Origin of the sequence: Oculatella sp. FACHB-28 (assembly GCF_014696015.1) — a bacterium.
Classification (GTDB): Bacteria; Cyanobacteriota; Cyanobacteriia; order Elainellales; family Elainellaceae; genus JAAUTN01.
In genome coordinates, this window is sequence record NZ_JACJPJ010000035.1 from 114677 (window position 1) to 172347 (window position 57671).

Sequence of the window (57671 nt, forward strand, 5' to 3'; positions counted from 1 at the left end):
AGCCGCAGCAGCGAAGTTGCCTCGCTCCATGATGCCGGAGCTAATGAAGATTTCGGGATATGCGTCGTGGATTGCCTTGAGTCCGCAGGAGCCTTCCAGGTCGCTGTCGATGCACAGCACTTTTTCTTTGCGCTCTGTTTCGCTCATGCGGCCCAGAACGGAGACGACCGCTTCGCCAAATACGTTGCGGTTAGAGCCTTGCTTGCTGCCAGAACCGAGGTAGGTGTAAGGATTGTTGGGCTTTTCGATGTTCTTGAGATACTCGGCGGCTTCAGTTTGTCCGCGAGACTCCAGGTAGGCGATCGCCAACTTCACCGGAATCACATCATGTCCGTGGGTGGAACCTTCCAGCCCTTCAATGCCAACGCACATTTTGCGCTTGTTAATCAAGGCAACCGGGCCATCGGTGGTGACAGCAGCACACATGCGACGATACAGGTCGTCAATGTCTTCGGGGTCGCCTTCATTTACGTCTAAGCCATGAGCTTCTAGCACTCTGCCAACGCTAAAGCCCTTCAAATATTCAGAAGGATGTCCGGCAATGGTGACATCGTTATCGTCAATCAGCAGCTTCACGTTCAGACCTTGGGCGACTGCAAGACGGGCGGCTTCTGCGTCGTTGCCTTCCTGCTGGGAACCGTCAGAGCCAAGGCAGAAAACGATTTTACCAGGATTGGCGATCGCCACCCCATTCACGTAGGGCCAAACATGTCCTAGCCGTCCACCGCTAAATTTAACACCGGGAGTCAACCCCAGCTCTGGGTGTCCAGGAAGTTCTGAATGAGCGGCACGGTATTGAGTTAGCCGCTCCACGTCCAGTTCCCCATGAATGACTGCCATCAAATATTGAGTCGCGACGCGGTGTCCTGCCTCATCAAAGAAAACTGGCACAAACTTATCTGGCGCTCCCCGGAAGAATGCATCCAAAATCACGACTTCCGGCACTGTGTCATAAGGTCCGCCCGTGTGTCCGCCTACGCCTCTTGCTGCTCCAGTTGCGGTGAAGAATACGATCGCATCCCGGCAAAGCTCAATATTTGCTCTCAATGCATCCCGCTGTTCGTTGGTCAGGGTTGGGTTAGTCGGGTCAAGGGCGATGGGTTGGTAGGCATCCAAATCAATCGGGAAGCTGGTTCTGGCTTTAGCAATAGTCATGGCTGATTTTCTTTAAGTGGGCAGTTATTTAAGGCGAACACTTCTAGAGACAAACCATCGTTACGGACGGTTTTTGGCGAACAGGAGAATTATTAGAGTAGAACTGATGGCGATCGCGACGCCGCATTACACACAGGATAGATCTCAATGGACGGAGAACTACAGAGAATGCTGTCTCGCTAATGTCCAATCTCCTGATCCTATAGCGCTCTGCGTGGGTCTTTGAGGTTTGGTTCCTGAGAAATTTTGCCTAGTAAGACACAAATTTTCAAGAAGCAAAATAACTCCTGTGCTCCTCAAAAGGCTTAGAAACGCCTGAGTCAGAGCAGAAATTTCTGTAAACAGCTATACCTGAGTATAAATGCTCATTACTCTTATGATCAAGATTGTTAATGAAAAGTAAAGTTTGGTAAATAGTCGTCAACCATCACCTCAAGCATTTCCCTCAAAAATCTGTAGCTTGCCACCTTGACGGAGAGTCACTATCCCAGATATGCTCTCACGTTAAGGTTGTCATTTTTACTCAAAAGCAGCCCTACTACGCCCAAAAATCTAGCGCCGCCCAAGGTTGCTGCGAACAGCCTTGAGCGACTGACCCCCAAACTGTACAGAGCAGTCTGGCGGCTAACGGTGAATTTTAACACTCCCTTAGCCACCCCGACTTGTCATGTCAAAAAGCCGTTGCTGATCCATTAGGACATGAAAGTGAAAATAAACTCACTTTTCGTCCTCTCACTTATTGCAACGTGTGAATTAGTACGGGGTGGCTAGGTTTTTGGGGTTTCCTCAAAAACCCTAAGGAGTCACAACTTATGTCTCAATGCTTTTTGGAATCTCCCAACGTACCCACCGTTGAGAGAGAAGTTTCCGCACTTCAAAATAGTAAGCGCGATCGCCTACGAATCCTCATTATCGGTTCTCGTGATGGTGTGATAGAAACGATTCACGACCTCTATCACCGTGGCTTTGCCGAAGTGAGTGCCTGGAGTCCCTTGTTACCTGCACCGAGTTCTGGTGAAGTGATGAGTATCTTGACTCGCGATCGGAGAAGGTAAGAGAGAGGGGCGATCGCTTGAGGATGGGCGATCGCTCTCTCACCAAAACTTCGGGTATTAGGTTGAGAAGCATAAGGTCCAGAAAAGTGAGAAAAAATGTTTACTACAGTAAAATTGCCGATATTTATGATCGAACTCGCTGGCTGACAGAGCCAATCGCTGAGGAAGTTGCAGATTTTATTCTTACCCTAGTCAAGGCAACTCCTGAAACTACTTTCTTAGAACCTGGTATAGGAACTGGGCTAAACGTTCTTCCTTTAGTAAGGCGTGGTTATTCTGTGACTGGGATTGATGTCTCTCAGGAAATGCTTAACCAATTTCGTCACAAGCTGCCTAAAATTTCCCGGAATCTGAAACTGATTCATGGAGATGCTTCACAACTACCTTTCCCCGACAGCAGCTTTGACGTTGTGCTAACTGTTCACATGCTTCACTCTGTTGCCAATTTGAGAATATTTTTAGATGAGATCGATCGGGTTCTAAAACCAAAAGGTTTCTATCTTAATGCTCAATGGATTACTCCACCTGCACGGCTGGAGTTTGAGCAGCATTTCAGAACTATCTTATCCAAGTATCAAGAGCCACAACCCTCACAACAGTCACGCAAAGTAATTAACGAAATTAACATAGAGGAGTATTTACGTAATCAAGGATATGAGTGTAATTATTTGATAGCTAAGGAATGGACGGTAAGCAACCAGGTTCAGGAATTACTCAGCTTCTACAGGCTACGGGCATATGGGTTGTGCTGGGTTGTTCCAGATGAAGCCTTTCATCTTGCACTAAAAGAGTTCGAAGTATTTTGCCATGATCATTATGGTTCATTGGATGCGGAGTTATCATCTCAAGCACGCTTTGAAATATGGGCATACACCGCAAGCTAACACTTCACGGCAGTGGACGGTCGAAAGTCGCTTGTGCCTGGTTCCAGATTATTCGGCACTGAAGATTGGCTCTCGTTGAGGTCAGCCGTTGATAAAATGTCAGAAAGCAACGCGCGATGGAGGACGGATGAGGAACGTGCAGTATCACGGAGGATGTCTCTGTGGAGCGGTCCGCCTGGAAATTGCTGCTGAACCGTTTCGGGTAGGCATCTGCCATTGTCTAGACTGCCGCAAGCACCACGGGGCAATATTCCATACTTTTGTGGTGTTTCCTGCCGATGCGGTCAGCATCACCGGCACGACAGCCGACTATCGCGGACGCTATTTCTGCCCAGTTTGCGGCTCCTCGGTCTTCAGCCGCTCGGACGACGAAATCGAAATCCCTGCCGGTACTTTGGATACGCCGAACCAGGTGACACCCACCTATGAACTCTGGATTTGTCGTCGGGAGAATTGGCTGCCCCCGTTCAACGTCGCACGCCAATATGAGCGCGATCGAGAAGGGACGGCACGCACCGAACCATAACCGAAACTCAGCCTGACTTCATCGTGCGTGTTACCCACATCTAGCAGTTTCGAGAGTTCCTCGAAGAGGTGCTTCTTAGATCCGAGCCGGGGTCAGCTATCAACCAATGTAGGGATAAATAGGTTCTTCTGACTGTAGAAGCAAGCTCCAATAATGGATCGCATACTTCTCACACCTAGCTAAGTTTCTCTGATGGTGACCTAGACCTATTTGAAATGAGTAATAAGCTAGTTTGGCTTCACCTAAGACCGACAACTTACTATATTTGTGTTGCTTCAGGATATAGCTCAATGCTGCAATAATCTTTTTATGTCTAGAAAGCATCCACCATTGAACTTGATACTCTGCTATTTCAATGGGCAAATTTAGTAGTTTTACTGCTTCGGCTAATTGAAGCTGAACCTCAGAGTAGTACTTTAATTCCTTTTCTGGATCACCAGCAAATCTTGCAATCTGAGCATCATCAGAGATTCGATAAGCCTCAGAGATAAAGCGACCAACTTGATTACTCAACGATTCAGGATAGCCTAAAAGCTGATAGATTTTACTTGCCGTATTAGTTAACTCATCAAACTCTTCTGCATCATGTAGCCAATAGATTCTAGCTTGCAGTCTTCCCAAAGTATCAGCTAGCTGTGTACTCATATAGAAACCTAAATAACATAGAACTAAAATAGCTGGACGCGCAACTGTGTTGCGATCGCCCAATTAAAGTTCACTCAACTCGAAAGTGAAGTGAGCGATCGCAAACATCTCGATCTTCCTCATTCACTTCAGGACTGTGAGCTAAGTAGTCTTGAAGCCATACGCATCCCTGCTTTAGCAATTCGTGTAAGTCCCAATTCCATAGAATGATGGTGTGGTCATCGCTGCCAGAAACAATGGTTTTGCCATCGGGGCTAAAGCTGACACTGTTGACTCCGCCACGATGTGCTTGAAAAGTTTGTAGCTCTTTGCCTTCAAGGTTCCAAAGCTTCACAGTGTAATCTGCACTGCCAGAGGCAATCGTTTTACCATCAGGACTGAAACTGACGCTTCTCACCCACAGTTGATGTCCTCGAAGAGTTTGCAGCACTTTACCGTCAAGGCTCCAAAGCTTCACGGTGCGGTCAGCGCTACCGGAGGCAATGGTCTGTCCATCAGGGCTGAAACTCACACTCCTAACCCAGTCCTGGTGTCCTTGAAAAGTATGTAACACTTCTCCATCAAGGCTCCAAAGTTTTATGGTGTGGTCAGCACTACCAGAAGCAATGGTCTTACCATCGGGGCTAAAACAAACACTTCTGACTCTATCTTGATGTCCTTGAAAAGTATGTAACACTTCTCCACCAAGGCTCCAAAGTTTTATGGTGTGGTCAGCACTACCAGAAGCAATAGTCTTACCATCGGGGCTAAAACAAACACTTAAGATCATGCCAAGATGTCCCTGGAAAGTTTTTAACTCTATTCCATCAAGGCTCCAAAGTTTCACAGCGTAGTCGGCACCACCAGAGGCAATGGTCTGACCGTCAGGGCTAAAACATACACTCCAAACCCAATCATCGTGTCCTTGCAAGGTTTGCAGTGGACTGCCGTCACGGTTCCAAAGCCTGATGGTGTGGTCAACGCTGCTAGAAGCAATCATTGTGCCATCAGGACTGAAACAAACACTTCTGACTTTGTCGCGATGCCCCTTTAAATTCTGTAGTTTTTCTTGCTCCAGACTCCAAAGTTTTACGGTGTAGTCAGCACTACCAGAAGCGATCGCCTTACCATCAGGGCTGAAACTTACACTTCTAACTCTGTCGGTGTGTCCTTCAAAGGTTTGCAATTCCTCTCCATTCAGGCTCCATAACTTGACGGTATGGTCATCACTGCCAGTGGCGATAGTCTGTCCGTCAGGGCTGAAACTTACACTTCTGACCCACAGTTGATGCCCCTGAATAGTTTGTAATTCTTCTCCGTCAAGGCTCCACAGTTTGACCGTATGGTCGGCACTGGCAGAGGCAATGGTCTTACCATCAGGGCTAAAACTCACACTCCAAACCCGACCGTGGTGTCCTTGAAGGGTTTTCAGTTCTCCATTAAGGTTCCACAGTTTGACCGTATGGTCAGCGCTGCCAGAGGCAATCACTTTGCCGTCGGGACTAAAGCTGACACTTGCCACCATCTTTTCGTGTCCCTGAAAGGTTTGTAATTCCGCTCCGTCCAGGTTCCACAGTTTGACGGTGTGGTCAGCACTGGCAGAGGCAAGGGTCTTGCCATCGGGACTGAAACTTACACTTAAAACGATGTCTTGATGTCCGTGCAAGGTTTGCAGTTCTTTGCCCGTGACTGTCCAAAGTTTGATGGTGTGGTCAGCACTGGTAGAGGCAAGGGTCTTGCCATCGGGACTGAAACTCACACTTAAAACGATGTCTTGATGTCCGTGCAAGGTTTGCAGTTCTTTGCCCGTGACTGTCCAAAGTTTGATGGTATGGTCAGCACTGGCAGAGGCAAGGGTCTTGCCATCAGGACTGAAACTCACGCTCCAGATCCAGTCATCATGTTTGAATTGATTGCGCGATCGCACTCCATAAACAGTTTGCCAAAGCCGACTCATCATTCTAGTTTGCAGCTCGACGGGTGCTGCTATCTCCTGAAGTTTGAGACAAGCTTTAACGCTGGCGAGTAAAGCTGCCAAATCATCATAGGAGAGCAACAGCGCTTGAGAAGCGGCTCCCAGTGCCTCAATTTCGGCAATTTCGGCGCGCTGACGTTCTTGCTGCTCCTTCAAAAGTGCCTGTTCCTTGTCGCGCAGGGCTTCCCTGAGTTGTTCTTCGCTGAGGCGGCGTTTTTCTCGTTCGGCTTCGAGTTCGGCTAGGAGTCCGTGTTCCTGCTGCTGACGAATGTAGCTGACGAGGTAATCGTGGACAAGCTGGTAGCGATCGCCCGGCAACTCAGGCACGTTTAGCACCAGCCCGGAGCCGACCATGATTTCCAGTACTAGATCAAGTTGTTTAGGGGGAATAGTGATACCCGTAAGTTCCAGTTCTTCTAAGAGTTCCAGGCGAGTTTTGAAGGGACGAGTGCCGTTTTCGTCGGTGAGGAGAAAGAGGACGAGTTGGGCGATCGCTTCATTGGGTTTACCGCAGTCGCGAATGATTTCCTGTAGGTAGCGCTGTACCAGCGTTTGCTTGGGATGTTCGCCTAGCTGCTGATATTCAACCAGCGTATCTATTCGGTCTTCTTGAAGCTGTGCGCCAACGATTTGTAGCTCGATTGGGCGAATGCCGCCCAATGCACCCGTCAGGTCTTTGACCAGAGCATCCACCAGGTCTGGGTCTAGGTAGAATTGCGATCGCGCGGTTAAATTCTCGATTACGGCTCTGGCATCGGCAGGTGAAAAGTCGCCCAGAGGATAGCGGATCTCGCGGCTGAGAATGTCATGGTTAATCACTTCCAGATCTGCGACGCGATCAATTTCTAACAGGTAGTGCAGGTAGTCTTCTCGCAGAGACAAGATGACCTTGACATAGGGAATGTTGAGGCAGTCACGCAAAAACAGGTAGAAAGATTTGCGCTGGAGCAGGTCAGGGCGAACAAAGAAGAATTCCTCGAACTGATCAAAGATTAGGACAGTGAAAAGGTTGCGATTCTGATTTTGGCGGAGTTGAGTCAGGAGCCAGAGGAGACTATCTTGCTCGTTGCTGACCATGTCCGAATCGTTGCCGACCGCTTCCGAATCATTTCCGCCTGTGTCCGAATCGTTCCTGACCCCCGCTGAATCATTGCCAACCACTTCTGAATCGTTCCCGACTGCTTCCGAATCATTCCTGACCGTGTCCGAATCGTTACCGACCGCCCCTGAATCATTCCCGACCACTTCTGAATCGTTGCTGAGCGCTTCCCGGCTATAACCGATCGCCTCCAACCCCTCCCTCAAGTATCGTTCTAAAGTTTCTTCCCAACCTGTGTAGACCGATAGCAGCAGAGGAAGGACGCGGCGGGCTTCGATGGTGCGACGTTGCAGGGTGGGAAACAGTCCGGCAGTGACGATGGAGCTTTTGCCTACACCGGAGGGTCCGTGAATCACGGTGAGTTTGTCTTTTGGGGTGCTGATGCGGGCAACCAGACGGTCAACATCTTGTTGACGACTGGAGGCAGCAATCTCCTGAGCCACGATCGCCTCTGGAGAGGAAGGGGCAACTTCAAGGGGAATGGGCGATCGCTGCGGCTCTAGCCGACCCGCTCCAGCGAAGGCACGAAAGCCATATTGTTGCTCTACACGCCGCTGTGCTTGCTTGATCCGAAAGGCTTCCAGGTAATTTCCTTTGACAAAGTAAAGATCTCGCAATTCCTGCAAGATATGAATATAGAGAACGGGGTCATGCTGCGGATCGCTGGCAGTCTGGGCTGATTTAAGCGAGGCGATCGCCCCACTAATGTCACCCAGGTGAGATTGCGATCGCCCCAACAGCAGCAAATACCAGCTCCGTTGATAGCGTTCTGCCAGGGCAAGGCTGTCTTCTATCACTGGTGGTGTGTTTGCTGGTTGTGACTGTGTCTCAGTTACCGCTGAGGATGTTGCAGGCAGGAGAGTAGGTGCAACTTCCGTCTCCTCTGGGGTTGCTTCATCCAAAATTTCTAACGCTGCTTCGGCACACTCATGGGCTTCAGCCCAATCTGAACGGGCTAACATCAATTCCGCCCAAAACCCGTGATCTCGCGCTAAACGCACCGGATCGCTATAGGTTTCGTGTAGCTCCATTGCTTCGCTGGTGAGGGTTTCCAGTTCCTCCCAATGGCGCAGCTTTTGCAGCGTTTCCTGCAAGGCAGTGATGAACTTAGCTACCAGTTCTAGCCGTCCTTCTTGTCGAAACAGGTCTAGGCACTGGCTGAAATATTCCTTAGCGCGACGGCACGACGCTTCATAGGTCGCCCGCTGCAAAACGGCATAGCTGCGCCACCACAGCCCCAGGTGAAACAGCAGAATTGCTTCTTTGAGAATGTAGGAAGTCGGAGTGTGGGGAATCAGCGATCGCAGCGGCACCGTTCCCAACTGCTCACCGTTTCCGTCGCTTTCAATATCGGTGATTGTGGCGCTGCCTTCCCGCCAAAAGGTGAGACTGTTTTCGTAATAGGTGCGGGCGGTTTCCATCTCGGCTCTGGCGTGGGCATCGCGTCCGCCGAGGAAGTCAAGACTGGCTTGCAGTTCAGGATCTAGGGTGCGACCGCTGTTGAGAATGTCGGCGATCGCAAATTCCAGTTCGGTTCGCAGGGGTGATCCGCTTTGCAGATTTAGCGCTGCATTGGGCAAGAATCCTTCGGCCCCGGTACTCAGCAGCGTGATAAAAATCTGGTGGGCATGGTGACGCAGGGATGTCACCAGTTCCTCAATCGGAAACTGAAACCGAATCGGGGCAGCCGCCCAGCTTCTAAAGTCAGGCGCAGATTGAGCCAATTGCCGCAGCACATGATCGTTGCCCCACAGCACCAGCGGGAAGGGCAATTTCTTACGAAATTCGTCTCGAATCAAGTTGGCAGAGCCAAACACCGCATTAAGCTGCTGTACCTTCTCCAGCCCTACTACCATCAGGGCAACAGGCAACTCACTGGGAGGGTTATCATTTAACGCTTGCAGATGCGTCTGAATGCAAGTGAACAGGGTCGGCGTAAATTCTGGCAGTTCAAGCGTTTGGATGTTTAGCGCCGAGGAAGTTTTGATGTGCTGGAGGATTTGGTCACGCAGTCGGCTGTAGTTGCAGCGCACCAAGATCAAAGAGAATTGCCCCTGAGAGAGGGTGAGCGATCGCATTAACGCCTGGAGCGATCGCTCATTCAGTATCAGCGCCTCGTCCGATGGAACCACCTCAGCCATCTATAAAACTGCCTCCACAGAATTCGTAGGTTGGGTGAAGCAAAGCGTAACCCAACAGGGGTAGTAGATTGAGTTGAAATCCCGAAACCCAATAGTGTTGAAGGTTGCGCTGGGTTGCGCTGTGCTACACCCAATCTACGGCTACTTTCCTTCAGGATAATTCCTCTAGCTCGGACAGAGCTGGATTCAAGTCAAACCAGCGCCCCTGTGGTCCACGATACTCAAACACAAACAAGCTCCGCAGCAAAGCCTGATATTCCGGCGCGTTGCCAATCGTCTTTTGTTGAGCAACCTGCCGCAGCAACTCTTGCTGAGACGCATTCATCCGCAGCACCAGGTCATCTTGATAAGTTCTAATCACACTCTCCAGAGTGCTACGTGGGAAAGGCGGGTCTTGCTGCTGCAAACAGCTATAGAGCAGCCCTAACAGGTTTCGTACATGACCGCCGCTGATTCGACACAGCCGATCGAGCGTTCCGGGCTGATCAAAAATTTCTGAAATCAGGTCGAGCCGCTGCACTGGATTCATTTCAGGAAAGGCTCTGGCTAAAACCAACTGTCGCAACAGCGCCATGCCTTCCAGGTTTTCGTGCCCGTCTCGATAGTTGACAGGCACCATCGGCAAAACCATCGGTGCCACGCCACCCCCTAGCCGATTCTTCAACGCTTCTCCTTCACTGGAGAAGATTAGCGACAGGGGAATCGTATAAACCACATGGCAGTCAAGGGCTTGAAGCTGCTTGCCCCGATCGATGAAGAGGTATTCGGGCTGCGATCGCCCTGACGCTGCCAGCCGATTTTCAACCCGATCCAGGTTATCGACGATCACCACCAGTCCGCGATAGCCTCGCCGCTCCAGCTCGACGGTTGCCCGTTGCAGCAGTTCTTGATTGATCGATTCCAGGATGCTGCTGGTGCGAGTTTCTAAAAACTGTCGAAGCTGACTGCGAAACTGTGGACTGTTTTTGGTGCGGGCAACTACTTTGCCAATGCCGACGGAAAACTCTGCTTCAGAAAACTCAATCGGCGTTTGCAGCATCGTTCCAATCTCAGAAAAAAGCCGAGAGAAGTAACCCGGTTTGAGCCGTATGCCCATATTTTCTAAGCTGTGGCTAACCTGGCGGGCGATCGCCAGCAAAATGTCGGTCACATCCACATCGGCTACGTCTAAGTCCTGGTCTGCCTCAAAATAAACAACATAAAACCGTTGCTCTTCCAGTTCTGCCTTCAGCCGAAACAGTTCGGTAGACTTGCCGCAGCCAATGTGCCCGGTGAAAAGCTGACAGGTTGGATCATTGGGCGAAAGTAGGGAGATCGTGCGCTCCAGCGCTTCGATAATTTTGCCGCCCCGCACGCCCGCAAAATCAATGTAATAAAGCTGGTCTTCAGGATTGCCAACCACCAGCGTGCGGCTGGGGTTACAGGCTCTAAAAAATCGGGCTAAGTCAAGCGCCATCGCAATATACCGTTGCTTCCACTTGGATCTTGCATCAAGGTGAGTTTAATGGCACGATTTCAGCCGCACACGTGCGGCTGAAATCGTGCAAAGTTACCTCCGTTTGAGAATAAAAAACTTAAGGATGCCCGAATTGAGACAATCTAGGATTATTCTAGAGAGCTTGATACTCTCTGCTGCTCATCTCTAAATTCTCCCAAGTCCTATGGATCGCTTTACCGTTGCCGTAATCTCGCAAACTCCCAACCCCCAGCAGGTCATTTATGCTGCAATGCACCAGGACTACGCGGAGGGGTTTGTCTGTGATGAGCGTGATCGCTGGCCCAGTGAAGAAAAAGCCGGAGAAATCATCGTCAAACAGCTTCTAGCAGGCAACCGAGGACACTATGGCCCGTTAGAGCATCCGCAAATCGTGCTCAACTGCGGCTGGTTTCCCCACAGCACCATGCAGCAAATCCGTACTCATCGCGTTGGAATCAGCTTTGATGTTCAATCCATGAGATATACCGGACAGCGAATTGTGGATGTGGTTGAGGGGAAGCAAGAGGTTGAGGATGTGTTTTACCTGCGTCCAATCGGGGTTTATAGCGATCGCCAGGGCAAGCGCTACGAATACACCCCAGAACAGCGACAGCAAGATTTGGACTGGTGTTTAGCCGCCTGCAAGCGCTACCAAGAACGAATCAATCAAGGCTTCTCAGAAGAACATGCGCGGGGGCTGATTCCCTTTGATGTGCGGCAGCATTGGGTGCTGTCGGCAAATGTGCGATCGCTCCTGCACCTCCTAGACCTGCGCTGGAAAGCTGACGCTCAGCTTGAGGCGCAAAAGCTGTGTGAACTGATCTGGGTGCCGTTTCGGGAATGGGCTCCGGCGATCGCCGACTGGTATGAAAGCAATCGCCTTAAGAAAGCTCGCCTAGCGCCCTGATCCGTTCCTAACTAACTTCAACACCTTCATGCTTTAGTAGCCAGCGTTTGCGCTCAAGCCCACCCGCGTAACCTGTCAGGTTTGCCTTTGCGCCAATCACCCGATGGCAAGGCACCACGATCGCAACTGGATTGAGTGAATTTGCCATGCCAACTGCTCGGTAAGCCGTCGGTTTACCCAATTTTGCTGCAAGTTCTCCATAGGTGACGGTTGTTCCAAGCGGAATGGTTCGCAGTGCTGCCCAAACCTGTTGCTGAAAGGTTGTTCCACCTGCGCTAACGGGAATCTGATCCAGACTGTTGTAATCCCCGTCCAGATAAGCCTGAATCTTGCTGCTAATTCCGGCTGGATTTGCTACTTCCTTTAGGTGAAAGTGTCCGTACCGCACCTGAAGTAGTTGGGTCATGCGGTGTTCGTAATCCACGAAATCTAATGCACACAAATTCTCTCCATCCGAAACCAGCAAAATGGTTCCCAATGGGGAGTTGATCTTGTCGATAAGCAGTTCCATGCTGTTTTCTCCTAAGTTCGATGCACAGGGTTCTATTCCTTTACCCCTTCTGACAACCACAGATACATGGCAGCATAAGCCCGCCAGGGTCTCCAGAACTGCGCCATCTCTAGCAACTGTGTTTTTGTCAGGGGATTGTCTGGTGATAGCGATCGCCGCAACCCTAAATCCGTTGCTGGGAAAGCATCCGGTTCACGCAACGCCCGCATTGCAATATAGTGAGCTGTCCATTCTCCAATTCCCGGCAACTCACAAAGAGCGTGAACAGCGCTTTCCAGATTGGCAAAGTGGTGCAACTGACCTTCTGCAACTGCTGTCGCCAGAGAGGAAATCGCTTTGGCACGGGCACGAGTTAGCCCCAGTTGAGTCAGGTCAGCGATCGCCAACACTTCCGGGTGAGGAAACACCCGTTGCAGTGGCGTTTCAGTCGGAGTTTCCAGGTTCAATGGCTCACCATAGGCTTCCACCAGTCGTCCTGCCAGTTTAGTGGCAGCAGCAACGCTAATTTGCTGTCCCAAAATTGCCCGCACTGCCAGTTCAAAACTATCCCACGCGCCCGGAACGCGCAGTCCTGGCAAGGCTGCAACCCGATCGCAAAGCTGTGGATCACGCTCCAAATGAGCCGCAATTTCAGTTACATTGGCGTTCAGGTCAAAGAGACGGCGTAGCCGTTCGACAATGGGGGCGATAGCCACCACTTTCGGAAACCGAATTCTGGCAAGCAAATGATTTTGTCCTTCAACCGGACGCACTTCAACCATTCCGTGTAGCCCATCCAGGCAAATCGTGCGGCAATAAAAGTCAGACCCCACTGCCTCAACCCCAGGAATCACTCTAGGTGCCAGGAAACGCACCAGCGCAGCCCAGTGATAGGGCGGGTTGAAAGGTAGCTTCAGCGTAATTTCGGCGGGTGTAGGGCTGTTCTCGGGATTTTCAGCCACGTGAATTCGTCGCAATTCACGTGGCGATCGCTGATAAGTCTTTTGCATCGTTTCATTAAACCGTCGAATGCTCATAAACCCTGCAGCCATTGCCACATCGGTCATGGACAGGGAAGTTTCGTCAATCAACTGTTTGGCAAACAAAATTCGGCGGGTTTGTGCTACGGCTAGAGGGGATGCGCCTAGATGTTGCGTGAACAGTCGCCTGAGATGGCGATCGCCCATTCCTACCTGTTCTGCCAAATCCGCCACCTTGCCATCATCCAAAGCACCTTCCGCAATCAGATTAAGCGCCCGTGAAACAACCGCGGCTCCTTCAAACTGAGCAAACAATCCAGGAGAAATTTCTGGGCGGCAGCGCAAGCAAGGGCGAAACCCATTCTCATGGGCAGCCGCAGCACAGGGCAAAAAGATACAGTTTTCTCGTTTTGGAGTTGGAGCCGGACAAATCGGTCGGCAGTAAATTTTAGTAGTCAAAACTGCGGTAAAGAACCGCCCATCAAAACGGCGATCGCGGGCTTGTACGGCTCGGTAGCAGGTCTCATGATCAAGCTTCATGGGCACAGCATAGATCTGCCTTACAGGAAAATCTAGCCGTTTTCGGACATGAGTATTGGGAATGTGGTGTGGGGGTTGGAGCAATTCCCATCTCACAATTCCTAACCCTTACCTATGTAGATTTGATAAAAATTGCGTGTTCAAATTGTAAAAACCCATACTAAAGGGAACCTGCACTTTACGGTTCAGGTCAACTTAGCAAAACTCGGAACTGATTGGGGCGGGGCAGTTGAGCCGATCGTCGGTCATCAGTTCTTGTCCATTCACCGTAATCACCTCAACTTTCATGAACACAAACAAAAAATATATGACCAGCAGGAAATCTGCTTCCTTCTGGAAAAAGGGTGCGATCGCTTTAATGGCTTCAACGTTAATCTTGGGTAGCTACTCCCAAGTTTTAGCAGACCCCGCGCCGCTGCAAATCAGCCAGCGTCAGCAAGAATGGGACAGCGTCTTAAGACTCGGAAGACTGGTCAATGCGCGTCAGCAGGTTACCTCTCTAGTCATGCAACTAGACGTTTTAGAAAAACCTGAAACCAGCTACGCAAACGCTGTCTACCAAATTTTTGCTCGTCAAGATGGTCGCTGGAGATTGATTTACAGCAGCACGGGTGCCCGTCTGATTAGCAACAACGGAGGACGGGTAACGCTAGAGCCAGAGGTGATTTCGCTGGACGACTTGGAGGATGCACTAGACGATGACGACCTGGATGATGTAGAGCTACGGGCGGTCGCCCAACTGCGCTACGACGTGCGTGGCGGACAGCGAAACCAAGGGGTGACTTGGGAACAGGTGCAAAGCTATCGGGCGATCGCTCAAACCACTACAACCCAGATCGCCAGTAGCCAGACCAGCACCACTCAGGTGACGAGCAGCCAGACGACTCAAACTAGCACTCAAACCTCTGTTCCTGTCACGGTAACTGGCGCAGGGCAACCTAACAATACTCTGAACCCGCTGCGAGGACACTTTAGTCTGGCGGTTCTTCAATCTCAGCCTACTTTTGATAATGTCATTGTTCGCGTTTCGCTTAAGGCTCAGCGTCCTAATGCATTCTTGCAAGAGCGGTTTGTTGGTGATTTTCGCTATCGCATCAACCAACGAGCAAGATTTATTCGTGGACTCAATCCAGGCGATCGCGTCGTCGTCCGCCTCTTTACCCCACAAAACGTCCTGATTGGCTACAGCGAGTTTGAGCTACTGGATGACAACGCTGCTGTAAACCTGATTTTGCCTAGCCAAAGCAGTTCCTACGGCACCGTTCGCACCGTTTACGGTGTTGATAGTGATGAAAACGGTGTCATTGACGCGAACCGCAATACCTATAGCTACTACACCCAGGTGAGTGGTTCAAGCTATCGCGATAGCCGCGTCACTTTCCTCAGCAGTACCCGAAACATTAACACCAGCCTGTTCCAAACCCAGAGCATTTCCACTTCTAGTAGCTCTGTTTACAGCAGTTCCTTTGAAAGCGGTATTTTCTCTCTGGTTGGTCGCACCATTCCTTGCTTCATCTCTGGGCTGGCTCCTGCCTTACTCGCCACTCCTGGAGAAATCGTTGAAATTAGTAACATCAGCACTAGCAGCATCTCCACCTACGAAGTCAGCCAATTAATCCTGGTCTATCAAGAAGTTGGCTTTACGGAAGGAACAATCATCGACATCGATGACTACGAGTACGACGATGACGATGATGATAACGACAACGACGGTGATGATGACGACGATGACGACTACGAATATGATGACGACGATGACGATGACGGCGGTCGCTCTCGTCGTCGCAACTGCAACCAGGGCATTGGCAACGGTTCCGAAGGATGTGACCCTGGCAACTCTCGTCCGCATGGCGGCAGCAATGACGAAAATGGACGCACTCCCGGTGGCAGACGGCGCTAACGTTTAGAATCGGCGACAGATGAAAGGGCACCCCGCTTAGCGGGGTGCCCTTTCATCTGTCGCCTGTTTTTATCAAAACGACATAACCATTAGTCCTGATTAATCTCAAGCGTTGGGCAATTATCAGGAGCCAAGCGTAAATAACGAATGCATTCCTCATCGGTTAGCTGACGGAAACTGCGATCGCGGGCAAGCTCCAGCAGCATCTCCCAGGTCGCAGCCCATAAATTCACCTGCCCTTGCTCGGTTAATGTGGCAACGTACTGACCATCTGGGCTAAAGAAAGCCCGACGAATCAGCTTTGGCTCAGCTCCCGTGTAGGTTGGGTGAAGCTGTGCCTTTTCTACACCCGTTTCTGCATCCCAGATGCGGGCAGTGCCATCTGCCCCGGCGGTAACGAGCGATCGCCCATCAGGACTAAACTGGGCATCTAAAACCAACCCTCGGTGCCCTGACAAAATTACCTTGAGCGCTCCCGTTTCTACATCCGTCACTCTAGCCGTGCTATCCCAACTAGTCGTTACCACTTGTTGTCCATCCGGGCTAAAAGCGGCACTGCTAACTGCATCTTGATGAGACAGCACCTTGGCTGTTTGCCCAGAAGCCACCTGCCAGATTCGTGCCGTTCGATCCAGGCTGGCAGTAATAATCTGCTGTCCATCAGGACTAAACTGCGCCTGCTGAATCATTGCTTCATGTCCATGCAAAGTCTGCAACAACTGCCCTGACTGCACATCCCAGAGGCGGGCAGCAAAATCATCTCCCAAGCCCAACAGCAGTCGACCGTCCGCACTAAAAACTAACTGATGAAAAACTGCAGGAATATCTGAGTGCCGCAGGCTAGAGGTAGCGTTATTACGAACTTCTGCAACCTGTACGCTCTGAATCCGTTGTAATGGTTCTGCGATTTGGCTCGACTGGTTTCGACGAATTTCAACCCATCCATCACTGGTTGCAGTTGCAATCATTTGACCATTTTGGCTAAAAGCAACGCTGGTGAGCACAATTTTTCCAGTTGTCGTTGCAGCACCTGCGGGTTGTAGCTGTCCCATTCTTGCCCCAACTGCCGCAACAGGCGTTTCAGAAGCAGGCGCTTCTGCATTCGGCGAATTAGTCTGAGAACCCAACAGCGATCGCCATCCAGAAGCTGTCAACCGCTGCCAAAAGTTTTGTGGCTGAATAGAGGTATCGATTTGAGCCGTGCTAGCAGAAGGTAGCCCCTGATCTAGATCTACCGCCAGAGTAGGATTAGCAACCGAGTTGGGAATGACCTCCCAGCGTCGCAGTGCCCCATCCGCTGTAACTGTCATAATGCCTGTCGGGACTGCTGAAGCGGTATTTGGCTGAATCTTAGAGTCAGAATTGCCTCCTATCAACATGGAGGATGGATTCAGGTTGATGCTGGGGACGCTATCTGCCGTGGATGCACGTGCGCTCAAAGGTTCCGCTGGTTGAACAAAGGCTGCCCACTGGACTAGCGCATGAGGAATATGGAGCGTCGGCAACTCACCACCCAACTCTGCTGACCACAAGCGCACCGTGCCCTCTTGACTAGCTGTAACGAGATAAGCACCGTCCGGGCTAAATTGCGCTGTAGTAATGGCAGCATGATTCCCGCGTAGTGTACCTGTTTGGCTCCCCGTTTGAGTGTCCCACAGGTAGATACTGTAGGAAACCTCCTGGTTAACCTGCGCTCGATTTGTGGTGATGATTTGGCGACTGTCAGGGCTAAATGCGATCGCCCCTATCCCTTCATCTTGATCCGTTTGGGCTACCCCTTGGCCAGTGAGTCTGGACCGAAGCCGTCCAGAGCCGACTTCCCAAAGCCAGGTCTGGTGACTGGTGCTTGTTGTTGCCAGGAGTTGTTCATCCGGACTAAACAACACTTTTACAACGGGGGCAATCGGGTTGATGCCTGGTGTGGGTTGGGTTGATGCTGACTGAGTGGTGCTGGGTGGTCGATCAACCGAGGTGTTTTGAGTCAGAGTGTGGCGCAGTTGTCCAGTAGCAATTTCCCAAAGTCTGACTTTGCCATCATCGCAGGCCGTCGCGATCCAGCGTCCCTTGGGGCTAAAGCTGGCGCTGTTTACTGCATCTGGATGCTGCAAGGATTTGATGAGTCTTGCGGTTAAGGGAGCGGTTGGGGATGCAGCCGCCAGTTGCCATAGATAAGCAAAGCCATCAGCCCCAGCCGAAAGTAGACGTTGCCCATCGGAGCTAAATTCCAGGCTGTTGACTGCTCCTGACTGAGTGAGACGAACCTGAAGCTGACCTGTTTCGGCTTGCCAAATGGAGATACTTCGATCAGTGCTGGCTGTGGCAATCCACTTTCCATCAGGGCTAAAGCTTACTTGAGTGACGGCTTGAGTTGCTTCGATCTGTTGGATCAAATCGCCAGATTCAACTGACCAAATTTTGATTTGGGGTGAATTTTGGGCGATCGCCACCACCTGTTTGTTGTCAGGGCTGAACGCAACAGTGGTCAAGTTTGGTGTTGCTGGAGTTGCAGCGGCATCTGGCGAAGAAGAGTCAGACCAAGACAAAATCTTGAACGGCTGGATGCTATCAGTTTGAATGGTGTGAGAATGGACTGGCCAGAGGCGAATCGTGCCATCAGCACTAGCGGTCGCTAAATGGTTTTGGTTAGAACTGAAAATAACCTGGTGAACCGCAGCCTGATGCCCATGTAATTCTAGTTGCAGTCGCAAATCTTGTAGGGCAGCCCGCAAACTAGATTGAGCTTCGTAGGTTTGTCCACCCTGTTCTGCAGCTAAGCGACTAATCAGCAAAGCGGTCATGGGGTCGCTATCCGGTTCTTGCAAAATTGACTGGGCGATCGCCGCCCGTTCTCGCGATGTTGAAACCTGAAGCTGATAATCCTTTTCTGCCTGCGTTTGTACCGCTGTGCGGTATTGGTTAAACGTTACCAATAAGGCAACCAGCAAGACTGACGGTACCGCAATTTGCAGCGATCTCAGCTCCTTCCTGGCTCGGTAGCTCTCCTCTTGGCTAACGATGATGTAGCGCTGTGCCAAAGACGACAAATCATCCGAGTAGTGGCTGAGAAAATCTTCAGCATCAATTAACCGCCCGCCGCGCAGCAAGTATTCTACTCCTTTAGGCTGTCCTGCATTGTTCCACTCCTGGGCAACCTGCTCAATCCGTCGCTGTCGGCGTAAAACCTCCCGATTTTCGTCCAGCCAACTCCGCAGCAGTGTCCAGTTTCGAATCAGGGCTTCATGGGCGACATCAATCGTTTCCTGACAGAGCCAGGCTTGGGCAAAGCTGACCGTTGCCAGAGATTTTTCGCTAGCAGGATCATTCGCAGCGTCGTCCCCTTCAGCCGACTGCCAGCTCTCACTCTGGTTTGTCACCACGAGCTTTGCAGCAACTAACTTTTCTAGAGTCTGCTCGACCAATTCCCGTGAAAAAGCAGAATTTACCAATTCCGCTTTGAACACGCGCCGTCGGGTGTCCTCCGTTCCTTCTCCCAGTTGCGTTAGCGCCAAAAAAATACGCTTGGCAACACCCTGCTCTTCTAGCGATAGTCCATAAAAAATTTCGGTTGCGCGTTTTTGCAGGGTTCCTCTTACACCGCCTAATTCTGTATAAGCATCCAGGGTAAGGTAGGCAGTACCCCTGTCGGCGTCAATCTGCCGTCGCTGCCATAGCTCCAGTAAGGTATATTGCAGCAGCGGCAGTTCTCCGGGCGCACCAATCACATCTAGCAGCATGGTGTAGACCAGATTTGGCTCACAGGTCAGCCCTACTTTTTGAGCAGGCTGCATGATGGTTGCCTTGATTTGCTCATAGCTCAGCGGTGTCACAATCACCATGTTTTGCTCAATTTGCTGAGCCAACTTCTCGTAAAGAGAACATTTGCCAAAAAAATCTGCCCGCAGCACAATCACGATGCTGAGGCAGTCGCCCGCCACTTGTAGGGCTTGGGTGAGGCATTGAAAAAACTGGTGGCGCTCCTGCTCTGCCTGGGTTCCATGACTCAGGGTGAAGACTTCCTCAAACTGGTCAATCACAAGCAACAGGTGTGGACGTTTTTCAGCCCCAAAGGAGGAGGGGCGATCGCCCCCATTCCCCTGCTCGGTTAACAAGCTTGCCTGCACTAGCTGTGCCAGTCCGGCTCCGCCATCCTGCAAAAAGACCTCTGCTCGTCGAAGCTGCTCTGCTCGCTCCAAGTCAGAGACATTCAAATCTACAAAAGCAGATGCCAAGCTCTTGAGCGGACGGTGAGTTGGCGTGAGCAGCTTAATTCGCCAGCGATCGCTCCCCGAAAACTTTTTTCCTTGCCGCAACTCCCAAAGCAGTCCCGCCCTGACTAGAGAAGACTTACCGCTGCCCGACGCACCGACTACAGCAACAAAGCGTCCTCTTCTCAACTCATCAAGCAGCTGATCGGTTAGATCCTCTCGCCCAAAAAAGTACTCAGCGTGGGCTTCATCAAAAAATTCCAGTCCTCGATAAGGGCAGATGTCGGTTGATTGCAGCGGCTTCTTTGCCGTTGCTAAACTCTCACCCCGCGTCAAAATAATTTCGCTGCCTGAATTCTCAAACAGCGGTTGCTGCAATTCTCCCTTGAGGGCATCGTTTACCCAGGTGGTCAGGGAATGATTCGTGATAATCCCTGTCTCGCTGCGTTGAGGGTCTAGTCCTGTCAACAGGGCTTGGGTAAAGACACTATAAGGACTGTCTAATGACTCGTAGGCAGATTCGTATTCCCTGGATGCTGCCATGAAGAGTCGGTCTGTACCGGGACGCGCTCCTGGATCGGCTTCCAAAAAGTTGAGAAATTCGCCGCTGTGGCAGCAATCTAGCAAAATGATTCGCTGGCGTACTGGACTCTCTTGCAGCAGTCGTCGCAGCCAAAACAAAGATAAGCCGTAAAACCCGACATCAGGATTGGAATCGCTGGGTGCCAGATAACCCTCTTGAATCCCGGCTTCTCGCTGAATGCCGTGTCCAGAAAAGTAAAATAGTGCTGTATGAGGGACGTTGCTACCCTTTGGCTTAAACAGATTGACTAGGGCAGTCTCTAGATCACGTAGGGTGACTGGAGTTTTTAACCCGACTTGGGGCTGCCCCGAACTAATGATTTCTGGCAGCCGATGAATACGAAACTCGCCTTGAGTGTGCAATTGTTGGGCGATCGCCTCGGCATCCCGGGCTGGAGCTTGTAAGCCAGACAAATACTGATAGGTATTAACTCCGACAACAAGTGCATCCCGTGACATTAATCTAGTTCCTTATAAAGCAGCGTAATTTTTCAGTAGCTTTTGGAATGCCCTGGACGGTCAAGGGGCAACTTTTGCTAGACCTGATCCTTACAGGCAAGAATGCCCGTTCAGCAGAGAATAATCGCGAATTCGGTACTCTGCCATTTCTTCTGAAGGTCTTTCCGGTGCCTTACCTGCTGCATCACAGCCAAGCAGAACCAAAGAGCTTTGTCGAAGACTTCTAAGTTGAGCCGTTTGAGGTTTCTGAACCAGATTGTTAATTTGAATGAACCCGCACGTCTGAAAGTGGACAGTAAAGCTTATCTGAGCGATGGTCAAATAATTAGATTTCCTAGTGATTTAAATCATCTCAAAAGAGAATTTTGCACCATTATGATGACCGTCTAGAAGAGACGATAGCGAACAGATTAATTCTTGTAAAAGGGGGTGAGAACCCTTGCTGACAAATAATTGCTTACGCATTGATGAAATTTTAATAAAGACGATTCTACTAAATTGGTTTTTATTGAATCTCTGAAATCAAACTTTTAATTTTTTGTCGTAATTTGCTTTCTCGACTAAAGAAATACCTGTATAAGTTACTAGTTAGCTATAAAAAACTTTATTGATTTAAGTAAAGAGGTGAGTAAGATCACTGATTTTAAGTGAAGATAGAAGGTCAATACTGAGCTATAGACTGCCATAAGCTCGGTCTTTCAAAACCCACATCGTTGGGATCGGTATGGATTACCCTCCTCCTAATTTCGACAAAGTCCTAGCAGCTCAAACAGATAGCAGTGCGGTTTGGGTCGCTCGAGGTGATGCGTTGGCTCGTTTAGGTCGCTATACAGAAGCGCTTGACAGTTTTGATGAAGCCCTAAAAATTGACCCAAACGACTGTGCTGCTTTAGTGTTTCGCGGGGTTGTGCTGATTCATCTCGAACGCTATCAGGAGGCTCTATCGAGCTGTGATAGAGCATTGGAAGTTCAACCCACCCATTCAGAAGCCTGGATTTTTCGAGGGGCAGCGCTGCACCGTCTCGAACGCTATCAGGAAGCCTATGCTTGTTATGCCAAGGCACTTGGAGCTGAGCGGCGATCGCTCTGGCAAAGGCTAACTCAAGCCTTAAAAAAACTTTGCCCCTAGTATTATGTCCTGGTGATGCGTCAAGCTCTACTTGGGTCGATAGAATAGATGCGTTGGGTTCAGCAATTAGTGGTCGGTTACGCCTATCGAAACTATTTACGGCAATCTTCAAGGTCTCAAGCCGAGTCAGCTTAAGCAGCTTCAACGGCTCTATCATCAGCGGCTACCGGGCGATCGCTTCACTACGCCTGAGTTTGCTCAACGTCTTGCTGCAATCAGCAGTGATATCGATCAGCCAATCTGCACCTATGTCAACCGCAGAGGGCAGGTGATTCGAGTTGGGGTAGGGACAGTCGGCAAAACTCAAATTCCACCAATGGAACTGCCACGCTATGGAGCTGAGCGGCTTTCTGGAATTCGTTGCATTGCTACTCAGCTAAAGTCTGAGGTTCCTAGTGATGCAACTCTGACTGCAATGGCGCTTCAAAGACTAGATGCACTGGTTGTTCTCACACTTTCTGGGAGTGGCTTTGAGCGAAGAGGGGGTGGTGCAACAGGGTACGTTCAAGAAATATATTTAGCCCATCTAGTGCCCCATCCAGAAGTAAACTGGACTGTTTCTCCGCCTTTAAGCTTGGAGATGCTGTCTCAGCAAGATTTTTTAGAATTAACCGAAAGTTTAGAAGAAGAGTTTCGGCGAGAATATGTTGCCCAGCAGGTCAGTCCTGATCAAGACCGGGTGTTGCTAGTTGGTGTGCTGACCAGTGAACTCACTCCGCAGCGCTTTCAAGATGGCTTGGCAGAGCTGTCAAGGCTGGTTGAAACGGCTGGTGGTGAAGTTTTGCAGATTGTGCAACAGCGGCGATCGCGACCTCATCCCCAAACCGTTGTGGGTGAAGGTAAAGTCCAAGAAATCGCTTTGACTGCTCAGACCGTAGGTGCGAACCTGATTGTGTTTGACCGAGACCTGTCTCCTGCCCAGGTCAGAAACCTGGAAATGCGGATCGGGTTGCGGGTTGTCGATCGCACCGAAGTAATTCTAGATATCTTTGCTCAGCGTGCTCAGTCCGGCGCAGGCAAACTTCAGGTCGAGTTGGCGCAGCTAGAGTACATGATGCCGCGACTAACCGGACGCGGACGAGCAATGTCTCGACTCGGCGGTGGCATTGGCACCAGAGGACCAGGTGAAACGAAATTAGAGACAGAACGACGGGCTATTCAGCGACGCATCACTCGCTTACAGCAAGAAGTTAACCAGCTACAGGCACATCGCTCTCGCTTACGCGGACAGCGTCAGCATCAGGAAGTGCCCTCAGTTGCAATTGTGGGCTACACCAATGCTGGAAAATCTACTCTGTTAAATGTGTTGACCAACGCTGAGGTTTATACAGCAGATCAGCTCTTTGCAACGCTCGATCCCACGACTCGGCGATTGGCGATCGCTGACCCCATCACTCACGAAACGCTCTCCATCGTCCTGACAGATACCGTTGGCTTCATTCATGAACTGCCCCCATCGCTCATGGATGCCTTTCGCGCCACCTTAGAGGAAGTCACCGAAGCGGATGCCTTACTGCATGTAGTAGATCTTTCCCATCCAGCATGGCAAAGTCAAATTCGCTCAGTCATGGCAATTTTGTCTGATATGCCAGTAACGCCTGGTCCAATCCTGTTGGCGTTTAACAAGATTGATCAAGTAGATAGTGACACGCTCACTCTGGCTCAGGAAGAATTTCCTCAGGCAGTGTTTATTTCGGCGGGCGATCGCCTCGGTTTAGAAACCTTGCGCCAACATCTTGCCCAACTCGTTCACTATGCGACCTCAGCCTCTTAGGTCATAACCCAGAGACTTAAATGGAAACGCGCTAAAACCGTGTTTTCATCCAAAACGTTTTTGATTTTCATCTGGTCAGTCCTTAGCTGAATCGGTCAATTCAAAAGACAATCATGGAATCCACATCCCAATCCCCCTTACCAAAAGAGATCCGGGTCAAAATCCTACTGGCTGGAGGACATGAATACACAGTAGCCCTTTCACCCGACGCACCCTTGCTACACAGCCTCATCTCAGCCCTTGTGTCTCGTGCTCACGGACAAGAAACGGGTTCCAGAGGACTCTTCCAAATCCCGATTGAGCAAGGTCGTTCAGGGCTTTGCTTTGCCAGTGAACAGCTAGTCGGATTGGTGACAGAACCACCCGTTTTCGTCCAGCAAAACCAAACTGCTCAACCCCAGACGGAACAACCTGTGCAATCTTGGGCAAATCTAGTTCAAAAGCCGACCTCTCCCAGCATTATCCCTTCAGAATACGTTCAAATTGATAACTTCTTAGGTACAGAAGAAACTAGCCGACTGCTAAATTTTGTTTTGAGCAAGGAAAAAGCCTTCGTTCCTACTAGCACTTCAACAAACGACATCAACTACCGGCGCTCTATGGCGCTTTATGATTTCCCAGAATTTTCCGAACTAATAGTAGAACGTATTCAGAAAGTGATTCCAGATGTGCTACACAAGCTAGGTTTACCCCTCTTTGCGGTTTCTCAGATAGAGGCTCAGCTCACTGCACACAACGACGGTAACTACTACAAAATTCACAATGACAACGGCAGCACAGATACAGCAACACGAGAGTTAACCTACGTTTACTACTTCTATCAAACGCCAAAACCTTTTAGAGGTGGCGAGTTACGAATCTACGACAGCAAGATTGAGAATGGTTTTTTTGTAGGAGCAGAAACCTTTAAGACTGTAGACCCCCGCAACAATAGCATCGTCTTTTTCTTGAGCCGCTGTTTGCATGAAGTATTATCCGTCCATTGCCCTTCTCAAGCATTTGCTGATAGCCGCTTCACTATTAATGGTTGGGTTCGACGTTAACCTGGCTGCTCTGTCAGGGTGCTTAGTCATCACTTCATAAACTCAACCTCTCGCGAGCAATGTTTAGAAACTCAACATTATCAAAAGATCAAGTGATAGTACGTACCAGGGTAATCAAAGTCTTGGCGATCGCCCCTTAAGCACTAGCAAATTTAAGAGCGGATTCTACTGAGTGAATCAGCAAAGAATTTATTTAGGAGAGTTGTGAATAAGGCAGCATGTCACCACAGGATTTACCTGCTCTGTAGCTAAATCCTGGAATACTGTAGCTTTATCCGCCCTTCGTGAGTGGATAACCTAGCTGTTTGTACTGATTAAAATTTTAGATCGCAATTGGAAATAACCTATTTTGTGTTGAAAGAGAAGACCTGTAAAACTACTGAAAAATCCCAGCTTATGTGGGTTTACAGAGCTAAAAAACTAGTTGAAGATCGTGTGAAAGTCCTCAAAAATAGGATGTGAAAGTTTTGCCGAGGGCATGATGAAGATGTAACTTTAGATACGCCTAAACTTCGATGTCTAAACCTTCTTCGCGGCAAGTCCTTGGGTTATCTGTTTTATCAACTTTAGGACTGTACTCGCTCTTAGCTGCTTCTCCGGCTTCAGCTTTCGTACTTAACGGTGGTAACGTTACAGTGAGTGCCGACGATGCAAATCGCTCGTTTGACATCTTCTTTGATGGCAGCATTAACGAAAAATCTGTTTCTGGGCTTTCTTCCAAAGCGACCTTTACTTTTTTAGGTTTCTCCTCAGTTGGAAAAAACACTGAAGCAGCTTTCAAAATTTTGCTTAGTAATACCTCCAGCAATGGTATTTCCTCCAGAAGTTCTGCTTTAGGCTTTGATGTGAATCAGACCTTACTTGGAGTTGGTCACTCTGACAATGCTGGTAGCACAAGGGTTTCTGGGCTTTTTAGTAACGATGGAGAAGGAGCATTTCCTAATCAATTTGGTGATCTTGATGTGTGTTTCACCAACGGTAATACTTGCCAGGGTGGTCAGAATGGCGGTGTGTACACAGGTTCATCCGATAGTTTCCTGCCTATCCTTGCTTTTTCAGGTAACGTCAATACCTTCACGTTGAGCAACTTTGGTGTCCGCTATCAAAGTATCAACGGCAATGGCTTTAACGATGACAGTGGAACAGGTCACGGATCTTCTCCCCCTCCGGTAGTAGTAGCGCCAACACCCACTCCAGCGTCTCCGATTGTAGTAGCACCCACTCCCACACCCCCGGTTGTAGTAGCACCTACTCCAGTACCTCCGGTTGCAGTAGCACCTACTCCAGCGCCTCCAATTGTGGTTGAGCCTACTCCAGGGCCTCCAATTGTGGTTGAGCCTACTCCAGGTCCTCCAATTGTGGTTGAGCCTACTCCAGCACCCCCGGTTGCAGTAGCACCTACTCCAGTACCTCCAGTTGTGGTCGAGCCTACTCCAGCGCTTCCTGTACTTCCAGTTGTGGTCGAGCCTACTCCAGCGCTTCCTGTACCTCCAGTTATGGTCGAGCCTACTCCTGTTCCTCCGGTTGCTGTAGAGCCCGCTTCAGATTCAACTCCTCAGTCTGTACCTGAACCGGGTACTGTTGGAGGTCTAGTGATGGCTGGTCTAGCATTGCTCCGCCAGAGAAGAACCCGTTAATGGTTTAGTTTGGCTGTAGTTGTGAAACGTTAAGAGAAAGATGGAGGACGGGAAAACCTGTCCTCCATCTTTCTTTATACTTCTGCCAGTCGCTCTGCTAGCCTCAACTTGGCTGAACGCGATCGCACATTTCGCTTCATTTCTTCTTCCTGCGGCACCATCGGCTTTTTAGTTAGGACTCGCAATAGCTCTGATTCCTTAAAGGAGTGTTTGACGATGCGATCTTCCAGGCTGTGAAAGCTGATGATGCCGATTCGACCACCGGGTTTTAGCCAAAGAGGGGATATTTTCAAGAATTTTTCCAAAACAGCCAATTCCTGATTTACAGCAATTCGCAGTGCCTGAAAAACACGAGTTGCTGGATGAATTCTGGCATATCGATACGACTTGGGTACACAGTAAAAAATCGTTTCGGCTAGCTCAGTTGTAGTTTTCAGGGGTCGCCGCTCAACGATGCGTCTGGCAATTCGTCGAGAAAGGCGTTCTTCGCCGTAAACGTAAAAGATATCTGCTAACTTTGCTTCATCCCAGTGATTAATCACTTCAGCCGCAGTTAGCGATTGCTGCTGATTCATTCGCATATCTAGCAGTGCTTCATGCCGAAAACTAAAGCCTCGCTCTGGAATATCGAATTGAGCCGAGCTAACTCCTAAGTCTGCAATGATGCCATCAAACTGTACGTCTCCTGGACTGTAGTCAGCAAAGTTGCTGTGCCAAAACTGCACTCGTTCTTTAAAGTCAGCTAGCTGAGCTTGAGCTGCTGCTAGTGCCTGCGTATCCTGGTCAATTGCTACCAGACAACTTTCTGGAGCCGCTTCCAAAATCAGTCTGCTGTGTCCACCTCCGCCAACCGTTGCATCTAGGTAAACGCCTGCTGTCCGTGTTAACACTCCCTCAATTAACTCTTGACTCAAAACAGGAATATGAGCGAAGGGAATATCTCCCCTCTCGCTTAATTCGGGACCATTGGAGGAATCAGTAACAGAATCAGACACAGTACTTAACGGCATTCAAAATTTAGCGGCATTCAAATATAGCAATACTATTGAGCTACGGTTTTGGGACCTAAACCTGACTTGCGTCCCCTAACCGCAACCCCTTCGAAAACCAAGTAGGGTTTTCAGAGCATTTTCCAATGATACTGAATTGGCATCAACGCGATGTGCATTTCTTTCGAAGCTTCTGCTGAAAGAGAGCGTGATGTGAAGTTCTGACTCAAAAAAATCAAATTATCTAGAATTCTGCGTAAAATCACTGATTTCCAGTTAATTTCTTAAAGAGCTAGGGCATTCTGAAGGATGGGCATTCTTAGTAGAACATCCTCAAGAGACACGATTGCTAGGCTGCTGACAGCGCATTTCTGACGTACGTTTCTGGCAATTTGTCTCTATTGACACCTCAACCCGCTAACTTACCTGCATTATGCTTAAATTTTTGCGTCCTGCTCTCATCTTGTCTGCTGTGTTGCTTCCATTGCTAGGCGATAGCCATACCCCAACTCTTGCTCAAGAGCGTCAAGGCTGTTTTATGGTCAACGACGTTGGACGGTTAGTTGACCTATCTGACATCTGTCCTTCTGCTGCCCCTGTTCAAATTGCCGAACAGCAAACCCTAGGTACCGGCGATATTCAAGTAACTCTGAGATGGACATCCACCGATGACTTGGATATGGCAGTGACTGACCCAGCGGGACAGACGGTCACCTACTTTAATCCTAGCGTGGCTTCTGGAGGGCAACTCGACGTGGATGCTAATGCTGGCTGTGGGGAAACGGTCTCATCGCCAATTGAAAATATTTTTTGGCCTCCTTCACAGGCTCCTGAGGGAGACTACACGATTGAGGTTAACCTGTACACTCGCTGTGGTACGACTTCAGGTCCGATTTCCTATACTTTGACATTGTTGGTTCAAGGAAATACTGAAACCATTACAGGCACAGTAGATGACCGAAATCCAATTGCTACCCATCCGTTCTCCTTACCTCAATAGATAGCAGTAGGCAGCAGTGGGGCAGAGGTATTGGAATTTTTGAGCAACTGGCATCTGTGTATTTCCTGAGCTTTCTAAGCTTTTGTATCCTCACCTGTATATTTGAAGACGTGCCTTTTGTGTGAAAGCTTCTGGTGTATGAGAGCTTTCACACAAAAATGTTTTGGTTGGAGGTTAGGAAACGCTGTACCAATGCGGTTTTTTCCTATTCCTGTTCAAAAGCTAATTCGATATACGACTATAAGTGCGTTGTAAATGCGTATAAGCTATGTTATGTAAACACAATGGTTTTTCGAGATTAGTCTTCTGAGATTGCTAGAGGACATCTGAAACGGCACTGGATTGTCTATCTTCTGGGGGAACTGGGAATGCGTCAAATTTCGTTTATCGCGTCTATAGGGATGCTAGCCCTCTCGCTGGGAGGATGTGCCCTCTTTTCAGGTGGCAGCGACACGGCTGTGGAGCCATCTCCTGGCACTACGGTTGAAACGGTTGAGCCTGCGCCTGGTGCTACTGCGACTCAGCCTTTTTCTGAGCCACCCGTAGTTGATGGGCAGACCTCACCCACAGGTACGCTTCCACCAGATTTAATTGGTTCTACGGACTCAGACCAGCGGGTTCAAGGAATTCAAAGGAATCGTCCAGACCCGTTTGCTTTGCTGCCTACCAGTCCTGTAATTCAAACTCCTCCGGTTGTTGCTCAAGCTCCAACTACATCCCCAGGACAAACGGGCACTCGGTTGCCCAACGTCCCATCTGGTGGAGGTGGAGGTGGGGGTGGACAATCATCCCGTCCCGGCAGTCTTGCCCCCATTCCAAGCTTAGTACCGCAGCGTCCTGCTCCTCCACCCCGCCCTCAAGCTGACCTTGCCAGATTGGTTAAGGTGACAGGCGTTGTGCAAATTGGCAATACAACTCACGCGATCATCAGTGCCCCTAATGAGCCAAGTAGCCGCTACGTCCGGGTTGGGCAACGGCTTTCTAACGGTCAGATTTTAGTTAAGCGGATCGAGGTGAACGCAGGATCTGAACCCATTGTTGTACTGGAACAGAACGGCATTGAGGTGGTTAGAGCGGTAGGAGAAGGTGGGGCACCCGCGCAACCGACCGCATCAGCGATCGCTTCTCCTCAAGTGGTGGCTGTAGGGGTTGAATAATTGTGACAAACTGAGTGTAAGGTTGAGGCTTCGCTAGAGTGAAGAGAAATCTATTTGAATCTGCCGCTGGAGGCTCGTTATGGCGATCGCTAGTTCCCCCAATGCTAGCCGTTCACCCTTTGATTTCTCGCCAGAGGCGACTCAAGATAGTGCCCTGCTTCATCAGCTAGGTTTCATTCCAGGGTTAAAAGAGATTTTGATGGTGCGTCAGGTTCACGCTTTGGAACACGCCACCATCTGGCTTTTAAGCGGCAATTTACCAGATGATACTGTTGCTCCCCCAACTCTGATTGCAGGGAGCAACAGCTCTTTGGGTGGTATGTCTACTGATCAGGGTTTTTATGTCTACGGTACGGTTACCTCAATGCAGCTACGGCGAGCTGCCCACTCAGCATTGCTGCGCCTCGTCAATGGTGAGTGGGATTTAGCCGTACATCCCCGCTGTGGCACGAATTTGTCGGTAGGAATGGTGATGGCTGCTGGGTTAGTGCTTGGCGTGCCCTTGGTGCTGCCACGCAATCCACTGGAGCAATTTTTAGGAATGGGGTTGGCCGCAACAGCTGCCACGCAGCTTGCTCCTGAGATTGGTAATCTGGCTCAACGATATGTTACGACTGCGATTCCGTTCAATCTGGCGATTGAGACTGTTAACTCGTTGGGCGATCGCCAGGGTCGTCCAGTTCACTTTGTGCAGGTGCGATGGGTTGAGCAACCGTTGAACTCAAACTGATCCGGCAGGGACAAGTAATGAAAAGCTTTGCTTCATTTCTTTCTCTAACTTTGTAGGACTATAGGCACAGCAATAAAACTTAAAGACTGAAACAGTCTGAAAGTCCTGCCAGAGTAGTACTCTGAAAGACAATTACTGTATGAGTTAAATAATTACCCGAAAGGAAAAGCTCATGGTACAACGTGGTTCTACAGTCCGAATCCTTCGCAAAGAATCCTACTGGTACAAAGATGTGGGTACGGTTGCGTCTATTGATCAGAGCGGCATCAAGTATCCCGTCATTGTTCGCTTTAATAAAGTTAACTATGCTGGGGTCAACACCAACAACTTCAGCATGGATGAAGTTGTTGAAGTACAGGGTGCAGCTAAGCAGAAGGTTTCTAAGACTCCATCTGCTGATGCAGCTTCTGGTGGTAAGCAAACCACTATCGATACTAGAACTCGGAGAACAGGACAAGGGGCAGGACAGTCCACCAAAGGAGCAGCAGCAGAGGCTCCTGGAACGGATCAACCTGACAAGGAAGGTGCTCCCAATCAAGGTACAGAATCTCGTTAAAAATTGCGAAATGAATTAACTCGAATGCCTTTGGGCGAGAGTGTAGGGAACCTATGCACTTGCCCGAAGGCATTCAAGTTTTCAAGGTGTAAGCTTTTATGCGCTCGAAAGCATTCGATTTTAATAGAATGAATTTACTGGAGTGTGTTGCAGGCTGGGTTGAATTGTGCCCGAATTACCTGAAGTTGAAACGGTTCGACGAGGTTTAAATCAGCGAACTTTAAACCAAGAAATTGTGGGTGGAGATGTGCTGTTGTCACGCACGATCGCCCATCCCCCTCTACCGATCGCCTTTTTAGCAGGCTTGCAGGGAACGGCGATCGCTCAGTGGCATCGGCGCGGCAAATATTTGCTAGCAGAGCTATATCAAATTTCTTCCCCCCCAGGGCAAGCTCAATCTGCGGGATGGTTGGGGGTGCATCTGCGGATGACGGGACAACTGTTGTGGCTCCATCAGGAGGAGCCATTGCAAAAGCACTGTCGAGTCCGTCTATTTTTGGACGGGCAGCAAGAACTGCGGTTTGTAGATCAGCGAACCTTTGGGCAAATGTGGTGGGTGCCGTCCGGTACCCAGCCTGAAGTGGTGATGACAGGGCTGCAACGATTGGGTCCAGAACCCTTATCGGCAGACTTTTCGGCTGAGTATTTGGCGACACGATTGCGCGATCGCCACCGCCCCATCAAGAATGCGCTGCTCGATCAGATGTTAGTCGCTGGAATTGGCAACATTTACGCCGATGAGGCCCTCTTTCTGAGCAAGATCAAACCTAAAACTCTTTGTTCTGCGCTCAAGCCGCGCCAAGTGACAGCCCTCTATGCGGCCATTGTGCGCGTTCTTCAGGACAGCATTGATGCGAGAGGAACAAGCTTTAGCAATTTTCGAGATGTGGAAGGCGTTAATGGTAACTATGGCGGCGTTGCTTGGGTGTATGACCGTAAGGGAGAACCCTGCCGCACTTGTGATACTCCAATCGAGCGGTTGAAGCTAGCGGGGCGATCGGCGCATTTTTGCCCCAAGTGTCAGCGCTAAGATTGGCTAATCAGCACATACAATGTGAAAGAACGCAAGATTACTAAATAACGTGGGTTATGGCAGTTAAAAAGGGCGATCTGGTTCGGGCTGTGCGGGAAAAATTGGAAAATAGTCTGGAAGCACAAGCCAGCGATACACGATTTCCACCCTATCTCTTTGAGACCAAGGGAGAAATCGTAGACTCGAAGGGAGATTATGTGCTGGTTAAGTTTGGGCATGTGCCTACGCCAAATATGTGGCTGAAAGCCGATCAAGTAGAAAAATTTGAATAGCTCCTGTCTCTAGATAGTCTGTGTCTCTGATTGGTCCCTGACTATCTAGTCATCTTCTAGTCATCTTATTGATTTGCGATCGCTTTGCCGTGTCGTCTTTTTTGATCATGAATTTTCCTGATGCGATCGCCTCCACTTCTACCCGTGTCTCAGTGATTGGAGCGGGGAATGTAGGCAGTACTCTGGCTCAACGGATTGCTGAAAAAAATTTGGCAGATGTTGTGCTGCTCGATGTCATAGCAGGCAGACCTCAAGGCGTAGCACTGGACCTGATGGAAGCTAGAGGCATTGAAGGTCACGATCGCCAGATTGTGGGCACGGTAGACTATGCCGACACGGCAGGCTCTAACATTGTCGTGGTTACTGCTGGGTTGCCTCGCAAACCGGGCATGAATCGGGATGACCTAATGCGAACTAACGCTCAAATTGTGGTGGAGGCAACGAAGCAGGCGATCGCCCATTCACCCAACGCCATTCTGGTTCTTGTCACAAATCCATTAGACGTAATGACTTATCTGGCGTGGAAAGCCAGTGGTCTACCCTTCTCTCGGGTCATGGGTATGGCAGGAATTCTGGATTCTGCCCGTTTTCAGACCTTCATTGCCCTGGAGTTAGGTATTTCTCCAGCGGATGTTAGCGCGATGGTGTTAGGCAGTCACGGCGACTTGATGGTGCCCCTGCCCCGCTACTCCACTGTCAGCGGCATTCCAATTACAGAGCTATTAGATGCCGCAACAATCGAACGCTTGATTGAGCGAACCCGTAACGGTGGGGCAGAAATTGTAGAACTTATGCAGACTGGAGGCGCATATTACGCTCCGGCTTCTTCAACCTGTCGCATGATTGAAGCAATATTGCTCAATCAGTCTCGCCTGTTGCCCGTTGCATCGTATTTGCAGGGCGAATATGGGTTAGAAGACATTTTCATTGGCGTGCCTGCTCGGTTGGGCAGTGGTGGCGTTGAAAGTGTTTTAGAACTGGACTTGACGGATGCTGAACGGACTGCCCTATATAGTTCTGCTGAATCAGTTCGTCAAAAGACCCATCATGCATTAGAGATGCTGAAGGGTTCAGTCTAGTTGCGAACAAGTTGGGTTTCGCTTTGCTCCACCCAACCTACAAATTCGAGCTACAGATTTTAGGAACGAGCGGCCATGACTTCGATTTCGACTAGCCAGCCTGGATCAACCAGTCCAGCTACCTGCATCGTCGAGCGAGAGGGGAGGTTGGGTTGCTCCTCAGTGCCAAAAAACTGGGTGTAGCCTTCCATGAATCCAGCAAAATCCATTGCGCCGCCATTGCTGGGATCACCGACCAGGAAAGCCTGCATTTTGACCACATCTCCCATTGTCATATCCATACTTTGAAGAATTGCCTGGATCTTTTCGAGGACCCCAATAGTTTGAGTTTTGGTATCGCCATAGGCGGCGATGGAGCTTTCTGGGGCAGTTTCATCAACGACGGGTGGCACCTGTCCACTTAAGTGAACGAGTGCTGCATTGGGTGGCGTTTCGACGGCAAGAGCGATGGGGAAGGTGGAGTTGGGAATGGGATAGCGAACTACTTCCTGAGCCAGCGTGCGGTGAGGGGTGAGGAGGAGGAGGGCGATCGCCACTCCAACCACCACCAATGGCATAAAAGCAACCTTGCTCCACGATCTCAGCACTGATTTGAACTTTTTCATTTCCATAGCCTCATGTAGAGACGCGATCAAGAGCGTCTTTGCAGAATATAAATTGCCACAACAAATGCCTTAGGGGAGATTCTGTTTCGTCAAAGTAGCAGGAGCCATCTCACCCATTGGCATCACAAGGCAGAGCCTTGCCACAAGAATTTTCCTAAACCAGTCAGAAGTTTTGCTTATGCTGCCAGCGTTTGGGCAGAAATTGCCTGAACGGCTTGATGGGCAGAGAGGACTGCTCCCTCCTGCCATCCGGTCAGGTAACTGAGATGCTCCCCAGCCAGGTAGATTGGACCATCGGGCTGATTGAGCAGGGGGTAGGCAGTTTCTAGTCCGGCTTCTTCCCATTCAATCCATCCGCCTCGACTATAGGGAATTTTGTCCCAAGCAATGCTAACTCCCTTGTCAAATGAAACCTCACTGCCATAGCCAGGATGAATCGTTTCCCCGTCCTCGATCGCTTTGCGGAGCCGTTCCTCATGAGACATTGCCCCGATTCGCTCACCAATGTCGTTGTCCCAAATGTAGGCACCCACAATGACTCCTTTTTCTTGCTGGAAGCCCGTTGCCGGATACCAGATTTGAGTTATGTCTCGCTCTGTCCAGGAAATGCCGCCGTAGATGCCGTAGTCTTCTTCCCAAAAGCGGCGATTGGCTTGGAAACCAATTTTCATTGCCTTGGCGTAGGAAGCGGCTCCTATGGCGATCGCCTCCTTAAAGGCTGGCGAAAAGTCTGCCTCAACGTCATTCAACACGGAGAGCGGGAAAGTGCAGATGACGTAATTCGCGTCTAATGCTCCTTGGCTACCTGAAGCTTTGTCGGTGTAGACAATTCGCACCCCTTCAGCCGTTTTGCGAATTCCGCTCACTTCAGTGCCGTAAGTAATCAAATTACCCACCTGCCGCTCAAAGCCTTTGGCAATTTGATCCATTCCACCTACGGGTTGCAGCATGGTTGCCGCTTGGTGATAGCCCTCACCAAATTGCATCTTGTATTCCCAGAAGGAGGACTTTAGCAAATCTGACAGGTCAAGTGGCTCGTATTGCTCACCTGCGGTTAACCCAGCTCCTGGTCGCGTACTGTATCCTGCTCGGCTAGACCCCTTGTAGAGATAATCTGCATCCAGTCCACCAAAGCTCGAAATCATTTCCAGAATGCGTTCCCGGTCTTCGGTTGAGATTTCCTGATCTAACGCATTTCGGCTTACGGCTTTGGCTAAAAGTTCTGCAATGTAGCCCCGGCTGTCATTAACGACTCGACGATTGAGAACGGGTTCTCCACCAAACGCCTGATCGTCCTGAAAGTAAGCTGCCCGATTTTCGTTGACAATGACTTCTAGCGGTACGCTAAACTCTTTGCAGTATCCCAACAATCCTGTGTGGTGATAGGGAATCCGAGCCGGTCCAGGATTAATGTATAGGTGATCGGCCGCATCAAAGGTGCAGGTTTGGCTGCTATCGGTTTCTGCAATCGTGTCGCCGCCACGAATCGTCCAAATTCGACCACCGGGGCGATCGCGGGCTTCCAAAATGGTGCACTCATAGCCTGCTTTAGAGAGTTCATAGGCGGCTGTCATACCCGCAATTCCGGCTCCCAAAATGGCAACTTTAGTTCCACTTCCTGAACCGCTGGGTAAGTTTGGACGCTCAGCCGCTTTAGCAGGAGAACGGGTCAATCCCATTGCTTTCATCGTGGTGAAAACAGCCGCAGCCCCACCTGCTCTTCCTACTAATTTCAGAAATTTACGGCGCGTCGGAGAAATTTTTCTCCGAGTTGAATGCTGATTCATGGATTTTTCTACGCTCTAGAAATTTTCCGTACAGCTGCTTTCAAATAAGTACAGTATTTCTATAACCCAACTAAAATCCTTTAGCAGTAAAGTGCCAATACCAATTCTCTTCAAGGCTGGATATTTTGGAGCGTGCCCCGCGTACGCGGGGCACGCTCCAAAATATCCAGCTTCATGTAGAAACGGTATAAAACAAAGCTTTTAATGGGAAAATCGTCCTGGTTTTAGAAACTGTACTAGTTCAAAAACAGTTGTTTCTCTGCTTACGGAATAAGAGGCTAACTTCTATTTTTTTGTTACGATGTATCGCCGAATGCTTTTTTGAAAGGCTGTAATTTACATTTACAGAAACATCTATAGCTGAGAAATTTACGCTGTACAAATAGCGTTTCTCCTGACAAGCATTTTCTCAAGCAACAAATTAGAGATTAGCCATACCTGGTGAGTAACTCATAACGGGCATAAATCTTTCCAGGTTTAGGTTAGAAGCAACCTGAGCAAGCTTATGCAGATCGGTGGGGTCATCTAGATGAGGAATGCAGCCCAACACTGGTTTTTGGGTAAGTGACTGAATCAGTTTGGTGGGTGCCCAATTGGCAATTTCTTCGTCGGTACAAGGTTTAACGCAGTTGAGAATGATGCCTTTGAGGTGTACCCGAGACTGTTGAGCAAGAGCAGCGTTAGCGACAGCTTGAGAAATCGCCCCTAACCTCACAGGCACCACCAGCACCGTTGGCAGTCGCCAATCCCACGCTAAATCAGCCACAGTGGTTTCATGGGTAACCGGTGAACCCAACCCACCTAAAGATTCAACCAGGACAAAGTCTCGCTCTTGCTGCAGGGTTTGAAACTGCTGCCAGACCTTTTCAAGCTGAATTTTGCGACCTTCGCGATCGGCAGCGATTGGGGGTGCTAAAGGGGCTTCAAAGTAGAGTGGCGTAATTTCGTCGGCAGACTGCTGCAGGGTAAACAGGTGAGTATAAAGTTCGCGATCGCCCTTCCCCGACTGAAGCGGCTTCATAATACCGAGCCGCTGTGAGCTGCAATAGGTTTGCCAGTAAGCTGCCAAAGCGCTCGTTAAAACAGTTTTTCCGGCATCCGTATCGGTGCCTGCAATCAAGAGGGCGTTCAAGCGTCACTCCACTTTTAGTTAACAATTCACAATCAGGAACTATACCCTTCTGGTGCTTTAACAGAAGCCTATTCTGGTGGCGGTTCCGTGGGAGCCGTCGCACTAACGCCTAACGTAAAGTCGGTTTCGTCGGTGGATATTACTTCTACAATGTAATCGCCACCGTCCGGCACCTGGAAACCCCAGAAAACTACATTTGAGGCATCAGGCACCGGTTCACCATTGGGGAAAAGAATATTGAGGGTAGCCGCACCGTCTATAATCTCGGCGGAAAAGACTTGCCCTTCCTGTACGTTGACCAGGTAGCGTTTGGTAAGGCGATCGCTCACCGTATCGCTGACTTCTACACCCTCTGAGCCCGCCGGAAAACTCAAGCGTTGTGTATCGACCTGAGGCTCGACTGGAGTTGGGCTAGGGCTGGGTGTTGGAGTTTCAGTTGGGGTCGGGGTTGGTTCTGGCTCCGGTTCTGGAGCCGCTTCCAGGCTGAGGTCTAGTCTATAGTCACTTTCCTCGACTCCTCGGACGGGCCTTAGCTCAAGATAGTATTCACCCGTGAAATCAAGTACTCCCTGCCACTGCTGGACTCGCTCAGCGTTGCCCTCCACCAAGTCTCCATTGGGGGCAAAGACGCTGAGCAATACTCCCTCACCGTTAATTGCACCAGACAGAGTTTGCGCTTGCTCGGCAGACACAATGTAAGTTACAACCTCATTTTCTCTCAGTGTTCCCTCAACGCTGGTCGTATCTCCTGGCGCAAGGTTCAGCCGCTGACTGTATTCAACGGGTTCGTCAGTTGGAGTTGGGGTTGCTGTTTCAGTTGGGGTCGGCGTTGCAACGGGTGTGTTGTCAGACCCATTGCGGATCGCGCTAACCACCGCAAAGGTGGTTATCAACGTGACAATTGCCAGTCCGGTGACAATTCCAGCTACCGCCCAAGGATTGTCCCAGACAGAGGTTTCTGTCTGAGTCGGAATGACTGGCCCTGCAGCCCGACGGGGTGCATTGGAGCTGTGGGCTGTTGGCTCTGGACGGCGACCTACTGCCACGGTTTGCATTCGAGAAGTAGGGTTGGCTGCCTGAGTTGCTGAGGTTGGGGTCGGTGGGGGTGGGGGTGTAACGACCGAAGGGTTAGCTAATGCCTGGAGCGCTTGCGCTACCTCACTGACAGATTGGTAGCGATCGCCCGGACGATAGCTCAGCATTCGATTCAACACCTGAGCAAAACCAGGATTTACCTTTGCCCACTGCTGCCAGTACCAGGTAAGGCTGCGATCGTCATACAATTCCTGGGGCTCTTTGCCCGTCAGCAGCACTACTGAACTAACCGCCAGCGCATAGAGATCGCTATTAGGGTAAGCCCGTCCCGACTGGATTTGCTCACTCGGCGCGTACCCAATCTTGCCAACGGTGGTCGGCTGATGCTCTGTTTCTGCTGGTTGGACACGAGTGACAATTTCTTTGACTACACCAAAGTCAATCAGCACAGGCAGATGATCCTGCTGCCTGAGAATGATGTTGTCAGGCGCAATATCTCGATGAATAATTCCTTTGCTGTGAATGTGCGCCAACACGGGCAAAAGCTGCTGCATCAGTTGCAGCACCTCGGCTTCTGTAAACGCTTTACCTTGCGCCTTCCGCTCGTTGAGTAGGGTACGGTAGGTCTTGCCTTCAACGTAGTCTTGTACGAGGAATAAACGCTGATTTTCTTCAAAGGTGGCACGAAACTGCGGAATTTGAGGGTGCTGAATCTGATAAAGAATCGCGGCTTCCCGCTGAAACAGTTCCTTCGATTTATCTAAAACGTAAGCGCCACTCTGCGATGGGATGAACTCCTTCAGCGCACAGCGCTCGTTAAATCGTCCTAAATCTTCTGCCAGATAGGTACGACCAAACCCGCCTTGCCCCAAAATGCTCGACAAGCGGTAGCGATTTTGTAAAACAGTCCCGGTGGGAATGGGTGGTTGCATGACAGATGATTCACTGAGATCTCACAAACAAATAGGAACAAGCTCCGCCAAGTTAAAATTGCGGATGCTCATTGCTCCAAGATCTTGAGCGTATCGCACCAACAGCAATTCGCCAACTGACTTGCTGAGTAGTTTGAGTAACGCCAGCCCTATTGCCTTGCGAACACCTCATCATACCAGGGAAGGTCACGCCCCGCGCTGCAACCCATTCAGGCGAAACAGCAAAAATTGGGTGAACTGATCCGAGTTGAAGTTGTCATCACTCACCAGCAGCAAACTTTGACTGCCATCTGGTAACTGCGGCCCCAGCACCATACCTTCTAGGTTGTCCAGGGGAATGCCTAAATCTGCCAGGTCGAGCAACAGCCGCTTGCGAATGGGTTCGATGCCGCTCAAGTCTCTACCTAACCTAGGAATGCCGGATGTATCTGTGGCTCCGCCTGTAGCTAGCTCAAAAATGCGGGCACCCGCTCCGGCAACGCCAAAAGAGTGTTCCATGCTCAGGAAATGACCGCCTTGGTCTAGCACAAGTAACTCAGTCAAACCATTCACCGTGAGCAGTGGTGGCGCATCGTTGGGATAAAGGTATTCCGCGATCAGCACAGGTAGCTCGTTGCCAATAAGATAGTGCAGAAAGCGACTGTAGTTGGGTCGTTCTGACGCTTCTGTCTCGTCTAAGTTGACGGGTCGGCGGTCTTGTTCCAGCTCTGCCTCGGTTGCAGCAAATAGGCGAAACGGTTCTAGCCAGGTCGTGCTAAAGCCTCCAGGATTGAGCGTTAGGGCTTCAAACCCAAGGTTATTTTGCACGCCCTGGGGCTGATCCTCCACAGTTTTAGGGAGATAGCGTTCTGGAATCGGCAAGTGCTGCTGCCATGCGCCTGTCGCCAAGTCAAACTCGTCTATAAATGGAGGAATGCCATCAGAGGCAACGCCTTCGCTGGAGATAAAGACCGTTTGGCGGGGAGAGAGGGCAAGCCCTTCAGGATCAATGGTGCCCTGGGCAAAGGGTTCTCCGTTTTCTCCAAGTAAGGTGGTTACTTTCTCGATTTCAACTCCAGCGATCGCCACCTCCCCAGACTCATTACTCAAATTGAGCTTGAGCGTGTAAAAGCGAGCCGGGGCAAATTCACTGCGATCGTCTGAGAGAACGTAGAAGCGATCGCCCTGCCTGTCATAGGTAAGTGCTGAAAGCCCACGCACGGGTGTGTCTTGAAACACCGTATCGGTCGGCAATCGATATTCACCTAAGAAATCAAGGGAAAGGTCTAAAAAGAGTCGCTCCTCGGCACTGACCTGAGGCAAAGTACAGCCTGCAAGGAGCAGTACTGTAAAACTGAGAAGTAGAACTCTTAGAAAAGGGAAAAACCGTTTCAACACTTTAGAAATACCCAAATGCCCCGCCGGAATGCACTGTCTGTATCTTAGCGAAACAGTGTTTTAGCGGAGGGGCGATCGCCTTCCCAACCGAGTCAGGGGTAAAGCGATTTACCATCCTAGCCAACCCAAATTTGACTTCCAAGAAACTCATCTAATCTTCATAGGAAGCCATGTTGTATCTACTTTCCAACAAGACTAAGTGAAGTCGCTAGCTCGAAACTTGAAGCTTCAGTAAAAGGTGAGTGGGCATGATCCGAGATATTTCCTGTTTGAGTGCGCTGATCGTTAAGCCCCCTGATTAATCTCACACCCCTGAGCAAGGAACCCAGACATGAAGCCTCTCACTCAGATTTCATCGGCAACAATCGTAACGACTACTTTGCTCGGTGGCCTGTGCATGGGTACGCAGGCAGCGACGCTGATAGGAGAATACCTCTCAAAATCTGGCAGCAAAGTCAGTTCAAGCCTAATTTCACTTTCAGCAAATTCAGGAAATAATACAGGATTGTTCCCAGGAACTCGGGCAAATAGTTCTCTACTACAAACTTATGGCGGTCATGTGGTGATTGATGCGATCGCCTCTGACAACACCGATGTCCTCTACGAAGATTTGCTTGGACTGGGACTCCAAAACGGCTCCAAATATGGCTCCCTTGTCTCTGGTTTGCTGCCGCTTGACGCAATTTCCTCAATGGACAGCTTGAGTAGCTTAAAATTTGCCCGACCCACACAGTTTCTATCTAACGTAGGGGTAACGACAAGTCAGGCTGATAGATCAATGCGGGCTGATATTGCTCGCTCGACCTTTGGGGTTGATGGAACAGGTGTGACAGTAGGTGCGCTGTCTGATAGTTACAACAACTTAGATGGTGAAGCCGCTGACATTGCTAGTGGCGATCTGCCGTCCAATGTGAACGTGCTTTTAGACCTTCCTAGTGGTGGCAGCGATGAAGGGCGTGCAATGCTGCAACTGATTCATGATGTCGCTCCTGGTGCAGATCTAGCGTTTTACACTGCATTCCTGGGGGGGCAAGCAGACTTTGCAAATGGCATTCTTGAGCTGGCCGCAAGCGGATCTGATGTGATTGTGGATGACGTCATTAACCTGGCTGAACCAATGTTTCAGGATGGCATCATTGCCCAAGCAGTTGACCAAGTCGTAGCTGATGGCATACCGTACTTCTCCTCGGCAGGCAACAACGATCGCAATGCCTACGAAAGCACCTTCAGAAACAGCAGTGTGCTTGATCCCATCTTTGGAGGTGAACTGCATGACTTTGACCCTAGCGCAGGGGTAGATCCGTTTCAAAGCATTTCGGTTCCAGTTGGCGGAGAACTCTTTATTTCCTTCCAGTGGGATTCGCCCTTTTTCTCGGTCAGCGGCGGTGAAGGCTCTCCGAACGATCTCGACATCTTTCTGTTCGATGATTTCGGCAATTTACTAGCTTTAGGGGCAGACGCAAATGAAGGTGGCGACGCGGTAGAAATCCTGAGTTTCTTTAATGACGGCTCGTTTGGCACAGACCAATTTAACCTGGCAATCTCTAACTTTTCTGGTCCCGATGCTGGATTCATGAAATATGTTGTGTTCGGTAACGCCAGTATCAGCGAGTACGACACCAATAGTGGCACTGTATATGGTCATGCAAATGCTGAAGGTGCTGAGGCGGTTGGAGCATCCTTCTACGCCGATACGCCTGAGTTTGGAACTAATCCACCTGTGTTGGAGCCATTTTCTTCGGCTGGGTCAACTCCAATTTTGTTTGATGAGAATGGCGATCGCCTCTTCACTCCGGAAATTCGCCTCAAACCTGAAATCGTTGCGCCCGATGGCACCAATACCACTTTCTTTATTCCTGGTTTAGACGTTGAAGGGGACGGCTTCCCCAACTTCTTTGGCACCTCGGCAGCGGCTCCCCATGCGGCAGCGGTTGCAGCCTTGATGCTGGAAGCGGCACCCAGTACCAGTCCTGAAGTGCTCTACGAAACGCTAGAAGAAACGGCGATCGACATGAACGCTCCCGGATTCGATTTTGACAGCGGTTTTGGGCTGATTCAAGCAGACCGGGCAGTAGGAGCCTTGATTAGCACGCCTCCTGAAGAGGTACCTGAGCCTGCGTCGGTCTTTGGGTTACTGGCAGTGATTGTGGGTGCAGGCTCACGTTTGAAGCGTAAACCGAAAGCTGCATAGAACAATTAAAAAAAGGTAGAACTTCAAGTCCTACCTTCCCTACTGCTTAGTTTTGGTTGCGTTGCTAGAGAATGTAAAGCAAGAAGAACAGCACAATCCAGATCACGTCTACGAAGTGCCAGTAGATTTCTGCTGCTTCTACGCCGAAATGGTGTTCGCCGGAGTAGTGTTCCTTATTGCGCGATCGCCACAGGACCGCCAAAATCAAGCACAGTCCCAGGAATACGTGCAAACCGTGAAAGCCAGTCAACACATAAAAAGTGCTGGCGTACAGGTTTGTCTTTAAGCCGAATTCCAGGTTGTTGTACTCATAAACCTGACCTGCCAGGAAGATTGCGCCCATTACCGCAGTCGCTAGGAACCAGGTACGTAAGCCCTTGACGTTATTCTTCTTGACTGCCACATCCGCTTGGTGAATCACAAAGCTGCTAGAAATCAGAATTAGCGTGTTGATTCCTGGTACAAGCAGTTCGCGCTCAGGAGTGCCTTCAGGTGGCCAAACAGGCGCAACCACGCGGAAGGTCAGGTACGCCAGAAACAGACCTGCGAAGATCATGCTCTCAGCACCCAGGAAGACGAGCAGTCCAAACAGACGATGGTCTGGATGTTCCTCGTGGTGAGCGGCTGCCTCAGTTTCGTGATGATAGTTGAGTGCAGTCTTAGCGGGATCAATCGTTGAACCTTGCATAAGTCTCTGATACCTACGAATGCGACTTTTGAAATTTAAGTGAAATGGACGGTGCTCACCGGACTGGGAGCAGGTAGGTTGGCACCGCCCACTATGCGCTGATTAAGGCTCTGGACTGCCAGCCCTCGCTTCTTCAGGAGGAATGAAGCCCGGAGGTGCCTCCATATTTGATTGAGATTCCTCTGGCTCCATTTCAGGATTGCGGTTACCTGAACCGTAGTCGTATGGACCACTGGTAAGTACAGGCAATTCCTCAAAATTTTCGATCGCAGGAGGTGAGGTCGTCATCCACTCAAAGGTCAATGCCCGCCAGGGGTTGTTTCCTGCCTTTTTGCCGCTAATCCAGCTCCAGCCTGCATTCGCCAGGAAGGGTAGGGTTGAAACCGCAAGAATGTAGGAGCCAATCGTACAGACCAGGTTGAGCGTTGCGAACTTAGGATCGTAGAGCGCAATCCGGCGGTTCATTCCCAATAAGCCCAGTTCGTGCATCGGCATGAAGGTCAGGTTCATGCCAATAAAGGTGAGGATGAAGTGAACGATGCCCAGCGGCTCGTTCAGCATCCGTCCAGTCATCTTGGGGAACCAGTGATAAATCGCCGCATAGATGCCAAACACGCTGCCGCCAAACAGGACGTAGTGCAGGTGAGCCACGATGAAGTAGGTATCGTGAACGTGAATGTCAAAGGGTACCGCTGCGACCATTACGCCGCTGATACCGCCAATCACGAACATCGAAATAAAGCCCATTGCAAACAGCATGGCGCTGTTGAGTTGGATCTTGCCGCCCCAAATCGTGGCTAACCAGCCAAAGACTTTAATCCCTGTTGGGACAGCGATTACCATCGTGGTGATCATGAAAAACATGCGTAACCAGGCAGGAGTGCCACTGGTGAACATGTGGTGGGCCCAGACGATTAGACCCAAGAAGCTGATTGCGAGACTGGAGTAGGCGATCGCCCGATAGCCAAAGATCGGCTTGCGTGAGTGAACCGGGAGAATATCTGAAATTGCGCCAAACAGCGGCAAAATCATGATGTAAACCGCCGGATGCGAGTAAAACCAGAACATGTGCTGGTAAACAATCGGGTCACCGCCGCCTGTGGGGTTGAAGAATGCGGTCCCAGCCAACAGGTCAAACGCCAGCAAAATCAACGCTCCTGCTAACACAGGCGTACCAATCAAAATCAGCGCTGAAGCTGCCAGCATAGACCAGCAGAACAGGGGCATATCATTAATCCCCATGCTGGGCACGCGCATCCGCAAGATGGTCACAAAGAAATTGATTGCGCCCAAGATTGAGGAAGTTCCTAAGACCAGCAGGGTAAAGATCCAAATTCCCTCACCCACCTTGCCCGTCATCAGGCTCAACGGCGGGTAGGAAGTCCAGCCTGCTTGGGGCGCTTCTAAGAAAAAGCTGGCGATCAGTACCAGACCTGCCGGGGGCACCATCCAGAAAGCAAGGGCATTCATCTTCGGGAAGGCCATATCCCGCGCCCCTACCATCAGCGGAATCAGGTAGTTCGCCAATCCTGAACCTGCCGGGATGATCCAAAGAAAGATCATCACCGTGCCGTGAACGGTTAGCAGGTTGTTGTAAAGTTCTGGGCTAACCAAATCTGACTCTGGTGTCGCTAGCTCTGTGCGAATGGCGGTCGCCAGAACGCCACCAATCATATAAAAAATGAAAGAGGTAACCAGGTATTGAATCCCGATTACTTTGTGGTCAGTGTTAAACGTAAAGTAGTCTTGCCACTTGCGTTTCCCCGGAATCGCGCCTTCGGTCGTGGGGGTAGTAGTGGATTGCCATTCTGCTTGTGTCATAGCTGGCTGTTGTGACTCTTGGCTGTTGAAACTCTTAAACTAACGATTCATTGAGATGTGCTGGGGATGGAGTTGCTCTAATGCGGTGGCAGCATCAATTCCCATTTGATCTACAAAGGGTGCTAAGAACTCAGCATCAGAGAGGTCTTCGGAGGGAGCGATCGCTCTCATTGCAACAGCCTGATTTGGATCGTTCAAACTGGCGATTTGCTCCTGAATCCAGCCGTCATATTCTTCCTGGGTCTGGACAAACAGCTTCGTGTTCATCGCGCCATGATAAGCACCACACAGTTCTGCACAAATCACGGGGTAGGTGCCGATGTGCCGGGGGACAAACCGCAGTTCCGTGTCTCGACCGGGAATGGCATCCTGCTTCAACCGAAATTCGGGCAGCCAGAAGGCGTGGAGCACGTCCTGCGCTTTGATGTTAAGCTGCACCTCTTTATCCACGGGAATGTGCATCTCGCCTGAGGTGATGCCACTGTCTGGGTAAGTAAAGATCCAGGCATACTGCAACCCCATCACATCAATATTGACATCAGCGGGTCTGCCTTCGTCTTTGGGAAAGGCTCCAACCCCAAGTGCCAAATGGTTGTGGATGTGGCGGGGCTTGGGCTGGTTGGATGGGTCAATCAACCCAGTAGCCGATTCATCGGGCAGCATTGCAATCTGAGCAATGCCAGGGTCGGTCGCCGCCTGTGGGTCAAATCCGCCCATCGCTTTATAAATGTCGAAGCTGTAAACCCCAATGATTAGCACAATCACTGCTGGAATTGCCGTCCAGACAATTTCCAGCGGAATGTTGCCGTGAATTGGTGGTCCGTCAGTATTGTCGCCAGGACGACGGCGGAAACGAATTATAGAGATAATAAGTACGCCTTGCACCAGGACGAACAGCCCAATTGAGACTGTCATCATGGAGTTAAACAGCCCATCCACCAAATTAGCCTCATCGGAGGCAGCTTCGGGCAGTAAACCGTGGTTTTGACCATACCAAAGACTCACCAGCGTTAGGATAATGCCAGCCAGTAGGGTAAGAATGTTGCTTGGAATTTTCACGGTAAGTTTGATTCAGCTCATTCAGCTTTAGTTCCGTTCAACTACCACGTTAAAGCAGGAATTGATAACGACACGGAATTCATATCTATCCTTAACGCTTTTTTTGGGATCTCAGCAGCCCTTGTGTAGCAAACACTACAAGGTGAAATAACAATATTAAATCTTGTGAAAGATTTGGGCGAAAGCTAACTTTAAGCTGCAATTTTTTAATTCCTTTAGTTAAGAATTTTTCAACCACAATCCGAAGAAAATCCTAAAGCTTTTCACGCCTGGGCATTGCGTCGCTAAGCTGGTGAATGAAGCTGTTGTAGACAGTGGAAAAAGTAAATACTCAGGTTTTTGTCAACTTTGGTATTGAATGATTCTCAATTCGATTACGGAGGCATAGCTGATGACTAATGTTCACGCTCAGACGCATCAGAGTATGCCAGCTTCCGTTCCTTCTTCTCAAGTTAGACCTCCGCTTCAGCCTCAAGACCAGATTCGACGGCTCGTGTGGAAGATGGCGATCGCCACGTTCTTGTTAATGGCGATCGGCAGCGCCACTCGCGTCATGAACGCAGGGCTAGCCTGCCCTGACTGGCCACTCTGCTATGGAACCCTGATTCCCAGACAGCAGATGAACTTGCAGGTGTTTCTGGAGTGGTTTCACCGTCTGGATGCTGCTCTGATTGGGCTGCTAGCGATCGCCCTCGTTGCTCTAAGCGTGTGGCATCGTCGGGTCTTGCCCCGCTGGACACCCTGGGCAGCCTTGTTTGCCCTCAGCCTGATCGTGTTTCAAGGGGCTTTGGGCGGACTTACCGTCACAGAGCTGCTGCGATTTGATATCGTCACTGCCCATTTGGGGACAGCGCTGTTGTTCTTCACCACCCTGCTGCTTATGGGTATGGCGCTGCTGCCCTATCAGGGGACAGGTAATGTCGGCAAATTGCCCTGGGTTAGCTTGACGGCTGCAATTTTGGTCTACCTGCAAAGCCTTTCCGGTGCGCTAGTTGGCTCTCGTTGGGCAGTGCACCAATGTTTGGCGGGCTCCCAACTTTGCGGGGTAATGAACACTCACTTGTTTGGTATGGTTCCCGCAAGCCTGATGACCTTAGCGGTCGTTGTCCTAGCTTGGCGCACCCCGGCTCTCCATCCTGCCCTGCGCCGACTGGCTTACGTTGCTGGAGGATTTCTGTTGCTCCAGGTGGCATTAGGATTTGCGACCTTCCACTTCCACTTGCAGGTTGAGCCACTTACTATTGCCCACCAAGCAATCGGAGCCGCTCTGCTGGGTACGTTGGTTTGCTTCACTGCATTGGGAATGCGCGATCGCCAATTCACCAAAACTATTGCTTCCGCTCCCCCATCCCCCATCCCCACCCCTCAATCTCCTCTCGCCACCTGATCTTGGCTTCTGCCTACAAATTCTAGGAACTCAACTAATGCATGAAACCGTTTGGAATGATGCCCCTCGTCACCACCAAAACGTTTGGCAGGTGATTCAAAGTTACTGGCAGTTAACCAAGCCCCGCATCATCATCTTGCTGCTGATCACCACCGCAGGCAGTATGTGGATTGCTGCTGAGGGCAAAGTCGATCCGCTGCTGCTGCTGGTGACGCTACTCAGTGGAGCGCTGGCGGCGGCTTCTGCGAATACGATTAACTGTCTGTACGATCGCGACATTGACTATGAAATGGAGCGAACCCGCCATCGTCCGCTTCCCTCGGGACGAATTCAGCCGCGAGATGCGCTGCTGTTTGCGATCGCCCTTGCCGTCCTTTCCTTTACGCTGCTTACCGTCTTTGCCAACCTGCTGAGCGCATTGCTAGCCATGTCGGGCATTGTCACTTACGTTGTCGTCTACACTCACTGGCTAAAGCGACACAGCACCCAAAACATTGTGATTGGCGGTGCGGCTGGCGCAATTCCGCCTCTAGTCGGTTGGGCTGCCGTGACGGGTGAGCTGAGCTGGGCTGCCTGGGTATTTTTTGCGATCGTCTTTTTCTGGACCCCACCTCACTTCTGGGCGCTGGCGATGATGATTCGCGAAGATTACGCCAAGGTGAAAGTGCCAATGCTGCCTGTAATTGTTGGCGATGCCCCGACTGCGCGCCAGATCTGGATCTACACGCTGCTGTTGATTCCGGTGACGTTGCTGTTGGTCTATCCGCTGCATGTGATGGGTGCGGTTTACACCGCTGTGGCGCTACTGCTAGGCGGTGTTTTTGTGGCGAAAGCGTGGTCTTTGTTGCAATCGCCTTCTAATCAACAACTGGCGCGCTCGCTGTTCAAGTACTCCATCCTTTACATGATGTTGCTTTGCGCAGGTATGGCAGTCGATAGCCTTCCCATTACCCATCAGCTTACGGGCGCTCTAACCGAGAACCTGAATTCGCTGGTCAGCACTTTGACAGTGGGGTTGAACGGGGGGGTGAAAGGGGGTTGAAAGGTTAGTTATTACACTAAAATCTTGTACTCCATTGTTCGTATTTCATGGTGAAGGGTGATATGGCCTCCGCAGTTTTAATCGAAAAGCTCCAAAAGCACTATGGCAGCGTCGAAGCAGTCAAAGATGTATCGCTCCAGGTCGAGCCTGGAGAAATCTTTGGGCTGCTTGGACCGAACGGAGCAGGCAAAACGACGACTTTGCGTTGTCTCTGTACGCTAGCCACTCCCGATGCTGGGAAGCTGGAGGTGTCAGGCGTTTCAGTTTTAGATAACCCCAAGACAGCGCGACAACTGCTGGGTTATGTGGCGCAGGAAGTTGCCCTCGACAAAGTGTTGACCGGTCGAGAGTTGCTTCAGCTCCAAGCGGCGCTTTATCACCTACCACGCGGCACTGCCAAAGAGCGGATTGACCAAATGCTTTCACTGCTGGGCTTAGCAGATTGGGCAGACAAAAAAACTGGAACCTATTCAGGTGGTTTAAAGAAGCGGTTGGATCTGGCGGCAGGGCTACTGCACCAGCCCGATGTTTTAGTGCTGGACGAACCAACGGTCGGGCTGGATATCGAAAGTCGCGTGGCTGTGTGGGACTTTTTGCGTCAGCTTCGCAGCAATGGCACGACTGTTTTAATCACCAGTCATTATCTGGAAGAGGTGGATGCACTGGCAGATCGCGTTGCCATCATCGACAAGGGTGTAGTCATCGCCACGGGTACGCCGTCTGAGTTGAAAGATAGGGTAGGGGGCGATCGCGTCACCCTTCGTATCCGAGAATTTACTCCACCTGAGGAAGCCGAAACCGCTAAAACAATGCTGAAAGATCTTCCCTTTGTGCAAGAGGTGATCATCAACGAAGCTCAGGGCAACTCACTCAATCTAGTTGTCGATCCGCAAAGCGAAGCTCTGATCACCATTCAGCAAGCACTCAAAGAAGCTGGACTGCCAACGTTTGGCATTTCTCAAGCTCGTCCTAGCCTGGATGACGTTTACCTTGCCGCGACCGGAAAAACGCTGCTCGATGCCGAACTTGCCGCCGCCGGAACCCGCGATCCGAAGGCTGAGCGCAAACAAAATATGCGGTAGAAATTCTACTTCTCACAGATCGCTTCTCATACGCAGAAGGAAACCATTATGGACGTTTTGTCGGATACAGTAGCGCTATCGCGGATGCAGTTTGCGCTCACTGCACTGTTTCACATGCTCTGGCCCACGATGACTACGGGAGTTGGGATCTATCTCGTCATTGTGGAAGGACTATGGTTGAAAACCCGCAATCCCGACTATTATCTCCATGCTCGCTTTTGGTCAAAGCTGTATGTGTTGAACTTTGGCATTGGCGTGGCTACGGGCATTCCGATGGAGTTTCAGTTTGGCACTAACTGGGCTCCCTTCTCAGAAGCGGTCGGCAATTTCTTTGGCAGTGTGATTGGCTTTGAGGCATCCTGGGCATTCATGCTGGAGGCGGCTTTTCTCGGCATCATGCTGTTTGGCTGGGAGCGGGTGAATGCGCCAATTCACTATATGTCCACAATTCTGGTGGCGGTAGGGGCGAATTTGTCAACGCTGTGGATTTTGACGGCAAACTCCTGGATGCAGTCCCCGGCAGGTGGGGAAATGATTGACGGTAAGTTTGTCGTGCATGACTACTTTCAGGCGATCGCCAACCCTTTCATGAAGAACAGCGTCCTGCACATGTTCTTCGCCACCACAGAAACCTCTCTCTTTGTAATCGGTGGCATTAGCGCCTGGTACATCCTCAAAAATCGCCACTCAGAATTCTTCTCAAAATCCTTCAAAGTCGTGCTGGCAACGGCGATCGCTGTTGCCCCCATTCAGATCTACATGGGGCACCTCAGCGGCGAACAGGTTTATCACTATCAACCCTCAAAGCTAGCCGCAATGGAAGCCCAGTGGGAAACGACTCCCGCCGGACAGCCTGCTGACTGGAGTGTGATTGCCATTCCCAATGACAGCGCCGAAAAGAACGATTGGGAAATCACCGTTCCCAATGCCCTCGGCTACATTCTAGAGTTCAAGCAAAACCTCACCGAACCTGTAATTGGACTGAGGGACTTTGAGCCAGAAAACCGCCCTCACATGGTTGGGCTAATTTACTATTCCTTCCGCATCATGATTGCGATCGGCTTTTTCCTCGCTTTTTTGATGCTGTGGAGTACGCTTTACTGGCTACTGGGCAGATTCTCAGCCGAAAACATTGCTCAGCAAAAATGGTTAATGCGAACCTGGATTTTTGCTGCGCCTTTGGGATTCATTGCGATCGACTCCGGTTGGATTGTTCGCTGTGTTGGACGGCAGCCCTGGACGCTCTACGAACAGATTCGTACCGTCGATTCAGCTTCTCATGTGCCTGCTAGTAATGTTCTGGTTTCACTCACTGCCTTTGCCCTCGTTTACTCACTGCTGTTTGTCGCCACGCTCTACTTTGGCAGTCGGATTATTCGCAAAGGGCCAAATCTTGACCTTCCCATACCCGGCACTGAAGTCACTAAACCTGCTGTAAAAACAGAGCCCGGTGAGTTTGTACCCGACGAACGCCCTGTTGAAGCTCAGCAGTAGGTGAATGAGTCTTGTTGGCCGAAGAAGTTTTTGAGCCTGAAAGTTCGCTTTCAGGCTCGAAAATTATCCCCAAAATTAGTCACTTCTGTTAGTAGACTTCCTGCATGAATCATTTTTTGAAGCGTGAATGGCTGATTGACTGACAAATCTTCTGATGTAGATTGGGTGGAGCAAAGCGGAACCCAACTCCTGCCTTGGTTTTGTTGGGTTCCGCGATGCTTCACCCAACCTACGGAATATCAATTTCGCCGCACCAACATTCACGCTGAACATCTAGCAATTAACGGGTAACTCAGGAAAAACTCATTCGGGTTGAAGTGACTACAGATAAATTAAATAAAGAATGAGGTTAAGTCGGATAGGTATAGCGCTACGCGCATACTTTAGGAAACGTTTTGGTGTAAAAATTCCCGCGTAGTGAGTAGGTTCACACTTTCCCGCCCAGATTCCAACTTTGACAGTTTACTCGCTAGCCTTTGGGTAGCATGGACATCAAAACAGTGAGGCAGCGTTTATCGAATCTCAAAAAGGGTTGGCGAGGAATTGACCCATTTTCGCTTCAGTTTCGTTTGACGGTTGGCGCTACGTTAGTCTCAATTTTGGGCATCGGCAGTGTGGGAATGTGGACAACCTGGAAGACGCAGCAGATTCTTGTGGGTAGCTACAAGCAAAGTATCCAGGCTATCAGCGATCGCTTTCCGCAAGATGTTGAACTGTATGACGATATGCTGCCCATGTCAGAAGCGTTGCAGCGGGCAGTGGATGCTCGCACATTACCCAATCTGATGGTTGTGGTGACTGATGATGCAGGTCAGATGATCGTTCAAACCACGGATGTATGGCAGCGCGAAGATATTTCGACGGTGATTGCTACCCTTCCCGCAGTTCCCGAACCTGCAATTTACGAAGCCAGCGATCGCTACATCATTCTCTCCAAAGTGCCGCTGGTTATAGAGAGCAATAACTTAGGCACCCTGTACGTCGCACAGGATATTACCACCGCTCACACAATGTTCTGGGCTGTGATTCGCAATTTAGCGATTGGTAGCCTGCTGGCGATGGTGGCGATCGCTATTGGCATTGCGCTGTATGTGAAGCGATCGCTACAGCCGTTGCGCCAAATGAATCAGCTTACAACCACACTGTCAGTCGAGGACTTAGACAAAGCTCAAACTCAACTTCGCTATGCCCCTACCGAAGTGAGAGAGTTAGTGCAAACCTGCAAGCAAATGCTAGCAAAGCTCTCCGAATCCTTAGAGCAACAGCGACGATTTGTCAGCGATGTTTCACACGAACTCCGCACTCCGCTCACGGTGGTTCATGGCTACATTCAAAGCACTTTGCGCCGTAGCACCAACCTGACCGAACCGCAGCAAGAAGCACTGGAAATTGCCGCTCTAGAAACCGATCGCACGATTCGACTGCTGCAAGATTTGTTAGACCTGGCGCGGGCAGATGCTGGGCACAGGCACTTCAACCTGGAAACTTTTGCCCTGACTGAAGTGATTGAAGAACTGCTCGGCATGGCCTCAAAATTCAGCGATCGGGATATTCAAATTGAAGCAGCTCAAGAAAAAATTGTGGTTGAAGCAGACCGTAACCGACTCAAGCAAGTGTTGCTCAACCTGCTCGACAATGCCTTGAAATATTCTGAACCTGACCAACCTATTGTCCTTAAGCTCGATCAGGGGGGTGGGCAGGCAGTGATTCAGGTGTGCGATCGCGGCTATGGCATTCCCCTCCAGCATCAGTCCCGAATCTTCGATCGCTTCTATCGAATAGACGAAGCCCGTGCCCGCACAACGGGTGGCTGCGGTTTGGGGCTATCCATCGTTAAAACCCTAGTTGAAGGCATGGGTGGCAGTGTCACCTTGCGCTCAAAGCTAAACGAAGGCAGCATCTTTGTTGTCACCTTGCCCTTATCTAACTCCTTAGATCTAATTTGAAGGTTTGTTCTTATCTGCTTTCCGCACAAAAATAGACCTTGTAGTCAGCTTTAAGGTACGCCCTAACTTCAACCCTTCATGGATTCCCTGACTTTATAATGCCTCTCACTCCGTAGAACTCCATCCATAGAACTATGACAGCAGAACTATGACAGCAGAACTATGACAGCAGAACTATGACAGCTCATATCCTGGTGGTTGAAGATGAAATTAACCTAGCGCGATTCATCGAGCTAGAACTGAGCTACGAAGGCTATCGCATCACGGTGGCTCATGACGGTTTAACTGGATTGACCAAAGCGCGAGATATTGGGCCGGATTTGATCATCCTTGACTGGATGCTGCCTGGACTGAGCGGTCTAGAAATTTGTCGGCGGATTCGGGCAACGGGCGGCAGAGCACCCGTGATTATCCTCACTGCCAAGGATGAGATTAACGATCGCGTTGCAGGCTTAGATGCTGGAGCCGATGACTATGTGGTGAAGCCGTTTAGCATTGAAGAACTGTTGGCTCGGGTGAGAGCATTTTTACGCCGCAGTCAGGATACGGAGGCAGACGTGCTGAGCTTTACAGATCTGCTGCTCAATCGTCAAACCCGAGAAGTGTTTCGTGGCGATCGCCTGATCGAGCTAACCGCTAAAGAATTTGACCTGCTGGAATATCTGCTAGCTCACTCGCGCCAGGTGATTACGCGCGATCGCATTCTAGAAAAAGTTTGGGGTTACAACTTTATGGGCGACTCCAACATCATTGAAGTCTACATCCGCTACCTGCGTATCAAACTGGAAGCCGATGGTGAAAAACGACTGATTCAAACTGTGCGCGGTGTAGGCTATGTACTGCGCGAAACCGGATCGGGTGTATGAGTTTTGCCAGTCAGTTTTGCCAGCCAATTTATCTAAGTAAACCAGCTATGTTTCTGTCGATACATTCTCACCAACCCTCTCTCTTTATTTTGATAAGCTGGGGTGGCTAATCCAGAGAAAACCCCCTCAAGTTATGCACAGGTTACTATCAGGATCGCTGAGCGTTGATCATTTAACCGTTGAAATTGCCGAATTGCCAAAACCGCTACAGGGCTGCAAGCTGGTTCAACTTTCAGATTTGCACTACGATGGCTTGCGACTCTCTGAGCAACTATTAGCAGAAGCGATCGCGGCAGCGAATGCCGTTCAACCTGATCTGGTTGTGCTGACGGGCGACTATGTAACCGATGACCCAGCCCCAGCTCGTACCCTCGCCTCGCGTTTAAAGCAGCTCCGCAGCAGTGCTGGCACCTATGCGGTGTTAGGCAACCATGATATTTTTCCTGCGGGTTCGCAAACAGAAATTACTACCGCATTTGTCGAAGCCGGAATTCAAGTTTTGTGGAATCAGATCGGCTATCCGTTTGGGTCAGAGTTGCCGCTGGTCGGGCTTGCCGACTTGTGGTCAAGAGAATTTGACCCTGCCCCTGTGATGAATCGGTTGGACCCAGCTACCCCTCGAATTGTTTTGTCTCACAATCCAGATAGCACCGTTCATCTCCAGCCCTGGCGGGTAGACCTCCAGCTTTCGGGACATACGCACGGTGGGCAGGTTGTCATTCCGGGGTTAGGTCCACTTCCCACTTGGTATCAAGCGGTGCGGCGACACGTCCCTAGACGACTGCGCCGCTGGATTCCGTACATGCGAGAAGACTGCTACAAAGTCGTGCGCCACTGGGAATGGGCGCAGGGCTTTCATCAAGTTGGCTCCAATTGTCTATATGTGAATCGGGGCTTAGGCACCTACCTGCCTGGACGGCTGTTTTGTCGCCCAGAGGTTACCGTGATTACGCTGGCAGAAAAGGCGATCGCACTGAATGAGCCAGATTCCAGTACAGCTAACAGACCGCTAAACTCGAAGGGAAGGCTTTCTCCTACTGCCTAATTCCTAACTCAGTAAAGTCCAATCCAGCTTCGGGATTAGCTTGATGCAACCCACTTCTACAACACCCTCTTTATCGGTATCGCCGTCAACAGACTTGATTACGATTGGCTTTCACGCCCTCTCCGATCCGTTGCGGATGAAGGTGTTGGATTTACTCCGAGAGCAAGAGCTTTGTGTTTGCGAACTGTGTGACTTCATTGGGGTCAGCCAGTCCAAACTGTCTTTTCACCTGAAGACGCTCAAAGAAGCTGCCCTCGTGCGAACCCGTCAGGAAGGGCGCTGGATTTACTACAGCCTCAACCTGCCGCAATTTGTGGTTTTAGAGCAGTACTTGTCAGAATACCGCCGTTTTAGCCAAATTTTACCTGCTCGCCCGTGCGATCGCTAACCAGCAAAGGGATAGGGGCGAACAGCCGTTCGCCCCTACAGGCAAATTGGTCAAACTTAGCTCAAACTTAGACTGCTAGCTCAGCCAAAATGTCAGTGGCATGACTGTCTGTCTTGACGGTGCTGTAGACCTTGGCGATTTTACCGTCGCCACCAATGACATAGGTAACGCGCTTGGAATAGCCGCCGCCATCCACGTCATAGGCTTTCGTGATTGCGCCATCCACATCAGCTAAGAGCGGGAACGGAAGGCTATATTTTTCCGTGAACTTCTGGTGGGACGCTTCATCATCCATGCTCACCCCGAACACGGTAATGTCTTTGCCCTGGTAATCGGCGTAGTAATCCCGGAAGCCACAGGCCTCTTTAGTGCAACCTGGCGTGTCGTCTTTGGGATAGAAATACAGAATGACGGTTTTGCCAGCGTAGGCGGAGAGTGAAACCGTATTGCCGTTGGTGTCTTTGACGGTAAAGGCGGGAGCCGTTGTGCCAACTGATAAAGGCATGGGTTCTATTTCCTGCTTTTGCATTGTTCGTTACAGATTGTAACTGCAATTTTGGTGTGGCGATCGCCCCTCTTGCGTAAAGATGTGCGACAACTGCTTGATATCAGCAGCCAATATTCTGTATTTTTGTAGTAACTGATACAGAATATTTTCTGTTTATATCAACTTAGCCACAGTTCTATTTCCGAAACGATTTTGAGGAATTGCTGATGGCGAGATGACTTTGAAGCACAAGGTCGCTTATTTTTCCTGATTGGCTTATTTTTCCTGATTGAGAGACATGATATGAAGTTAGACTTTTGCCCAGTAGAATACGACACCCAGTCCCGCTGGTGTAATCTTCCCAAAATTGCCTGCGGCTGGCCAACAGTTCCGCATCCAGAAGTTCCCCAGACCGAGTTTCAAGCCTCTACCTGGGTGCAGCTATTAGAACTTCCAAACCCTTTTAGCTTTGATGAGGCGCTTTTGCTTTGTCAGCAATCGGGCGATCGCTGGCTAGCCTGGGTTCCTGATCATGGCGAAGTCTTGCTGCATGAGAACCAGTTTTGCGCTACTTGGAACTGATTGGAACCGATTGGAGCGGATAGGACTATCCTCCTGCTACCATTGCCTCGACCGCTTCGCCGCGCAGCAGCCCCATAATTTCTTCCTTATAGTCCTGAAATTTAGGCTGGCGCTTAATGTGGTAGTCTCGCTGATTCGGCAAGTCCAGCACAACCTCACGCAAAATAGTGCCGGGGCGTGAAGTCAAAATGTAGATGCGTTGCGACAGAAAAACGGCCTCTTCAACATCGTGAGTAATCATGAAAATGCTGGTGCGGGTACGCTCCCACACTTGAAGCAAAAATTGCTGCATCGTTTCTTTGGTTTGCACATCCAGCGCTCCAAAGGGTTCGTCCATCAGCAAAATTTTGGGCTGAGAGGCAAGAGCGCGGGCGATCGCCACCCGCTGCTTCATGCCGCCAGATAGCTCTTTGGGTAAAGCGTTGGAAAATTGCGATAGTCCTACCACGTCCAGATAGTAAGACACGCGCTGTCTGCGTTCCTTCTCAGACATGCCCTGCAACTTCAGCCCAAAGCCAACATTCTTGGCAACGGTCATCCAGGGATAAAGCGTGTAATTCTGAAATACCATGCCTCGATCTGCGCCTGGACCTGTCACCCGCACTCCGTCTACCCGCACCTCGCCCGCTGTTGGCGTTTCCAACCCAGCAATCAGCCGCAGCAGGGTAGATTTACCAGAACCCGACGCACCCACCGCGCAAACAAATTCGCCCTCCTCAATGTGCAAATTAATGTCTTTGAGTGCAACAATCGGACTATTTCGAGTCTTAAACTGTTTGTGGAGTTGAGCAACTTCAAGGTACATAGCTGTGAGTGAGGTAAGTGTGAGTAGCAGAAACCCGTTAGCAGTTAAAAATCAGAAGTTAGAAATTGAAGCAGATGTAGGGGTGCAGCATTCGGCAGATAGCCCTTCAAATAAACTAAGAATTCTCGCCCGAATGCTACGCCCTCATAGGGGAATAAGCTTTTCAAGCCTTTCACGTTGCCCAGCGTCCGGTGAGTTTTAATAGCAGCCGAAACAGCAAGTCGATCGCCAGACCAATCAAACCAATCACAATTAACCCAGCAAAAATTTCATCCGTTCTCAGAAACCGCTGAGCAATACTAATTCGCTTGCCTAACCCTTCGGTTGCAGCAACGAGTTCTGCCACAATCACCAAGTTCCAGGATGAAGCCATGTTGACGCGATAGGCATCAATAATGCTGGGATAGATGTAGGGCAAAATTACCTGAAGTAAAACCTGTAAGCGTTTCCCTCCCAAGGTGTAAGTTGTTTCGATTAATTCTTTGGGAACAAACTTAACGGCATCCATAATCATCAGCGTGT

General features: G+C 50.2%; 47 protein-coding genes (2 of these 47 running past the window's edge). 28 read left to right on the forward strand and 19 right to left on the reverse strand.

What is annotated here, in order from left to right; translation table 11 throughout:
- Positions 1–1155, reverse strand: the 5' portion of a protein-coding gene (locus H6F88_RS03015) for a transketolase C-terminal domain-containing protein (protein ID WP_190641257.1). The gene continues 765 nt to the left of window position 1, outside the view; the window shows 1155 of its 1920 coding nt (coding positions 1–1155); the start codon lies at positions 1153–1155; the stop codon falls past the left edge of the window.
- A gap of 812 nt (positions 1156–1967) precedes the next feature.
- Between H6F88_RS03015 and H6F88_RS03020 the strand changes: the two genes are divergently transcribed.
- From H6F88_RS03020 to H6F88_RS03030, 3 genes are all read left to right on the forward strand, one after another.
- Positions 1968–2210 carry a hypothetical protein gene (locus H6F88_RS03020; protein ID WP_190641258.1) on the forward strand — a complete coding sequence of 81 codons (243 nt, stop codon included), beginning with the start codon at positions 1968–1970 and terminating at the stop codon, positions 2208–2210.
- A gap of 86 nt (positions 2211–2296) precedes the next feature.
- The gene (locus H6F88_RS03025) at positions 2297–3094 is read left to right on the forward strand and encodes a methyltransferase domain-containing protein (protein ID WP_190641259.1); all 798 of its coding nucleotides are present in this window, start codon (positions 2297–2299) and stop codon (positions 3092–3094) included.
- Between the two features lie 127 nt (positions 3095–3221).
- Positions 3222–3620 carry a GFA family protein gene (locus tag H6F88_RS03030; protein WP_190641429.1) on the forward strand — a complete coding sequence of 133 codons (399 nt, stop codon included), beginning with the start codon at positions 3222–3224 and terminating at the stop codon, positions 3618–3620.
- Positions 3621–3719: 99 nt separating this feature from the next.
- Here the strand turns inward: H6F88_RS03030 and H6F88_RS03035 are convergent, their stop codons facing one another.
- The 3 genes from H6F88_RS03035 to H6F88_RS03045 all read right to left on the reverse strand — a co-directional run bounded on the left by H6F88_RS03035 (position 3720) and on the right by H6F88_RS03045 (position 10915).
- On the reverse strand, positions 3720–4328 hold the full coding sequence (locus H6F88_RS03035) for a hypothetical protein (protein WP_190641260.1): 609 nt from the start codon (positions 4326–4328) through the stop codon (positions 3720–3722).
- 7 nt (positions 4329–4335) lie between these two features.
- Complete coding sequence (locus tag H6F88_RS03040) at positions 4336–9459, reverse strand: hypothetical protein (protein WP_190641261.1); 5124 nt, start codon at positions 9457–9459, stop codon at positions 4336–4338.
- A gap of 151 nt (positions 9460–9610) precedes the next feature.
- Positions 9611–10915 (reverse strand): P-loop NTPase fold protein, encoded by a 1305-nt coding sequence (locus tag H6F88_RS03045; RefSeq protein WP_190641262.1) that lies wholly within the window; start codon positions 10913–10915, stop codon positions 9611–9613.
- A gap of 205 nt (positions 10916–11120) precedes the next feature.
- Between H6F88_RS03045 and thyX the strand changes: the two genes are divergently transcribed.
- Positions 11121–11843 (forward strand): FAD-dependent thymidylate synthase, encoded by a 723-nt coding sequence (gene thyX / locus H6F88_RS03050; protein ID WP_190641263.1) that lies wholly within the window; start codon positions 11121–11123, stop codon positions 11841–11843.
- Between the two features lie 7 nt (positions 11844–11850).
- On the opposite strand, the gene H6F88_RS33850 is transcribed toward thyX, so the two are convergent.
- Together H6F88_RS33850 and H6F88_RS03060 are read right to left on the reverse strand one after the other, a co-directional pair.
- The gene (locus H6F88_RS33850; protein WP_190641264.1) at positions 11851–12354 is read right to left on the reverse strand and encodes a methylated-DNA--[protein]-cysteine S-methyltransferase; all 504 of its coding nucleotides are present in this window, start codon (positions 12352–12354) and stop codon (positions 11851–11853) included.
- 32 nt (positions 12355–12386) lie between these two features.
- A complete protein-coding gene (locus H6F88_RS03060; RefSeq protein ID WP_190641430.1) occupies positions 12387–13853 on the reverse strand; it encodes a DNA-3-methyladenine glycosylase 2 in 1467 nt (488 codons plus the stop codon).
- 286 nt (positions 13854–14139) lie between these two features.
- Here H6F88_RS03060 and H6F88_RS03065 point away from each other — a divergent pair, with 286 nt between their 5' ends.
- Positions 14140–15753: a hypothetical protein gene (locus H6F88_RS03065; protein WP_190641265.1), complete on the forward strand. Its 1614-nt coding sequence runs from the start codon at positions 14140–14142 to the stop codon at positions 15751–15753.
- A gap of 89 nt (positions 15754–15842) precedes the next feature.
- On the opposite strand, the gene H6F88_RS03070 is transcribed toward H6F88_RS03065, so the two are convergent.
- Positions 15843–20999, reverse strand: a complete 5157-nt coding sequence (locus tag H6F88_RS03070) for an LpqB family beta-propeller domain-containing protein (protein WP_190641266.1) — start codon at positions 20997–20999, stop codon at positions 15843–15845.
- 47 nt (positions 21000–21046) lie between these two features.
- On the opposite strand from H6F88_RS03070, the gene H6F88_RS03075 reads away from it, so the two are divergent.
- The 6 genes from H6F88_RS03075 to H6F88_RS32570 all read left to right on the forward strand — a co-directional run bounded on the left by H6F88_RS03075 (position 21047) and on the right by H6F88_RS32570 (position 26582).
- On the forward strand, positions 21047–21226 hold the full coding sequence (locus tag H6F88_RS03075; protein ID WP_190641267.1) for a hypothetical protein: 180 nt from the start codon (positions 21047–21049) through the stop codon (positions 21224–21226).
- Positions 21227–21723: 497 nt separating this feature from the next.
- Positions 21724–22128 carry a tetratricopeptide repeat protein gene (locus tag H6F88_RS03080; protein ID WP_190641268.1) on the forward strand — a complete coding sequence of 135 codons (405 nt, stop codon included), beginning with the start codon at positions 21724–21726 and terminating at the stop codon, positions 22126–22128.
- Positions 22129–22181: 53 nt separating this feature from the next.
- Positions 22182–22400 carry a hypothetical protein gene (locus tag H6F88_RS33090; RefSeq protein ID WP_242050366.1) on the forward strand — a complete coding sequence of 73 codons (219 nt, stop codon included), beginning with the start codon at positions 22182–22184 and terminating at the stop codon, positions 22398–22400.
- Positions 22397–23902 carry a GTPase HflX gene (hflX, locus tag H6F88_RS03085; RefSeq protein ID WP_347277655.1) on the forward strand — a complete coding sequence of 502 codons (1506 nt, stop codon included), beginning with the start codon at positions 22397–22399 and terminating at the stop codon, positions 23900–23902. Before H6F88_RS33090 ends, hflX begins: the two co-directional genes overlap by 4 nt.
- 113 nt (positions 23903–24015) lie before the next feature.
- Positions 24016–24945, forward strand: coding sequence for a 2OG-Fe(II) oxygenase (locus H6F88_RS03090; RefSeq protein ID WP_190641269.1), 930 nt, complete (start codon positions 24016–24018; stop codon positions 24943–24945).
- Between the two features lie 515 nt (positions 24946–25460).
- Positions 25461–26582 carry a cistern family PEP-CTERM protein gene (locus H6F88_RS32570; RefSeq protein ID WP_199333422.1) on the forward strand — a complete coding sequence of 374 codons (1122 nt, stop codon included), beginning with the start codon at positions 25461–25463 and terminating at the stop codon, positions 26580–26582.
- Between the two features lie 74 nt (positions 26583–26656).
- Here H6F88_RS32570 and rsmH read toward each other — a convergent pair whose 3' ends face one another.
- Positions 26657–27577 carry a 16S rRNA (cytosine(1402)-N(4))-methyltransferase RsmH gene (gene rsmH / locus H6F88_RS03100; protein WP_347277656.1) on the reverse strand — a complete coding sequence of 307 codons (921 nt, stop codon included), beginning with the start codon at positions 27575–27577 and terminating at the stop codon, positions 26657–26659.
- Between the two features lie 427 nt (positions 27578–28004).
- Between rsmH and H6F88_RS03105 the strand changes: the two genes are divergently transcribed.
- From H6F88_RS03105 to mdh, 7 genes are all read left to right on the forward strand, one after another.
- Positions 28005–28571, forward strand: coding sequence for a hypothetical protein (locus tag H6F88_RS03105; RefSeq protein WP_190641271.1), 567 nt, complete (start codon positions 28005–28007; stop codon positions 28569–28571).
- A 368-nt stretch (positions 28572–28939) separates the two neighbouring features.
- Positions 28940–29728, forward strand: coding sequence for a hypothetical protein (locus tag H6F88_RS03110; RefSeq protein ID WP_190641272.1), 789 nt, complete (start codon positions 28940–28942; stop codon positions 29726–29728).
- A 79-nt stretch (positions 29729–29807) separates the two neighbouring features.
- A complete protein-coding gene (locus H6F88_RS03115) occupies positions 29808–30458 on the forward strand; it encodes a DUF6391 domain-containing protein (protein ID WP_190641273.1) in 651 nt (216 codons plus the stop codon).
- A gap of 172 nt (positions 30459–30630) precedes the next feature.
- Entirely contained in the window at positions 30631–31014 is a 384-nt protein-coding gene (locus H6F88_RS34290; protein WP_190641274.1) for a photosystem I reaction center subunit IV, read from the forward strand.
- A gap of 166 nt (positions 31015–31180) precedes the next feature.
- The gene (locus H6F88_RS03125; RefSeq protein WP_190641275.1) at positions 31181–32044 is read left to right on the forward strand and encodes a DNA-formamidopyrimidine glycosylase; all 864 of its coding nucleotides are present in this window, start codon (positions 31181–31183) and stop codon (positions 32042–32044) included.
- Between the two features lie 59 nt (positions 32045–32103).
- On the forward strand, positions 32104–32319 hold the full coding sequence (locus tag H6F88_RS03130) for an NAD(P)H-quinone oxidoreductase subunit O (protein WP_190641276.1): 216 nt from the start codon (positions 32104–32106) through the stop codon (positions 32317–32319).
- 107 nt (positions 32320–32426) lie between these two features.
- Positions 32427–33398, forward strand: coding sequence for a malate dehydrogenase (mdh, locus tag H6F88_RS03135; RefSeq protein ID WP_190641277.1), 972 nt, complete (start codon positions 32427–32429; stop codon positions 33396–33398).
- A gap of 59 nt (positions 33399–33457) precedes the next feature.
- Here the strand turns inward: mdh and H6F88_RS03140 are convergent, their stop codons facing one another.
- The 5 genes from H6F88_RS03140 to H6F88_RS03160 form a co-directional block, all read right to left on the reverse strand.
- Positions 33458–33955, reverse strand: coding sequence for a RidA family protein (locus H6F88_RS03140; RefSeq protein WP_190641432.1), 498 nt, complete (start codon positions 33953–33955; stop codon positions 33458–33460).
- A 224-nt stretch (positions 33956–34179) separates the two neighbouring features.
- Positions 34180–35790, reverse strand: coding sequence for a flavin monoamine oxidase family protein (locus H6F88_RS03145; RefSeq protein ID WP_190641278.1), 1611 nt, complete (start codon positions 35788–35790; stop codon positions 34180–34182).
- Between the two features lie 421 nt (positions 35791–36211).
- Positions 36212–36922, reverse strand: a complete 711-nt coding sequence (gene bioD / locus H6F88_RS03150) for a dethiobiotin synthase (protein WP_190641279.1) — start codon at positions 36920–36922, stop codon at positions 36212–36214.
- 68 nt (positions 36923–36990) lie between these two features.
- Positions 36991–38889, reverse strand: a complete 1899-nt coding sequence (locus H6F88_RS03155) for a serine/threonine-protein kinase (protein ID WP_190641280.1) — start codon at positions 38887–38889, stop codon at positions 36991–36993.
- 186 nt (positions 38890–39075) lie between these two features.
- A complete protein-coding gene (locus H6F88_RS03160) occupies positions 39076–40191 on the reverse strand; it encodes an esterase-like activity of phytase family protein (protein WP_242050367.1) in 1116 nt (371 codons plus the stop codon).
- A gap of 406 nt (positions 40192–40597) precedes the next feature.
- On the opposite strand from H6F88_RS03160, the gene H6F88_RS03165 reads away from it, so the two are divergent.
- A complete protein-coding gene (locus H6F88_RS03165) occupies positions 40598–42457 on the forward strand; it encodes a S8 family serine peptidase (RefSeq protein ID WP_190641281.1) in 1860 nt (619 codons plus the stop codon).
- 64 nt (positions 42458–42521) lie between these two features.
- Here H6F88_RS03165 and H6F88_RS03170 read toward each other — a convergent pair whose 3' ends face one another.
- The 3 genes from H6F88_RS03170 to H6F88_RS03180 all read right to left on the reverse strand — a co-directional run bounded on the left by H6F88_RS03170 (position 42522) and on the right by H6F88_RS03180 (position 46025).
- Positions 42522–43145, reverse strand: a complete 624-nt coding sequence (locus tag H6F88_RS03170) for a heme-copper oxidase subunit III (protein WP_190641282.1) — start codon at positions 43143–43145, stop codon at positions 42522–42524.
- Positions 43146–43247: 102 nt separating this feature from the next.
- Complete coding sequence (ctaD, locus tag H6F88_RS03175) at positions 43248–44966, reverse strand: cytochrome c oxidase subunit I (RefSeq protein WP_190641283.1); 1719 nt, start codon at positions 44964–44966, stop codon at positions 43248–43250.
- A gap of 39 nt (positions 44967–45005) precedes the next feature.
- On the reverse strand, positions 45006–46025 hold the full coding sequence (locus H6F88_RS03180; protein WP_190641284.1) for a cytochrome c oxidase subunit II: 1020 nt from the start codon (positions 46023–46025) through the stop codon (positions 45006–45008).
- Between the two features lie 424 nt (positions 46026–46449).
- Between H6F88_RS03180 and H6F88_RS03185 the strand changes: the two genes are divergently transcribed.
- From H6F88_RS03185 to H6F88_RS03220, 8 genes are all read left to right on the forward strand, one after another.
- Positions 46450–47412: a heme A synthase gene (locus H6F88_RS03185; protein ID WP_190641434.1), complete on the forward strand. Its 963-nt coding sequence runs from the start codon at positions 46450–46452 to the stop codon at positions 47410–47412.
- Positions 47413–47449: 37 nt separating this feature from the next.
- Positions 47450–48454, forward strand: a complete 1005-nt coding sequence (locus H6F88_RS03190; RefSeq protein WP_190641285.1) for a heme o synthase — start codon at positions 47450–47452, stop codon at positions 48452–48454.
- Positions 48455–48516: 62 nt separating this feature from the next.
- Positions 48517–49536, forward strand: a complete 1020-nt coding sequence (locus H6F88_RS03195; RefSeq protein ID WP_190641286.1) for an ATP-binding cassette domain-containing protein — start codon at positions 48517–48519, stop codon at positions 49534–49536.
- A 48-nt stretch (positions 49537–49584) separates the two neighbouring features.
- The gene (locus tag H6F88_RS03200) at positions 49585–51030 is read left to right on the forward strand and encodes a cytochrome ubiquinol oxidase subunit I (protein WP_190641287.1); all 1446 of its coding nucleotides are present in this window, start codon (positions 49585–49587) and stop codon (positions 51028–51030) included.
- Positions 51031–51515: 485 nt separating this feature from the next.
- Positions 51516–52976 carry a HAMP domain-containing sensor histidine kinase gene (locus H6F88_RS03205; protein ID WP_190641288.1) on the forward strand — a complete coding sequence of 487 codons (1461 nt, stop codon included), beginning with the start codon at positions 51516–51518 and terminating at the stop codon, positions 52974–52976.
- Between the two features lie 176 nt (positions 52977–53152).
- Positions 53153–53842 carry a response regulator transcription factor gene (locus tag H6F88_RS03210; protein ID WP_190641289.1) on the forward strand — a complete coding sequence of 230 codons (690 nt, stop codon included), beginning with the start codon at positions 53153–53155 and terminating at the stop codon, positions 53840–53842.
- A gap of 133 nt (positions 53843–53975) precedes the next feature.
- The gene (locus tag H6F88_RS03215; protein ID WP_190641290.1) at positions 53976–54887 is read left to right on the forward strand and encodes a metallophosphoesterase; all 912 of its coding nucleotides are present in this window, start codon (positions 53976–53978) and stop codon (positions 54885–54887) included.
- Positions 54888–54930: 43 nt separating this feature from the next.
- On the forward strand, positions 54931–55275 hold the full coding sequence (locus H6F88_RS03220; protein ID WP_190641291.1) for a metalloregulator ArsR/SmtB family transcription factor: 345 nt from the start codon (positions 54931–54933) through the stop codon (positions 55273–55275).
- Between the two features lie 67 nt (positions 55276–55342).
- On the opposite strand, the gene H6F88_RS03225 is transcribed toward H6F88_RS03220, so the two are convergent.
- Positions 55343–55780: a peroxiredoxin gene (locus H6F88_RS03225; protein ID WP_190641292.1), complete on the reverse strand. Its 438-nt coding sequence runs from the start codon at positions 55778–55780 to the stop codon at positions 55343–55345.
- A 285-nt stretch (positions 55781–56065) separates the two neighbouring features.
- Here H6F88_RS03225 and H6F88_RS03230 point away from each other — a divergent pair, with 285 nt between their 5' ends.
- Positions 56066–56344, forward strand: a complete 279-nt coding sequence (locus tag H6F88_RS03230; protein ID WP_199333423.1) for a hypothetical protein — start codon at positions 56066–56068, stop codon at positions 56342–56344.
- Between the two features lie 25 nt (positions 56345–56369).
- Here H6F88_RS03230 and H6F88_RS03235 read toward each other — a convergent pair whose 3' ends face one another.
- A complete protein-coding gene (locus H6F88_RS03235) occupies positions 56370–57149 on the reverse strand; it encodes an ABC transporter ATP-binding protein (protein WP_190641293.1) in 780 nt (259 codons plus the stop codon).
- A 172-nt stretch (positions 57150–57321) separates the two neighbouring features.
- Positions 57322–57671 carry the 3' portion of an ABC transporter permease gene (locus tag H6F88_RS03240; protein WP_190641294.1) on the reverse strand. It continues 508 nt past the right edge of the window, so only the last 350 of its 858 coding nucleotides appear in the window; the start codon falls outside the window, past its right edge; the stop codon is at positions 57322–57324.

What these genes read in the sequence shown, in the direction of transcription:
- H6F88_RS03020 (WP_190641258.1), top strand. Translation starts at nt 1,968, where the DNA reads ATGTCTCAATGCTTTTTGGAATCTCCCAACGTACCCACCGTTGAGAGA.
- H6F88_RS03030 (WP_190641429.1), top strand. Translation starts at nt 3,222, where the DNA reads ATGAGGAACGTGCAGTATCACGGAGGATGTCTCTGTGGAGCGGTCCGC.
- H6F88_RS03040 (WP_190641261.1), bottom strand. Translation starts at nt 9,459, where the DNA reads ATGGCTGAGGTGGTTCCATCGGACGAGGCGCTGATACTGAATGAGCGA.
- H6F88_RS03045 (WP_190641262.1), bottom strand. Translation starts at nt 10,915, where the DNA reads ATGGCGCTTGACTTAGCCCGATTTTTTAGAGCCTGTAACCCCAGCCGC.
- thyX (WP_190641263.1), top strand. Translation starts at nt 11,121, where the DNA reads ATGGATCGCTTTACCGTTGCCGTAATCTCGCAAACTCCCAACCCCCAG.
- H6F88_RS33850 (WP_190641264.1), bottom strand. Translation starts at nt 12,354, where the DNA reads ATGGAACTGCTTATCGACAAGATCAACTCCCCATTGGGAACCATTTTG.
- H6F88_RS03060 (WP_190641430.1), bottom strand. Translation starts at nt 13,853, where the DNA reads ATGAAGCTTGATCATGAGACCTGCTACCGAGCCGTACAAGCCCGCGAT.
- H6F88_RS03065 (WP_190641265.1), top strand. Translation starts at nt 14,140, where the DNA reads ATGAACACAAACAAAAAATATATGACCAGCAGGAAATCTGCTTCCTTC.
- H6F88_RS03070 (WP_190641266.1), bottom strand. Translation starts at nt 20,999, where the DNA reads ATGTCACGGGATGCACTTGTTGTCGGAGTTAATACCTATCAGTATTTG.
- H6F88_RS03075 (WP_190641267.1), top strand. Translation starts at nt 21,047, where the DNA reads ATGCCCTGGACGGTCAAGGGGCAACTTTTGCTAGACCTGATCCTTACA.
- H6F88_RS03080 (WP_190641268.1), top strand. Translation starts at nt 21,724, where the DNA reads ATGGATTACCCTCCTCCTAATTTCGACAAAGTCCTAGCAGCTCAAACA.
- H6F88_RS03090 (WP_190641269.1), top strand. Translation starts at nt 24,016, where the DNA reads ATGGAATCCACATCCCAATCCCCCTTACCAAAAGAGATCCGGGTCAAA.
- H6F88_RS32570 (WP_199333422.1), top strand. Translation starts at nt 25,461, where the DNA reads ATGTCTAAACCTTCTTCGCGGCAAGTCCTTGGGTTATCTGTTTTATCA.
- H6F88_RS03105 (WP_190641271.1), top strand. Translation starts at nt 28,005, where the DNA reads ATGCTTAAATTTTTGCGTCCTGCTCTCATCTTGTCTGCTGTGTTGCTT.
- H6F88_RS03110 (WP_190641272.1), top strand. Translation starts at nt 28,940, where the DNA reads ATGCGTCAAATTTCGTTTATCGCGTCTATAGGGATGCTAGCCCTCTCG.
- H6F88_RS03115 (WP_190641273.1), top strand. Translation starts at nt 29,808, where the DNA reads ATGGCGATCGCTAGTTCCCCCAATGCTAGCCGTTCACCCTTTGATTTC.
- H6F88_RS34290 (WP_190641274.1), top strand. Translation starts at nt 30,631, where the DNA reads ATGGTACAACGTGGTTCTACAGTCCGAATCCTTCGCAAAGAATCCTAC.
- H6F88_RS03130 (WP_190641276.1), top strand. Translation starts at nt 32,104, where the DNA reads ATGGCAGTTAAAAAGGGCGATCTGGTTCGGGCTGTGCGGGAAAAATTG.
- mdh (WP_190641277.1), top strand. Translation starts at nt 32,427, where the DNA reads ATGAATTTTCCTGATGCGATCGCCTCCACTTCTACCCGTGTCTCAGTG.
- H6F88_RS03140 (WP_190641432.1), bottom strand. Translation starts at nt 33,955, where the DNA reads ATGCCATTGGTGGTGGTTGGAGTGGCGATCGCCCTCCTCCTCCTCACC.
- H6F88_RS03145 (WP_190641278.1), bottom strand. Translation starts at nt 35,790, where the DNA reads ATGAATCAGCATTCAACTCGGAGAAAAATTTCTCCGACGCGCCGTAAA.
- H6F88_RS03155 (WP_190641280.1), bottom strand. Translation starts at nt 38,889, where the DNA reads ATGCAACCACCCATTCCCACCGGGACTGTTTTACAAAATCGCTACCGC.
- H6F88_RS03165 (WP_190641281.1), top strand. Translation starts at nt 40,598, where the DNA reads ATGAAGCCTCTCACTCAGATTTCATCGGCAACAATCGTAACGACTACT.
- H6F88_RS03170 (WP_190641282.1), bottom strand. Translation starts at nt 43,145, where the DNA reads ATGCAAGGTTCAACGATTGATCCCGCTAAGACTGCACTCAACTATCAT.
- ctaD (WP_190641283.1), bottom strand. Translation starts at nt 44,966, where the DNA reads ATGACACAAGCAGAATGGCAATCCACTACTACCCCCACGACCGAAGGC.
- H6F88_RS03185 (WP_190641434.1), top strand. Translation starts at nt 46,450, where the DNA reads ATGCCAGCTTCCGTTCCTTCTTCTCAAGTTAGACCTCCGCTTCAGCCT.
- H6F88_RS03190 (WP_190641285.1), top strand. Translation starts at nt 47,450, where the DNA reads ATGCATGAAACCGTTTGGAATGATGCCCCTCGTCACCACCAAAACGTT.
- H6F88_RS03195 (WP_190641286.1), top strand. Translation starts at nt 48,517, where the DNA reads ATGGCCTCCGCAGTTTTAATCGAAAAGCTCCAAAAGCACTATGGCAGC.
- H6F88_RS03200 (WP_190641287.1), top strand. Translation starts at nt 49,585, where the DNA reads ATGGACGTTTTGTCGGATACAGTAGCGCTATCGCGGATGCAGTTTGCG.
- H6F88_RS03205 (WP_190641288.1), top strand. Translation starts at nt 51,516, where the DNA reads ATGGACATCAAAACAGTGAGGCAGCGTTTATCGAATCTCAAAAAGGGT.
- H6F88_RS03210 (WP_190641289.1), top strand. Translation starts at nt 53,153, where the DNA reads ATGACAGCTCATATCCTGGTGGTTGAAGATGAAATTAACCTAGCGCGA.
- H6F88_RS03215 (WP_190641290.1), top strand. Translation starts at nt 53,976, where the DNA reads ATGCACAGGTTACTATCAGGATCGCTGAGCGTTGATCATTTAACCGTT.
- H6F88_RS03220 (WP_190641291.1), top strand. Translation starts at nt 54,931, where the DNA reads ATGCAACCCACTTCTACAACACCCTCTTTATCGGTATCGCCGTCAACA.
- H6F88_RS03225 (WP_190641292.1), bottom strand. Translation starts at nt 55,780, where the DNA reads ATGCCTTTATCAGTTGGCACAACGGCTCCCGCCTTTACCGTCAAAGAC.
- H6F88_RS03230 (WP_199333423.1), top strand. Translation starts at nt 56,066, where the DNA reads ATGAAGTTAGACTTTTGCCCAGTAGAATACGACACCCAGTCCCGCTGG.
- H6F88_RS03235 (WP_190641293.1), bottom strand. Translation starts at nt 57,149, where the DNA reads ATGTACCTTGAAGTTGCTCAACTCCACAAACAGTTTAAGACTCGAAAT.